Origin of the sequence: Pseudomonas reactans, from assembly GCF_013387025.1 — a bacterium.
Lineage (GTDB): Bacteria > Pseudomonadota > Gammaproteobacteria > Pseudomonadales > Pseudomonadaceae > Aquipseudomonas > Aquipseudomonas reactans.
Genome location: NZ_JACAQP010000006.1, coordinates 522,562 through 580,232 on the forward strand (window position 1 = coordinate 522,562; position 57,671 = coordinate 580,232).

The 57,671-nt window shown below is 61.7% G+C and carries 48 protein-coding genes (2 of these 48 only partly in view); 19 read left to right on the top strand and 29 right to left on the bottom strand.

Annotated elements, in window-relative coordinates; all coding sequences use genetic code 11:
• From HX793_RS08740 to HX793_RS08750, 3 genes are all read left to right on the top strand, one after another.
• A protein-coding gene (locus HX793_RS08740; RefSeq protein WP_177094720.1) for a precorrin-2 C(20)-methyltransferase crosses the window boundary here: on the top strand, positions 1 to 479 show its 3' portion. Its footprint begins 253 nt before the window's first position; 479 of the gene's 732 nt are visible here — the last part of the coding sequence; the start codon falls outside the window, past its left edge; it ends in the stop codon at positions 477 to 479.
• On the top strand, positions 479 to 2,116 hold the full coding sequence (cobJ, locus tag HX793_RS08745) for a precorrin-3B C(17)-methyltransferase (protein ID WP_177094722.1): 1,638 nt from the start codon (positions 479 to 481) through the stop codon (positions 2,114 to 2,116). The genes HX793_RS08740 and cobJ overlap by 1 nt, the downstream gene beginning before the upstream one ends.
• A 236-nt stretch (positions 2,117 to 2,352) precedes the next feature.
• Entirely contained in the window at positions 2,353 to 3,132 is a 780-nt protein-coding gene (locus HX793_RS08750; RefSeq protein ID WP_095014527.1) for a hypothetical protein, read from the top strand.
• Here the strand turns inward: HX793_RS08750 and HX793_RS08755 are convergent.
• The 13 genes from HX793_RS08755 to HX793_RS08815 all read right to left on the bottom strand — a co-directional run bounded on the left by HX793_RS08755 (position 3,129) and on the right by HX793_RS08815 (position 19,937).
• Positions 3,129 to 3,725 (bottom strand): MarC family protein, encoded by a 597-nt coding sequence (locus HX793_RS08755; protein ID WP_003171467.1) that lies wholly within the window; start codon positions 3,723 to 3,725, stop codon positions 3,129 to 3,131. The two genes, HX793_RS08750 and HX793_RS08755, sit on opposite strands and share 4 nt — an antisense overlap.
• Positions 3,726 to 3,901: 176 nt before the next feature.
• Positions 3,902 to 6,673, bottom strand: coding sequence for a hybrid sensor histidine kinase/response regulator (locus tag HX793_RS08760; RefSeq protein WP_016976991.1), 2,772 nt, complete (start codon positions 6,671 to 6,673; stop codon positions 3,902 to 3,904).
• 100 nt (positions 6,674 to 6,773) lie between these two features.
• A complete protein-coding gene (gene purD, locus HX793_RS08765; protein WP_177051456.1) occupies positions 6,774 to 8,066 on the bottom strand; it encodes a phosphoribosylamine--glycine ligase in 1,293 nt (430 codons plus the stop codon).
• Between the two features lie 20 nt (positions 8,067 to 8,086).
• Positions 8,087 to 9,694 carry a bifunctional phosphoribosylaminoimidazolecarboxamide formyltransferase/IMP cyclohydrolase gene (gene purH, locus HX793_RS08770; RefSeq protein WP_177051454.1) on the bottom strand — a complete coding sequence of 536 codons (1,608 nt, stop codon included), beginning with the start codon at positions 9,692 to 9,694 and terminating at the stop codon, positions 8,087 to 8,089.
• Between the two features lie 82 nt (positions 9,695 to 9,776).
• Entirely contained in the window at positions 9,777 to 10,097 is a 321-nt protein-coding gene (fis, locus tag HX793_RS08775) for a DNA-binding transcriptional regulator Fis (RefSeq protein WP_002555375.1), read from the bottom strand.
• The gene (gene dusB, locus HX793_RS08780) at positions 10,094 to 11,107 is read right to left on the bottom strand and encodes a tRNA dihydrouridine synthase DusB (RefSeq protein ID WP_016976994.1); all 1,014 of its coding nucleotides are present in this window, start codon (positions 11,105 to 11,107) and stop codon (positions 10,094 to 10,096) included. Before dusB ends, fis begins: the two co-directional genes overlap by 4 nt.
• Before the next feature lie 185 nt (positions 11,108 to 11,292).
• The gene (locus tag HX793_RS08785) at positions 11,293 to 12,504 is read right to left on the bottom strand and encodes a DUF3426 domain-containing protein (protein WP_177094724.1); all 1,212 of its coding nucleotides are present in this window, start codon (positions 12,502 to 12,504) and stop codon (positions 11,293 to 11,295) included.
• Between the two features lie 30 nt (positions 12,505 to 12,534).
• Positions 12,535 to 13,413 (bottom strand): 50S ribosomal protein L11 methyltransferase, encoded by an 879-nt coding sequence (prmA, locus tag HX793_RS08790; RefSeq protein ID WP_177051450.1) that lies wholly within the window; start codon positions 13,411 to 13,413, stop codon positions 12,535 to 12,537.
• A gap of 264 nt (positions 13,414 to 13,677) precedes the next feature.
• Positions 13,678 to 15,039, bottom strand: coding sequence for an acetyl-CoA carboxylase biotin carboxylase subunit (gene accC / locus HX793_RS08795; RefSeq protein ID WP_010213490.1), 1,362 nt, complete (start codon positions 15,037 to 15,039; stop codon positions 13,678 to 13,680).
• A 17-nt stretch (positions 15,040 to 15,056) separates the two neighbouring features.
• On the bottom strand, positions 15,057 to 15,518 hold the full coding sequence (gene accB, locus HX793_RS08800; protein WP_016976997.1) for an acetyl-CoA carboxylase biotin carboxyl carrier protein: 462 nt from the start codon (positions 15,516 to 15,518) through the stop codon (positions 15,057 to 15,059).
• A 24-nt stretch (positions 15,519 to 15,542) separates the two neighbouring features.
• Positions 15,543 to 15,998, bottom strand: a complete 456-nt coding sequence (aroQ, locus tag HX793_RS08805) for a type II 3-dehydroquinate dehydratase (protein ID WP_010213488.1) — start codon at positions 15,996 to 15,998, stop codon at positions 15,543 to 15,545.
• Positions 15,999 to 16,251: 253 nt separating this feature from the next.
• On the bottom strand, positions 16,252 to 16,800 hold the full coding sequence (locus HX793_RS32000) for a methyl-accepting chemotaxis protein (RefSeq protein WP_405045891.1): 549 nt from the start codon (positions 16,798 to 16,800) through the stop codon (positions 16,252 to 16,254).
• Positions 16,801 to 18,266: 1,466 nt separating this feature from the next.
• A complete protein-coding gene (locus HX793_RS08815; protein ID WP_016976999.1) occupies positions 18,267 to 19,937 on the bottom strand; it encodes a response regulator in 1,671 nt (556 codons plus the stop codon).
• 324 nt (positions 19,938 to 20,261) lie between these two features.
• Here HX793_RS08815 and HX793_RS08820 point away from each other — a divergent pair, with 324 nt between their 5' ends.
• From HX793_RS08820 to HX793_RS08840, 5 genes are all read left to right on the top strand, one after another.
• Positions 20,262 to 21,239 (top strand): DUF2333 family protein, encoded by a 978-nt coding sequence (locus HX793_RS08820; RefSeq protein ID WP_370468598.1) that lies wholly within the window; start codon positions 20,262 to 20,264, stop codon positions 21,237 to 21,239.
• A 2-nt stretch (positions 21,240 to 21,241) separates the two neighbouring features.
• Positions 21,242 to 21,778 (top strand): NUDIX hydrolase, encoded by a 537-nt coding sequence (locus HX793_RS08825; RefSeq protein WP_177094725.1) that lies wholly within the window; start codon positions 21,242 to 21,244, stop codon positions 21,776 to 21,778.
• A 316-nt stretch (positions 21,779 to 22,094) separates the two neighbouring features.
• Positions 22,095 to 22,466: a translation initiation factor Sui1 gene (locus HX793_RS08830; RefSeq protein WP_177094727.1), complete on the top strand. Its 372-nt coding sequence runs from the start codon at positions 22,095 to 22,097 to the stop codon at positions 22,464 to 22,466.
• A 143-nt stretch (positions 22,467 to 22,609) separates the two neighbouring features.
• Positions 22,610 to 24,523: an arginine decarboxylase gene (gene speA / locus HX793_RS08835; protein WP_096144003.1), complete on the top strand. Its 1,914-nt coding sequence runs from the start codon at positions 22,610 to 22,612 to the stop codon at positions 24,521 to 24,523.
• A 140-nt stretch (positions 24,524 to 24,663) separates the two neighbouring features.
• Positions 24,664 to 25,527, top strand: coding sequence for an alpha/beta hydrolase (locus tag HX793_RS08840; protein WP_438810834.1), 864 nt, complete (start codon positions 24,664 to 24,666; stop codon positions 25,525 to 25,527).
• Here the strand turns inward: HX793_RS08840 and HX793_RS08845 are convergent.
• Positions 25,472 to 26,809: an MATE family efflux transporter gene (locus HX793_RS08845; RefSeq protein WP_177051445.1), complete on the bottom strand. Its 1,338-nt coding sequence runs from the start codon at positions 26,807 to 26,809 to the stop codon at positions 25,472 to 25,474. The genes HX793_RS08840 and HX793_RS08845 overlap by 56 nt on opposite strands.
• A 178-nt stretch (positions 26,810 to 26,987) precedes the next feature.
• On the opposite strand from HX793_RS08845, the gene HX793_RS08850 reads away from it, so the two are divergent.
• Positions 26,988 to 31,886: an alpha-2-macroglobulin gene (locus HX793_RS08850; RefSeq protein ID WP_177094732.1), complete on the top strand. Its 4,899-nt coding sequence runs from the start codon at positions 26,988 to 26,990 to the stop codon at positions 31,884 to 31,886.
• A 137-nt stretch (positions 31,887 to 32,023) separates the two neighbouring features.
• On the opposite strand, the gene HX793_RS08855 is transcribed toward HX793_RS08850, so the two are convergent.
• Positions 32,024 to 32,317 (bottom strand): hypothetical protein, encoded by a 294-nt coding sequence (locus HX793_RS08855; protein WP_016977007.1) that lies wholly within the window; start codon positions 32,315 to 32,317, stop codon positions 32,024 to 32,026.
• Between the two features lie 90 nt (positions 32,318 to 32,407).
• Here HX793_RS08855 and pbpC point away from each other — a divergent pair, with 90 nt between their 5' ends.
• The 6 genes from pbpC to HX793_RS08885 all read left to right on the top strand — a co-directional run bounded on the left by pbpC (position 32,408) and on the right by HX793_RS08885 (position 39,121).
• Positions 32,408 to 34,738, top strand: a complete 2,331-nt coding sequence (gene pbpC / locus HX793_RS08860; protein ID WP_177094733.1) for a peptidoglycan glycosyltransferase PbpC — start codon at positions 32,408 to 32,410, stop codon at positions 34,736 to 34,738.
• Between the two features lie 51 nt (positions 34,739 to 34,789).
• On the top strand, positions 34,790 to 35,098 hold the full coding sequence (locus HX793_RS08865; protein ID WP_038843772.1) for a MazG-like family protein: 309 nt from the start codon (positions 34,790 to 34,792) through the stop codon (positions 35,096 to 35,098).
• Positions 35,091 to 35,840 (top strand): methyltransferase, encoded by a 750-nt coding sequence (locus HX793_RS08870; RefSeq protein ID WP_177094736.1) that lies wholly within the window; start codon positions 35,091 to 35,093, stop codon positions 35,838 to 35,840. The genes HX793_RS08865 and HX793_RS08870 overlap by 8 nt, the downstream gene beginning before the upstream one ends.
• Before the next feature lie 24 nt (positions 35,841 to 35,864).
• Complete coding sequence (locus tag HX793_RS08875; RefSeq protein ID WP_177094738.1) at positions 35,865 to 36,467, top strand: DUF4136 domain-containing protein; 603 nt, start codon at positions 35,865 to 35,867, stop codon at positions 36,465 to 36,467.
• A gap of 45 nt (positions 36,468 to 36,512) precedes the next feature.
• Positions 36,513 to 37,070 carry a DUF4136 domain-containing protein gene (locus HX793_RS08880; RefSeq protein ID WP_177094740.1) on the top strand — a complete coding sequence of 186 codons (558 nt, stop codon included), beginning with the start codon at positions 36,513 to 36,515 and terminating at the stop codon, positions 37,068 to 37,070.
• 104 nt (positions 37,071 to 37,174) lie between these two features.
• On the top strand, positions 37,175 to 39,121 hold the full coding sequence (locus tag HX793_RS08885) for a pilus assembly protein TadG-related protein (protein ID WP_177051439.1): 1,947 nt from the start codon (positions 37,175 to 37,177) through the stop codon (positions 39,119 to 39,121).
• Here HX793_RS08885 and HX793_RS08890 read toward each other — a convergent pair.
• Entirely contained in the window at positions 39,118 to 41,835 is a 2,718-nt protein-coding gene (locus tag HX793_RS08890; protein WP_177094742.1) for a PAS domain-containing sensor histidine kinase, read from the bottom strand. The two genes, HX793_RS08885 and HX793_RS08890, sit on opposite strands and share 4 nt — an antisense overlap.
• On the bottom strand, positions 41,832 to 42,275 hold the full coding sequence (locus HX793_RS08895; protein WP_016977015.1) for a TadE/TadG family type IV pilus assembly protein: 444 nt from the start codon (positions 42,273 to 42,275) through the stop codon (positions 41,832 to 41,834). The genes HX793_RS08890 and HX793_RS08895 overlap by 4 nt, the downstream gene beginning before the upstream one ends.
• A gap of 72 nt (positions 42,276 to 42,347) precedes the next feature.
• Here HX793_RS08895 and HX793_RS08900 point away from each other — a divergent pair, with 72 nt between their 5' ends.
• Positions 42,348 to 42,797, top strand: a complete 450-nt coding sequence (locus HX793_RS08900; protein ID WP_177051436.1) for a prepilin peptidase — start codon at positions 42,348 to 42,350, stop codon at positions 42,795 to 42,797.
• A gap of 126 nt (positions 42,798 to 42,923) precedes the next feature.
• The gene (locus tag HX793_RS08905) at positions 42,924 to 43,712 is read left to right on the top strand and encodes a response regulator transcription factor (RefSeq protein WP_016977017.1); all 789 of its coding nucleotides are present in this window, start codon (positions 42,924 to 42,926) and stop codon (positions 43,710 to 43,712) included.
• Positions 43,713 to 43,724: 12 nt separating this feature from the next.
• Here the strand turns inward: HX793_RS08905 and HX793_RS08910 are convergent, their stop codons facing one another.
• Genes HX793_RS08910 through cpaB form a run of 8 tightly spaced genes read right to left on the bottom strand, consistent with a single transcriptional unit; the run spans position 43,725 to position 51,143 of the window.
• Positions 43,725 to 43,994, bottom strand: coding sequence for a DUF3613 domain-containing protein (locus tag HX793_RS08910; protein ID WP_016977018.1), 270 nt, complete (start codon positions 43,992 to 43,994; stop codon positions 43,725 to 43,727).
• Between the two features lie 10 nt (positions 43,995 to 44,004).
• Positions 44,005 to 44,712 (bottom strand): tetratricopeptide repeat protein, encoded by a 708-nt coding sequence (locus HX793_RS08915; RefSeq protein WP_095014552.1) that lies wholly within the window; start codon positions 44,710 to 44,712, stop codon positions 44,005 to 44,007.
• Positions 44,713 to 44,722: 10 nt separating this feature from the next.
• Positions 44,723 to 45,610 (bottom strand): type II secretion system F family protein, encoded by an 888-nt coding sequence (locus HX793_RS08920; RefSeq protein ID WP_025999783.1) that lies wholly within the window; start codon positions 45,608 to 45,610, stop codon positions 44,723 to 44,725.
• A gap of 1 nt (position 45,611) precedes the next feature.
• Complete coding sequence (locus HX793_RS08925) at positions 45,612 to 46,493, bottom strand: type II secretion system F family protein (RefSeq protein ID WP_177094744.1); 882 nt, start codon at positions 46,491 to 46,493, stop codon at positions 45,612 to 45,614.
• A gap of 10 nt (positions 46,494 to 46,503) precedes the next feature.
• The gene (locus tag HX793_RS08930; protein WP_016977022.1) at positions 46,504 to 47,775 is read right to left on the bottom strand and encodes a TadA family conjugal transfer-associated ATPase; all 1,272 of its coding nucleotides are present in this window, start codon (positions 47,773 to 47,775) and stop codon (positions 46,504 to 46,506) included.
• Positions 47,772 to 48,965 (bottom strand): CpaE/TadZ family protein, encoded by a 1,194-nt coding sequence (locus tag HX793_RS08935; RefSeq protein ID WP_177094746.1) that lies wholly within the window; start codon positions 48,963 to 48,965, stop codon positions 47,772 to 47,774. Before HX793_RS08935 ends, HX793_RS08930 begins: the two co-directional genes overlap by 4 nt.
• Complete coding sequence (locus tag HX793_RS08940; protein WP_016977024.1) at positions 48,962 to 50,179, bottom strand: type II and III secretion system protein family protein; 1,218 nt, start codon at positions 50,177 to 50,179, stop codon at positions 48,962 to 48,964. The genes HX793_RS08935 and HX793_RS08940 overlap by 4 nt, the downstream gene beginning before the upstream one ends.
• A gap of 19 nt (positions 50,180 to 50,198) precedes the next feature.
• Positions 50,199 to 51,143 (bottom strand): Flp pilus assembly protein CpaB, encoded by a 945-nt coding sequence (gene cpaB, locus HX793_RS08945; protein WP_177094748.1) that lies wholly within the window; start codon positions 51,141 to 51,143, stop codon positions 50,199 to 50,201.
• 331 nt (positions 51,144 to 51,474) lie between these two features.
• Here cpaB and HX793_RS08950 point away from each other — a divergent pair, with 331 nt between their 5' ends.
• Together HX793_RS08950 and HX793_RS08955 are read left to right on the top strand one after the other, a co-directional pair.
• Positions 51,475 to 51,672 carry a Flp family type IVb pilin gene (locus HX793_RS08950; RefSeq protein WP_016977026.1) on the top strand — a complete coding sequence of 66 codons (198 nt, stop codon included), beginning with the start codon at positions 51,475 to 51,477 and terminating at the stop codon, positions 51,670 to 51,672.
• A gap of 47 nt (positions 51,673 to 51,719) precedes the next feature.
• Positions 51,720 to 52,118 (top strand): response regulator, encoded by a 399-nt coding sequence (locus tag HX793_RS08955; RefSeq protein WP_016977027.1) that lies wholly within the window; start codon positions 51,720 to 51,722, stop codon positions 52,116 to 52,118.
• A 28-nt stretch (positions 52,119 to 52,146) separates the two neighbouring features.
• Here HX793_RS08955 and HX793_RS08960 read toward each other — a convergent pair whose 3' ends face one another.
• From HX793_RS08960 to HX793_RS08975, 4 genes are all read right to left on the bottom strand, one after another.
• Positions 52,147 to 53,829 carry a ShlB/FhaC/HecB family hemolysin secretion/activation protein gene (locus HX793_RS08960; protein ID WP_177094750.1) on the bottom strand — a complete coding sequence of 561 codons (1,683 nt, stop codon included), beginning with the start codon at positions 53,827 to 53,829 and terminating at the stop codon, positions 52,147 to 52,149.
• A gap of 173 nt (positions 53,830 to 54,002) precedes the next feature.
• Positions 54,003 to 55,574 carry a collagen-like triple helix repeat-containing protein gene (locus tag HX793_RS08965; RefSeq protein WP_177094753.1) on the bottom strand — a complete coding sequence of 524 codons (1,572 nt, stop codon included), beginning with the start codon at positions 55,572 to 55,574 and terminating at the stop codon, positions 54,003 to 54,005.
• Between the two features lie 301 nt (positions 55,575 to 55,875).
• On the bottom strand, positions 55,876 to 56,724 hold the full coding sequence (locus HX793_RS08970; protein WP_177094754.1) for a MaoC family dehydratase: 849 nt from the start codon (positions 56,722 to 56,724) through the stop codon (positions 55,876 to 55,878).
• Positions 56,725 to 56,726: 2 nt separating this feature from the next.
• Positions 56,727 to 57,671: the 3' portion of a 3-oxoacyl-ACP reductase gene (locus HX793_RS08975; protein ID WP_177094756.1), read on the bottom strand. The gene runs 399 nt beyond the window's last position; 945 of the gene's 1,344 nt are visible here — the last part of the coding sequence; its start codon lies off the right edge, out of view; its stop codon occupies positions 56,727 to 56,729.

Here is a 57,671-nt window from a genome sequence, read left to right on the forward strand (position 1 = left end):
TCTATGACGCCGCCAGCGTTGACGTCGCCGCACATCTGGACGCGGGTCGTGACGTGGCGGTGATTTGCGAAGGTGACCCGTTCTTCTATGGCTCGTACATGTACTTGCACGACCGCCTCGCCGAGCGCTATGAAGCGCAGGTGATTCCAGGCGTGTGTTCGATGCTCGGCGGTGCCTCGGTGCTGGGTGCGCCGTTGGTGTATCGCAATCAAAGCCTGTCAGTTCTTTCGGGTGTATTGCCCCATGAAGACCTCAAGCGCCGCCTGGCGGATGCCGATGCGGCCGTGATCATGAAGCTGGGTCGCAACTTCCCGAAAGTGCGTCTGGTGCTGGAAGAGCTCGGCCTGGCCGGGCGTGCGTTGTATGTGGAGCGCGCCACCATGGCGAACCAGAAGATCGTGCCGCTGGATCAGGTCGATCCATCGTCGTCGCCGTACTTCTCGCTGATCATCGTGCCCGGTGAACGGTGGCAAGGTTGATGAGCCCGGCGATTGTTATTCTGGGCCAGGGCAGCCTGGCCACTGCGCGCAAGATCCAGCAGGTGTACCCCGGCGCGTTGATCCACGGCCTGGCCGGACGGGTCGACGGCGCGGACCAGGCCTACAGTGAATTCGGCGCGACCCTGCGCCAGCTCTATCAGCAAGGTACGCCGCTGATTGCGCTGTGCGCGGCCGGTATCGTCATTCGTACCTTGGCGCCGCTGCTGCTGGAAAAAGGCGAAGAACCCGCCGTGCTCGCCGTGGCCGAAGACGGCAGCGCCGTGGTGCCGTTGCTCGGTGGCCTGGGTGGTGTGAATGTGATGGCGCGTGAAATCGCCGCTGCGTTGAGCGTGGCCGCTGCGATCACCACCAGTGGCGAGCTGCGTTTCGGCACCTGCCTGCTCAATCCACCAGCGGGTTATGAACTGGCCGACCTGGAGCTGGGCAAGCGTTTTGTCTCCGACCTGCTGGCCGGCGAAAGCGTGCGCATCGAAGGCGCCGCGCCGTGGCTGGACCAGGCCAACCTGCCCCAGGACCCACAGGCACACCTGGCGATTCATGTGGGCAGTGCCGAGCGCACGCCTGCCGCCAATGAATTGCTGATCTACCCGAAGACCATCAGCGTGACCTGCAAGCCAGGTGCGCAGTTGGCTGAGCGAGTGCGCACGGGGTTGCATGAGGCGGGCATCGCCGTGCAATCCCTGGCGTGCCTGCTGGCCAGTGATACGCAGATGGCCGAGGCGTCGTTGCATGAAGCGGCGTTGGAGCTGGGTGTACCGCTGCGTTTTACCAGCGTCACCCAGGACGCCGATATCGTCATCAACGTTGCCGAGCAACCCTTGGACCTGTCGCAAGTCGGTCGCGTGCGTGGCCGCTTGGCCGTGATCGGCCTGGGCCCCGGCGCTGCCGAGTTGATGGTGCCTGCGGTGAAAGCCGAATTGGCGCTTTGCACCGACGTACTCGGCTACGAAACCTACGTGCGCATGGCCGGCCCGTTCCGCGACGACCAAGTGCAGCATTGCACTGATAACCGTGAGGAAATGCAGCGTGCCCGCCATGCCTTCGAGCTGGCGGCCCAAGGTCGTTCGGTTGTCGTTGTGTCGTCCGGCGATCCGGGTGTGTTCGCGATGGCCGCTGCGGTGATCGAAGCCCTGCACGAATCCAGTGATCCGGCCTGGCATCAAGTCGACCTGGAAATCCTGCCAGGCGTTTCTGCATCGCTCGCTACCGCCGCCCAAGCGGGCGCGCCGCTGGGCCATGACTTCTGCGTGATGTCGTTGTCGGACAACCTCAAGCCCTGGTCGATCATTGAAAAACGCCTGGACCTGGCTTCCCAGGCCGACCTCGCGCTGGCGTTCTACAACCCGATTTCGCGTTCACGGCCGTGGCAGTTGGGGCGTGCCCTGGAAATCGTCGCGCTGCACCGCACGCCCGGAACGCCGGTGGTGCTGGGCCGTGATATCGGTCGGCCGGGGCAGACCCTGCGTGTCACCACGCTGGGGCAACTGACGCCGGAGCAGGTGGACATGCGCACCATGGTGCTGATCGGTTCGTCCACCACCGTCACCTTCCCGCGTGCCGGTGGCGGTGAGTGGGTGTACACACCGCGCTGGTACGGCGAGAAGCCCGCCACCTGAAAGCCGCCCAACAGGCGCCTGAAAGCTCCGAATGACCCAGGGATTTTCCTGGCGTTGTCCGGGGCTTTTTCTTTTTTCTGCGACGAAATCCGGAAGCCCGCCAGGCATGCCGCGTGATTGCTGGGCGGCATGGTTTGACGGGTTGCGCCAAGGGATGTTTGTCGTCTGGAAAACGCTTCGGCCAGTGGACTAGGGTGGACATAAGCCCCGAGTTGGGGTGCTTGTGGAGAACCAAAATGGAGCGACATCACAGAAGGATCAACAACAAAAAAAGGCGCACGTTGATTGCCGCCTACAAGCTACCGGGAGCGTCCGGCAAACACGCGGCGCTACCGTTGGACATCGAGGACGACTTCAATGCCGCCGTGGTCAACAACGGCGTCATCTCGTTTGCCGAAGGCTTGTCCGGGTTGAACCGGGAGTACGTGCGTAAAAGCTATTTGCTGGCCAGCAGTTACGTCAGCGATGTGTTGAAGGTCCCGCGTGGCACCGAACGCTGGTACGACGAATTCATCAAGGTGATGGTCAGCCTGGGTTGGTTGCCGGTGCGCAGCCGCTTCGAACGGGTTTCGCGTTCCGGCAAGGGTCTGACCGTACAATTGGCGGCGTTGAACATCATCGCGGCCCTGCTGGCGTCGACTTCATTGTCCGGCCACTTGCTGAGCGTTTTGCCGAAATTGGCGGCCGATGCATTGGAGGCGTTGAAGCAGGCACCTGGGACTTTCGAGCTGTTCAAGCGCAACAGCGCGGTACACCAGGGCGGTGATTTCGGCCTGGCGTCCTGTGCAGAAACAGACAGCGAACTGATGATGGTGCTGGTGACCTACAGCAGCCATGGCGTGAGCAAACAGGTGGGTCTGCCTTTCCTGGAATGGGACAGTTCCTCGTTCGAGGCCTTCAGCGGGCAGACGTGCCTGGTGCTGAATACCTCGGTGGTCAACGAAAAGACGATCCAACTGATGCGCGAGAGTGCGGGTGACAAGGTGCAGTCGGCTATCGCCAAATACCGGATCTAAGGCACCAGGTAACCGCGCACACCGGTGAAGATGATTTGCGCGGCCAGGGCACACACGAACAACCCCATCAACCGACTGACAATCTGTAAGCCCTGGTCACCGAGGATCCGTTCGATGCGGTTGGACAGGTACAGCACCACACCCACCGTGAGGCTGGCCAGGGCGATGCTGAGGATGGCGGTGAGCTTGTCATCCCAGTGCGGCTGGCTCACGCCCATCACCAGCAGCGCACCGATGGTGCCAGGGCCGACGGTGAGGGGGATGGTCAGCGGCACGATGGTCACGTCCTGCTGCACGTTGTCGGTCTGCACCGCCGACTTGCCTTGCGCCATGCCCAGGGCGGAGATAAACAGCACACTGCCGGCACCGATGCGGAAGGCGTCGACGGTGATGCCGAATACACTGAAGATCACGCGGCCGAACAAGTAGAGCAACACGCTCGATACCAGGGTCGCCAACGCCACTTTCCACGCCAGGCGTCGCCGTTCTTTGCTGGAGTAGCCACGGGTCAGGCTGATAAAGCAGGACAGCACGAAGAACGGGCTGTAGAGCACCAGCATTTTCAGGTAGACGCTGAATAACACGTGGAGCATGGGGGGCGGCTCGCGGTAGAAGGAGGAAATCCTAGGGGAGTCTATCAGGCCTGTGTTCCACTGTAGGAGCGAGCTTGCTCGCGAAGTGTGTTAACGATGACGCAGCTCATCAGGTTGCACGCCGTGAGCTTGCATTTTTCGCGAGCAAGCTCGCTCCTACAGAAGGTTTGTTTCAATCAGGAAGGGGCGTGCTCGGGCCGCTGTTGGCGCTGCGCCACCCAGAACTCCACCAGCTCACGCAACTGCGACAACTCCACCGGCTTGGCCATGTGCCCGTCCATTCCGGCCTGGCGTGCACGCTCTTTATGTTCCGACAGAATGTGCGCCGTCAGCGCCACCACCGGTGTGCGAATACGCTGGTGGCTGACTTCCCACGCGCGCAGTTGCTGGGTGGCCGAGAAGCCGTCGAGGATTGGCATTTCACAGTCCATCAACACCAAGTCATAGCGCTGGGCTTTCATCGCTTCCAGCGCTTCCTCGCCATTGCTGGCAGTGTCCGGGTTGAGATTGAGCTTGCCGAGCATGCCACGGATCACTTTGGTGGAGATGCTGTTGTCTTCAGCCACCAGGATGCGGAAATCCGTCGGCACGGTAATGGCCGCGGGCGCATTGAGGACGGGGCGTGCTGGGACGTTGCCCTTGCTGCGCTGGGTCAGTTCGTCGGCCAGGGTGGTCTTGAGCGTGTAGCCGGCCACGGGTTTGGCGAGGATGCGCTTGATCCCGCAATTGCGCGCGATGATCTTGCTCGGCGCGTTGCTGATGCCGGTAAGCATGATCAGCAGGATGTCGTGGTTCAGGCTCGGGTCTTCCTTGATCTTCGCCGCCAGTTGCATGCCGGTCATGCCGGGCATGTTCTGGTCCAGCAGCACCACGTCGAAGTAATCGCGCAGGTGCGCCTTGGTGCGCAGCAGTGCCAGGGCTTCCTTGCCCGATGGCACGGCACTGACGTTGAGGCCCCAGGCCGAACATTGCTGCACCAATACTTTGCGACAGGTGTCGTTGTCGTCCACCACCAGCACCCGTGCGCCCTTGAGTGGGCCGTCGAGGTCGGAAGTCGGGTGTTCCAGGCGTTCCGGGTCCAGCGGCAGGGTCAGCCACAAGGTGCTGCCCTGGTGGCTGCCGCTCTTGATGCCGAATTCGCCGTTCATCAATAGGATCAACTGACGGGCGATGACCAGGCCCAGGTGACCGTTCAGGCGGGTGGCGGAGAAGAAATTCTTGCTGTGCAGTTCGCTGTGCAGCAGGGCGTCACGCTCGGCCGCTTCCATCGGCAAGCCGCTGTCTTGCACGGCGATGCGCAGGCGCGGCTTGGTGCTGCGGTCGTCCAGTGCGACGACGATCAGCACTTCGCCTTCGTCGGTCTTTTGCAGGGCGTTTTCCAACAGGCTCAACATGGCCTGGCGCAGACGCGTCGGGTCGCCGCTGATCACGCGAGGCACCTGGGGCTGGATAAAGCTGATCAGTTCGACGTTCTGTTGCTCGGCCTTGGCGCGGAAAATACTCAGGCAGTCTTCGATCAGCGCGTTGAGGTCGAACTGCACGTCATCCAGTTCGATCTGGCCGGACTCCAACTTGGAAATGTCGAGGATTTCGTTGATCAGCGTGAGCAGTTCATTGCCAGCACTGTGGATGGTCTGCACGTAGTCGCGCTGTTTCACCGACAGCGGTGTGCCCAGCAGCAATTCGGTCATGCCCAGCACGCCGTTCATGGGCGTGCGGATTTCGTGGCTGATCTTGGCCAGGAACTCGGCCTTGGCGGCAATTTCTGCGTTGCTTGCCGCCAGGTCGCGGCTGAGGCTGAAGCGCGCTTCGACAATCGCGCGCTGGCGTTCGCCCAGCGCCAGGCTCATCAACAGACCGCTAAGGCAGATAAACGCCAGCAGTGTGACGATCAGGCCCTGGGGCGAGACCATCGTCAGGCCCAGCAGCGCCGGCAAAATGATCAGCGTGCCGATGTTGAACACCACCATCGCCGCCACGAACAGGCGTGCCGGGCGGTAGCCTTTCTGCCAGTGATAGGCCGAGACAAACAACATGCTCAAGCCAGCCAGGGCCACCAGGGCATAGGTGATGATGTTCAGCGGCAGGGTATTGACGAACAACAGCAACAAGCCGCACAGCACGATGAACAGGATGTCGGCCATCAACAGCTTGTTCAGCGGGTGTGGGCCCAGGGGCATGAAGAAGCGGTAGGCAAACATCAATCCGCACGGCGCCGTCAGCAGCAGGGCCAGATAGGCGCCTGGGGTCTGGATTGCGTGCCAGTTGGGCAGCCAGGGGCCGATCAGATTGAGCAGCAGTGCGAGGCTGAGCATCAGCAGGATTTCGCAGGCCGCCAGCCACAGGCTGCTGCGCGAGCGGTGGTAGGCGAAACGGGTGATGTTGTGCAGGATCAGCATCAGCAGACAGCCGAACAGCAGGCCGTAGATCAGCGTCTGGGTCTGGTCGGCGGCGGCGAGCACGGCCGGTTCCAGGGTGATATAGGGGCGCAGCTCATGTTCCGAGACCAGGCGCAGGTAGACCTCTAAAGGTTTCTGGCTCTGGGGCATCGGCAGCATGAAGTCGCTGCTCGGCAATGGGCGCTCCGCCTGGGGCTGGCGTGTGCCGGTGCTCTGCTGCTCCACCAGGGTATCGCCGTCCAGTACATAGAGGCTCAGGTGGGACAAATCCGGAGCAAAGACCCGCAGCACTTGTTCGTGCTTGCCGGGTTGCAGTTTGAAACGCACCCACAACGCACCGTCCGGTTCCGCGGCGGTAATGCGGTCCAGTTCGATGGGGCTGAATTGATTGGTGTAGCGCGAGGAACGGATGTCGCTCAGTTGCAGGTCGGCCTGTTCATCAAGCAATACTGCCCAGCCACTGCCTTGCGCGGCGGCCTGGGCCGGGAACAAGCAGAGCAGTGTCAGCAGACTGACAGTAAAACCTATGGCGATCCTGAGCCAGCGCACGGCGAAATCCCTTCGTAGGTTGATGCACGGTTAACTATGCGCGGGTAGGGCTGCATACGGCAAGGGCCAGAGGCCCCTGCCTAGCCGAACGGATAGCGACTTACTGTTTCTCGCCACGCTCCCGCGCAATGGCGCGATAGCCGATGTCCTTGCGATAGAAGCAGCCTTTCCAGTCGATCTTTGCAGCCAGCTTGTAAGCCTGTTGCTGCGCGGCGTCGACACTGGCGCCCATGGCGGTGGCGCACAGCACACGGCCGCCGGCTGTCACAACCTGGCCGTCCTTGAGCGCGGTACCCGCATGGAACACTTTGCCTTCCAGCGTAGCAGCGGCGTCGAGACCTTCAATGACGTCGCCCTTGGCGTAGTCGGCAGGGTAGCCACCGGCCGCCAGCACAATGCCAACGCTCGGACGTGGATCCCACTGGGCTTCAACCTTGTCCAGGGCTTGGGCCAGGGCGGCTTCCACCAGCAGCACCAGGCTCGATTGCAGGCGCAGCATCACTGGTTGGGTTTCCGGGTCACCGAAGCGGCAGTTGAACTCAATGACTTTCGGGTTACCGGCTTTGTCGATCATCAGGCCGGCATACAGGAAGCCGGTGTACACATTGCCTTCATCGGCCATGCCGCGCACGGTCGGCCAGATCACCAGGTCCATGACGCGCTGGTGCACGTCGGGGGTGACCACCGGGGCAGGGGAGTAGGCACCCATGCCGCCGGTGTTCGGGCCGGTGTCGCCGTCGCCGACGCGTTTGTGGTCCTGGCTGGTGGCCATCGGCAGGACGTTCTTGCCGTCGACCATCACGATGAAACTGGCTTCTTCGCCATCGAGGAACTCCTCGATCACTACGCGCGAACCGGCGTCACCGAACGCGTTGCCGGCGAGCATGTCGCGCACGGCGTCTTCGGCTTCCTGCAGGGTCATGGCAACGATCACGCCTTTGCCGGCGGCCAGGCCATCGGCCTTGATCACGATCGGCGCACCTTTTTCACGCAGGTAAGCCAGGGCCGGCTCGATCTCGGTGAAGTTCTGGTAGTCGGCGGTCGGGATTTTGTGGCGGGCCAGGAAGTCCTTGGTGAACGCCTTGGAACCTTCCAGCTGGGCCGCGCCAGCGGTCGGGCCGAAGCAGTCCAGACCACGGCTGCGGAACAGGTCCACGACGCCGGCAACCAATGGCACTTCCGGGCCGACGATGGTCAGGGACACATTTTTTTCAGCAAAGTCGGCCAGCTGCTCAAGGGCCAGCACGTCGATTGCGACGTTCTCGCACTTGGCTTCAATGGCGGTACCGGCATTGCCGGGTGCTACGAATACTTTCTGGACGCGCGGGTCCTGGGCAACTTTCCAGGCCAGGGCGTGTTCACGGCCACCGCTGCCAATGATCAAAACATTCATGTCAAAAACCTCAAATTCTGTCAGTGGCGGAAGTGGCGCATACCGGTGAAGACCATGGCGATGCCGGCTTCATCAGCGGCAGCGATGACTTCTGCATCGCGCATCGAGCCACCCGGTTGGATCACGGCGGTCACACCGGCTTTCGCGGCATTGTCCAGACCGTCACGGAATGGGAAGAACGCATCGGAAGCCATTACCGACCCCACGACTTGCAAGCCAGCGTGTTCAGCCTTGATCGCGGCGATACGCGCCGAGTTCACGCGGCTCATCTGGCCGGCGCCGACACCGATGGTCTGGCGGTTCTTGGCGTAGACGATGGCGTTGGATTTAACGTACTTGGCCACTTTCCAGGCGAAGATCAGGTCGTTGATCTCTTGCTCGGTCGGTGCGCGCTGGGTCACGACTTTCAGGTCTTGGCTACCGATCATGCCGATGTCGCGGCTCTGTACCAGCAAGCCGCCATTGACGCGCTTGTAGTCCCAGGCAGCCGCACGCTCGGCCGACCACTCACCGCAGGCCAGCAGGCGCACGTTGGCTTTGGCGGCAACGATGGCGCGGGCCTCGATGCTCACGCTTGGAGCGATGATCACTTCCACGAACTGACGCTCGACGATCGCCTTGGCGGTCTCGGCATCCAGCTCACGGTTGAAGGCGATGATGCCGCCGAATGCGGATTCAGTGTCGGTGGCATAGGCCAGCTCGTACGCCTGGCGGATACCGCCTTCAGCGTCCGGGCTCACGGCCACGCCGCACGGGTTGGCGTGCTTGACGATCACGCAGGCCGGCTTGACGAAGCTCTTCACGCATTCCAGCGCGGCGTCGGTGTCGGCCACGTTGTTGTAGGACAGCTCTTTGCCTTGCAGTTGGGTCGCGGTGGCGATGCCCACTTCAGCCGGCTTGGCTTCCACGTAGAACGCCGCGCTCTGGTGCGGGTTCTCGCCGTAGCGCATTTCCTGGGCCTTGATGAACTGGCTGTTGAAGGTACGCGGGAACTGGCTGCGGCCTTCGGTGGACAGTGTTTCAGCCGCCTGGTTAACAGTGCCCATGTAGTTGGCGATCATGCCGTCGTAGGCGGCGGTGTGTTCGAACGCCTTGAGCATCAGGTCGAAGCGCTGGGCGTAGGTCAGGCCGCCGGCTTTCAGGCTTTCCAGCACGTTGGCGTAGTCGCTGGCGTTGACCACGATGGCCACGTCTTTGTGGTTCTTGGCCGCCGAGCGCACCATGGTCGGGCCGCCGATATCGATGTTTTCGATGGCGGTCGGCAGGTCGCAGCCTGGCTTGTTGATGGTGGCTTCGAACGGGTACAGGTTAACGGCTACCAGGTCGATCGGCTTGATGCCGTGCTCGGCCATGATCGCGTCGTCGGTGCCGCGGCGGCCAAGGATGCCGCCGTGGATTTTCGGGTGCAGGGTCTTGACCCGACCGTCCATCATTTCTGCGAAACCGGTGTAGTCCGCCACTTCCACTGCGGCCACGCCGTTGTCCTGCAGCAGTTTGAAGGTCCCGCCCGTGGAGAGGATTTCCACGCCCAGGGCTTCCAGCTCCCGGGCAAATTCGAGGATCCCGGTCTTGTCGGAGACACTGATCAAGGCGCGGCGGATCGGCAGGCGGGTAGTCTGGTCGGTCATTTCAATTTCCATCAAAAGCAAAGGAGTCAGCAAAAAAGGCGACCGTTTTTTACGCGGGCGCCTTTCTGGTTTGATTGAATGCTTACAACAAATCGTACTGCTTGAGCTTTTTGCGCAAGGTGCCACGGTTGAGGCCCAGCAGCTCACTGGCTTTGGTCTGGTTGCCCTTGACGTAGTTCATCACGCTTTCGAGCAAAGGCGCCTCGACTTCGGAGAGCACCAGGTTGTACACGTCCGTGACGGAAGCGCCCTCAAGGTGGGCGAAATAATTGTGCAGCGCCTTCTCGACACTCCCGCGAAGGGTCTGGCCTTCTTCGCTCGGCGTGTTGAGGTGCTGTTTCAAATTGACGTTGTCGCTCACGGGTGTTGTTCCACTCACTAAAGTCTCGGTCATCATCGTCATGCGGCCACCCCCTCTCCGTCCCCTGTCCCCAGGCTCTTGTAACGCTCGCTGAAGAACTCACGAACGTTGGCGCACTGTGCTTCCGTATCATCCAAACGATTGAAGTGGGCGCGAAACTCCCTGGCGCCCGGCAGGGTTGCGAGATACCAGCCGACATGCTTGCGAGCAATGCGTACTCCCATCACGTCCCCATAGAAGGCGTGCAGGGCGGCCAGATGCTCTAGCAGAATACGTTCCACCTCGATCAACTCTGGTGCCGGCAACACTTCGCCAGTACGCAGAAAATGCTCGATCTCACGAAAAATCCACGGCCGCCCCTGGGCTGCCCGGCCAATCAACAAGCCATCGGCACCGGTCGCGTGCAGCACGCGCCTGGCTTTCTCGGCGGAGTCGATGTCGCCATTGGCAAACACCGGCATCGACACCGCCTGCTTGATTGCAGCGATGGTGTCGTACTCGGCTTCACCGGTGTAAAGGTCGGCGCGGGTGCGGCCATGCACCGCCAGCGCTGTAATGCCTGCCTGTTCTGCGATCTTCGCCACGGTCAGGCCGTTCTTGTTGTCCCGGTCCCAACCGGTACGAATCTTCAAGGTGACCGGCACATCCACTGCGGCGACAACGGCCTGCAGGATCTCGGCAACCAACTGCTCATCTTTCAACAGCGCGGAACCGGCGGCCTTGTTGCAGACCTTCTTGGCCGGGCAGCCCATGTTGATGTCGATGATCTGCGCCCCCAACTCCACGTTCGCCCGGGCCGCATCCGCCAGCATCTGTGCATCGCCACCGGCGATCTGTACCGAGCGGGGCTCGGGATCACCTTCGTGGATCATGCGCATCCGCGATTTGCGGGTGTTCCACAAGCTCATGTCGCTGGTGACCATTTCCGAGACTACTAGACCCGCGCCCAAACGCTTGCATAGCTGACGAAAGGGCTGGTCGGTGACGCCCGCCATCGGGGCGAGGATCAAGCCGTTCTGCAATGTATATGGGCCGATGCGTACCGCCGACATAGGACTTCCCTGTTGTGGGGCCGGATCATTAGAGTTCGAAAAAGGGTTGGCATGATACCCGCTCTCGATGACTGGATAAAGGCTGAATTGGATAAAATCTGAACAGTTATTTCTTTATCGCCACCGGTTTGGTTGCGCAAAGGAAAGTCAATAACCCGCCGTCAAATCTCAATGCACGAACCGATTCACTCGGGCGAGTGAAAGCTCAGGCTGTAATTCACGGCTTTATTGCCCGGATCGAGGATATCCAGGGAGATATGGATCGGGGTTTGCGAGGGCATTTCGCTGACACCGGCCAGCTCACCGCTGAGGTATTCGGCGGGTTTGAAGCGACGACTGGCAATCAGGCTGCCGTTCATGTCGGCAAAACGCAGCTCCAGCAGCGGGAAGGGCTGGGAGAAGGTCGCGCGGTTGTAGATGATCGCGTCCACCACCAGTGCCCCGGCGAAATCCGGGTGGCTGCGCACCACCAGGTTGCTGCTCTTGATGTGGGTGATATCGACCCGTGATGGCACGGTGCAGCCCAGTGTGGGGCACAGTTGCTGGAACCAGGGGCGATAAGCGTCCTGGCGGGCCAGGTCGTCAAATTGATAGGCGATGTACTGGCCTGCAAGTCCGGCGGCGGCGATCAGTACCAGCAACAGCCAGATCAGGCGACGGCCCCAGCCCGACGGGCGTTTCTGCGCGTAGAGGTGCAGCGGGTCGTCTTCCAGGTCCTGCAGCACATCGTCATGCACACTGGCCTCGGCGCGTGGGCGCTTGCGGCGAGGTGGCAGGCGATCTTCGGGTTCGGCCGCTTTGGTCAGTGGCGTGAACGGCGGGTCGACGTCATCATCGTCCGGTGTGGAGCGCAGTGGCGGCTCATCGTCGAGATCGTCGGTGTGAAACGACATGGACGGTTCGGTGCGTTGTTTGGTTGCAGGCTCAGGCTCGTCTTCGGTGACGTGGAGGCGCTCCTCAGGCGGTTCGCTGAACAGGCTTGCCGCCCACTTTTCCTCTTCGGCCTTGACCGTGTCGCGGCTCGCGCTGAAGGACTCTTCCTTTTGGCGGCGGTCGGTGCCGGGCTGGCGACGGTCTGCACCGACAGGCAGCGTGTGCTGAATCTCGCGGCGTTCCAGCTTGGCCAGTTCTTCGTCCAGGTCCAGGTTGTCCAGGTCCAGCTCTTCGGCGGTCCACTGTTTCTGGCTGATGGCCCGTGGTGGCTCTGGCTCAACCGCAGCCGGCAGCTCAGGCGCGGTTGTGCCGGCCGCGCCCTGCTCCAGCAACTGTCTGGCGGCATTGAACACTTGCAGGCACGAGCCGCAGCGCACCACGCCACGGGCCACGCTCAATTGAGCGTGATTGACGCGAAAGCGTGCTTGGCAATGCGGGCATTGGGTGACGAAACTGTCGGTCATGCGGCCATCCGATTCAGGCAAGCGCTCATTCTAGCGCCGACGGCCGCTGATGCGTACCCAGCCATCACGGTTGGCGATCGGATCCAGCTCGAAGTCCTGCGCATAGGCGGCGGCAACGTCTTCGCCCTGCTCTGCGAGGATGCCCGACAGCGCCAGGCGACCGCCCGGCTTGACCAGGCTCGACAGTTGCGGCGCCAGGGACACCAGCGGGCCGGCGAGAATATTCGCCACTAGCACATCGGCTTTTACTTGGGGTAGTTGCTCTGGCAAGTAGAGTGGGAATTTGCCCTCAGGAATGTTGTTGCGGCCAGCGTTATCACGGGAGGCTTCCAGAGCCTGCACGTCGATATCGGTGCCCACGGCTTCCTTGGCGCCCAGCAACAGGGCGGCAATCGCCAGGATCCCCGAGCCGCAGCCGAAGTCCAGCACGTGGCTGTCGATCAGTTCCTGGCCGTCCAGCCACTCCAGGCACAGCGCGGTCGTGGGGTGGGTGCCGGTGCCGAACGCCAGACCTGGGTCGAGCAGCAGGTTGACCGCGTCCGGCTCGGGCGCGGCGTGCCAGCTTGGCACGATCCACAGGCGCTGGCCGAAACGCATCGGCTGGAAGTTGTCCATCCAGCTGCGTTCCCAGTCCTGGTCTTCAATGACTTCGCTGTGATGCTCTGGCAGTGGGCCGCCGGTGAGCAGTTCCATATGGGCCAGTACGGCGGCAGCATCGGTGCCGTCCTCGAACAGGGCCAGCAAGTGGGTGTGGGACCACAGCGGCGTAGTATTGAGTTCCGGTTCGAAGATCGGCTGGTCTTCGGCGTCCATGAAGGTCACCGAGACCGCGCCGACTTCGAGGAAAGCGTCTTCATAGGTTTCGGCTTGTTCTGGGCTGATGGCGAGACGGACTTGCAGCCAAGGCATGGCGGGCACCTTTGAAAAAATGAGTGTGCAGCGGGGTAGGGCTGCGAAAGCGCGCAAGTTTACGCGAGCGGCGGGAGGGGTGTACACATAACAAATGTGGGAGCGGGCTTGCTCGCGAATGCGGTGAGTCAGTGAAGAGTATTTTAGCTGATGCACCGCATTCGCGAGCAAGCCCGCTCCCACAGGGTGATGTATCCATCCAGCAAAACCCAGTGCCCACAAACAACAAAGCCGCCCGGAGGCGGCTTTGGTGTTTCAGAGCACTTACTGGTTGGCCAGCTTGTGTTCCAGGTAGTGAATGTTCACACCACCTTCGCAGAAGCCTTCATCACGGACCAGGTCCCGATGCAGCGGGATGTTGGTCTTGATGCCGTCGACCACGATTTCGTCCAGGGCGTTACGCATACGGGCCATGGCCTCGTCGCGGGTGGCACCCCAGGTGATCAGCTTGCCGATCAGCGAGTCGTAGTTGGACGGAACCTTGTAGCCGCTGTACAGGTGCGAATCCACACGTACGCCGTTGCCGCCGGGCGCGTGGAAATGCTTGACCAGGCCAGGGCTTGGGATAAAGGTTTTCGGGTCTTCGGCGTTGATGCGGCACTCCAGGGAGTGGCCGTGCATCTTCACGTCGTCCTGGGTGAAGGACAGCGGGTTGCCGGCGGCGATGCTGAGCATCTCCTTGACGATGTCGATACCGGTGACCATCTCCGACACCGGGTGCTCTACCTGCACACGAGTGTTCATCTCGATGAAGTAGAAGCGACCGTTCTCGTACAGGAACTCGAAAGTGCCCGCGCCACGGTAGTTGATGTCGATGCACGCCTTGACGCAGCGGGCCAGTACTTCCTGACGCGCTTTTTCGTCCAGGCCCGGTGCCGGCGCTTCTTCCAGGACCTTCTGGTGACGACGTTGCAGCGAGCAATCGCGATCGCCCAGGTGGATGGCGTGGCCTTGGCCGTCGGACAGTACTTGCACTTCCACGTGACGTGGGTTGGTCAGGTACTTCTCCAGGTAGACCATCGGGTTGCCGAACCAGGCGCCCGCTTCGGAGCGAGTCTGCTTGGCCGCTTCGATCAGGTCTTCTTCCTTGTGCACCACGCGCATGCCGCGACCACCGCCGCCACCGGCGGCCTTGATGATCACCGGGTAGCCGACTTCGCGACCAATGCGCAGAGCGGTTTCCTCGTCTTCCGGCAGCGGGCCGTCGGAACCTGGAACGGTTGGCACGCCGGCCGCGATCATGGCGTCCTTGGCAGAAACCTTGTCACCCATCAGGCGAATGGTTTCGGCTTTCGGGCCGATGAAGGCAAACCCGGATTTTTCCACCTGTTCGGCAAAATCGGCGTTTTCCGCGAGGAAGCCGTAGCCAGGGTGGATGCCATCAGCGCCGGTCACTTCCGCGGCCGCGATGATGTTCGAGACTTTCAGGTACGAGTTCGTGGCCAGGGGCGGGCCGATGCAGATGCTTTCGTCCGCCAGTTTCACGTGCATCAATTCAGTATCGGCCGTCGAGTAAACAGCGACGGTCTTGATGCCCTCTTCCTTACAGGCGCGCAGGATACGCAGCGCGATCTCGCCGCGGTTGGCGATCAGGACTTTTTGCAGTTTCTTCGCAGGTTTCAACATCGAAGGCGCTCCGCGGTTCAAACGATGGTGAACAGCGGCTGGTCGTACTCAACCGGCTGACCGTTTTCTACCAGGATGGATTCGATGACGCCGGCTTTTTCTGCAGTGATGTGGTTCATCATCTTCATCGCTTCAACGATGCAGATGGTGTCGCCCACTTTCACGGTTGCGCCGACTTCAACGAAGGCTGGCGAGGTCGGTGCCGGGGTGCGGTAGAACGTACCGACCATCGGCGACTTGACCACGAAACCGTTCAACGCAGGGGCAGCTGGCGCAACAGGAGCAGCGGCGGCAGGTGCAGCAGCCGGAGCGGCAGCGGCTGGGGCCGGTGCTTGCATCTGTGGCGCGTAGAACTGCTGGGCCGGGGTCTTGCTGTGGCGGCTGATCCGTACGGACTCTTCGCCTTCCTTGATTTCCAGCTCGTCGATACCGGATTCTTCCAGCAGTTCGATCAGTTTCTTAACTTTACGGATATCCATGAATCATCAACTCCCAAGGGTCGGTCAGGGGCGCTTGGCCGGTTGTTCAAGTTGTTCCAGGGCGGCCTCCAGGGCCAGTCGGTAACCGCTGGCGCCAAGGCCGCAGATCACACCTACCGCTACATCGGAGAAGTAGGAGTGATGGCGGAAAGCTTCGCGTTTGTGCACGTTCGACAAATGCACTTCGATGAATGGGATGCTCACCGCCAGCAACGCGTCACGTAATGCAACGCTTGTATGTGTAAAAGCGGCGGGATTGATCAGAATAAAGTCCACGCCTTCGCCACGCGCGGCATGGATGCGATCAATCAATTCGTACTCGGCATTGCTTTGCAGGTAGAGCAGATGGTGGCCGGCTTCACGGGCCCTGCGCTCCAGGTCGAGGTTGATCTGGTCCAGGGTGACTGCCCCGTAGACGCCCGGTTCACGGGTGCCAAGCAGGTTCAGGTTGGGTCCGTGAAGAACCAGTAAGGTCGCCATCGGCTGTTCCTTGTTATTGATGTGGGTACGGCAGAACCCGGCGACTATGCCGCAAAGCCTTTGTGACTGTCCAGTTCTATGCAGTAGGCAGCACGATTAGCGAGGATAGCGCGAAATTTGTGACTGTGAGGCCGGATTCGGTCAGTGTAGGAGCGAGCTTGCTCGCGAAAAACGTCAACGATACCGCGGGGCGTCTGGATTAAAGCGGTGCCTGCGCGTTCTTCGCGAGCAAGCTCGCTCGTACAGTGGATGTTCAGACGCGAAACGCCTGCACGGCAGTGTTGAGCTGCCCACCCAGCACCAGCAAGTGCTCACCCTGGCTGCGGCCCTGGCCGATTCGCAGCAAGTTGTCCTCACCCAACTGGTGAATCCGCTCGCTGTTGTCGCGAATCTCACTGACGGCGCCACTCTGCTGTGCCGTCACATCGGCAATACGCACGGCGGTGTCGGAAATGGTCTGGATCGCCCCGACGATTTCATCCAGCGCGCCGTCCGCCGCCTGGGCTTGCTGGGCGGTGGCCTCGGCGTGTTCGACCTGGGCGCGCATGCCTTGCACCGATTGATGGGCGGCGCTTTGCAGGCCGGCGATCAGGGTCTGGATCTCTGCGGTGGCACCTGCGGTGCGCTGGGCCAGGGAGCGGACTTCGTCGGCGACCACGGCAAAGCCACGGCCGGCTTCACCAGCGCGAGCGGCCTCGATGGCGGCGTTGAGGGCGAGCAGGTTGGTTTGATCGGCAATCGAGCGGATTACTGTCAGTACGCCGCCGATGGTCGCGGATTCTTCGGCGAGTTTTTCGATCATCTGCGCATTCTGCTGCACTTCGCCCACCAGGGCATGCAACCCGGTCAGGCTCAGGCCGATCACGCGTTGGCCTTGCTCCACCGCCTGGCCAGCACTGCGGCTGGCGCCCGCCGCCTGGCTGGCATCACCCGCGACTTGCTGGATGGTCGCTTCCAGTTCACCCAGCGAATCACGGATTTGCGCGGTATCTCCGGCCTGGCGTTCGGCGCCGTCGTGCAGGCCGCTGCTCAGTTCGGCCAGCGCACGGCTACTGCCGGCGACTTCCTCGGCATTGCCGCGAATGGTGCCGACCAAATCCACCAGGTAAGCCCGTAGACGGTTCAGGGAGGCTTCAATGTCGTGCAGCTCGCGGTTGGTCTTGCCCAGGGCAATCGGCTGGCTGAAATCGCCCTCGGCCCAGGTCGACAGGGCCGGTGCCAGGTTGGTCAGCACCCGTGCCAGGCGGCGTTGCAGGGTGTCGATCAGCAGCGCGATCAGCAGGATCAGGCCGATCATCACGCCTTGCATCAGGCGCACTTCGCCCTGGATCTTGCCGTGCTGCGCGCGCACCACCGGTTCCAGGCCGGCAATGGCCTGTTGCACGGTGTCGATTTTCTGGTGGGTCTTGGCGGCCAGGTCGGTGCGTTGCTGGATCTGTTCGCGGGTGCGCTTGAGTTCGGCAGGGTAGCGGGTGAGCAGGCTGTTGAGTTCACGCTTGAGATCGACGCCGGTGTCCTGGGTTTCGGTTTTTTCGGTGTTCTCCAGGCCCATCAGCGCGGAAAAGTCGTCGGCGCTGGATTCGGCGCTGGCCTTCACGCCGAGCAATGGCAGTTGTTCCAGCACATCGGCTTGGCTGCGGATGTTGCTGACTTCGCGCTCCACATCATCGGCCAGCTCCGCGCGCCCGCTGCTCACCAATTTGTCGCGGGCCAGGGACAGTTTGCCCAGGTGCTGCGACGCAGCTAGCAAAGGCGGCAGATAGCGGGCGGCTTCAGGGGTAGTCACGCCGATGGCGTACTGACTCAATTGCTCCAGGTTCGCGCCTAATTCGCGCTCGGCCTGTAGCAACAAGGCTTGCGGGTCGCCGGCCAGTTTGCCGGCCGCCAGCAGGTCAGTCTTGCTGAACGCATCCAGGTCCACCAGGCTCGGGCGCAAATTCTGCGCGAGCTCCGTCGGCAATTCATCCAAATGCTGCAGCAGGCTTTCCAGGCTCTGGCTGGCGCTGCTCAGGCGCAGGGCGTCGCCGCTGGCGAGGTAGTCGTCGATATTGCGCGCCGCCTGGTTCTGGAAGGTCTGGGACAGGCCCAGGTAGCGTTCCATCAGCAAATACGGCCGTTCCAGCGCGCGCTGCGACCACCACAGGGTCGCGCCCAGCGCCAGGCACACGGCCACCAGAAGAAGGGTATTGAGATTGGTCAGCAGCTTCAGGCGCATGCGTGGTTTCAACCGACAGCAAAAGATAAGTGCCTGAAGTTATTGCGTTTTCATTACAGTGTTATGACCGAATCAGTGGATTCTGGTGAAAAGGTGGCACTTTGCTTTGACGTGCGCGCAGCTTGCACGCGGTTGCGTCCCGCATCCTTGGCGCGGTACAGCGCCTCGTCGGCCTGGGCCGCCATCATCAGGCTGTCGGAACCGTCGCACAGCTCCACCAACCCGGCGCTGAAGGTGCACCACAAATCCTGGGGTTGGGCGGGGTAGTGGATTTCGGCAAAGCGCCCACGAATCTCATCCAGCACCCGGCACGCGGATTCCAGGTCGGTGTCGGGCATCACGATGGCGAACTCTTCGCCGCCGTAGCGGCCGATATAGTCGGTCTTGCGCAAGCGCTGCTTGAGAAACAGCGCCAGGCTCTTGATCACGCGGTCACCCATGGGGTGGCCGTGGCTGTCATTGACCCGCTTGAAGTGATCGATATCGAGCATGGCAAAGCTCAGCGGCTTGTTCTCGCGGCGTGCGCGGAAGCTGCAGTCTTCGAGCAATTGCAGGATGTGGGTGTGGTTGTACAGGCCGGTGAGGCTGTCGCGCACCATCCGCGCCTTGAGGTTGCGCGCGCGCGCCGCGCGGTTGCGCACCGTGGTGATCAGGTGGCGAGGCTTGATCGGCTTGGTGAGGAAGTCGTCACCGCCTTCGCTCATGGCGTCCAGCTGTTTATCCAGATCGTCCTCGGCCGACAGGTAAATGATCGGCACGCTCACATAACGATCGTTATGGCGGATGACCTTGGCCAGTTCGGTGCCGGTACAGGCCGGCATATACATGTCGAGGATGATCAGGTCGGGCTGGAAGTCCGCCAGCTCGGCCATGGCCTGGATCGGCTCGATCAGGGTGCGGGTGACGATGCCGGCGCTGTTGAGCAGGCGCTCGGTGTGCAGTGCCTGGGCCCGCGAATCGTCGATGATCAGCACTTTATACGGTTCGTACTGGGCGACGCAGGTCAGCACTTCGATCTTTTCCAGCAGGCTTGACGCTTCCAGGGTGCCGGTGAGGAATTCCTGGCCCCCAGCGCGCACGGCGGCCAGGCGCGTGGGGGTATCGGTTTCGTGCAGGCTGAAAAACAGCAGCGGCAGCTTTTGCTCCAGGCCTTCCTGGGCTTCGGCGGCGAGCTTGAGGCCCAGGCCGGCGCCGCAGAAGTCCACGTCCATCACAATCGCCGAAGGCAGGCGCTCGGCCATCGATGCGCGAAACGCCGCCACGCTGTCCAGGGATTGGGCGCTCATGCCAAAGAATTCCAGCTGCTTGGCCAGGCGCTCGGCGCGGTCGTGATCGGCCAGCATCACGTAGATCGGCTTGCGCATCGGCGGCAGGAAAGTTTGTTCGAGCTGGTCACCCTGGCGCAGGCCGGTGCGGGACAGGCGCTGCATCAAGCGATTGAGTTCGGTGATCAGGTGGCTGCTCAGGCGGCCACGGTTCTCGTCCACCGCTCTGAGGGAGTCGCCGATGTGTCGCGCCAACTGGCTGTGTTCCGGCTGTTCGAAGCGCTCGGCAAAACGCAGCAGGCGCAAGTTGGCCTCGCTGAGTTCGGACAGGTCGGCGCCGGACCATTCGCTGCGTTGCAGGCGCTGCCAGATCTCAAGAATTTGACGTGCCTGATGAATTACCCGCTGGGCAAAATGCTGCTTGAGACGCTCACGGCTGGGGTCTTCTGGCTCGGTCATATCCTGACTACTAGTTAGGGTGCATGCTGAGGTCGACTGATGGCTCTATGCTAGCACCTCTTTCCGATAGGATGAGTGTCATACGTCAATAAACTGCGTCTGGGTAGTATTCAGTTGCTGACTGGGTGGTCGCGCGCGGTAAAAAGCCCCGCACGGGCGGGCACGATGCGGTAGGGTTATGGTCGGAGTGTTTGAACGTACGCCCTGAACTCAAGTGATTGAAAGGATATCGCCATGCTGGACTGGAAAAACCGTGCAGGCAGCGCCAAAGGCCCCGCGCCTGAGCCCAAGTCGGCCAACCGCGGCTATTTTCGTACCGTGCTGATGAGCCGTGCCGTGCTCAGCGTGCTCGGCCTGTACCTGTTGGTCACCGGCGCCCTGGGCTGGTACTGGAGCGAAGAGCCGGCGCTGTTTCCGGTGCAGCAGAATGCGCAATTGGCTGCCGAGAAAGAAGGCAAGCAGATGGTGGTGGGCTACACCACGGTCGAAACCCTCAAGACCGTGGTCGGCACCTTGCTGAACAAGCCCGGTGGCTACATTTCCAACGATCGCTTCCCGCCAGGCTTGTGGATGGACAACATGCCGAGCTGGGAATACGGCGTGCTGGTGCAGGTGCGCGACCTGACTCGCGCCCTGCGCAAAGACTTCGCCCGCTCGCAGTCGCAGTCGGCCGAAGACGCGGATCTGGCCAAGGCCGAGCCACGCTTCAACTTCGACAACAAAAGCTGGGTGCTCCCGTCCAGTGAGTCGGAGTACCAGGAAGGCATCAACTCCCTGAGCCGCTACGAAGCACGCCTGTCCGATCCGAACCAGCGCGGCGCGCTGTTCTATGCACGTGCCGACAACCTGAACAACTGGCTGGGCGATGTTGCCACCCGTCTTGGTTCGTTGTCGCAACGCCTGTCGGCCAGCGTCGGCCGGGTGAAACTGAACACCGCACTGAAAACCGAAGCCCTGGCGCCGGGTGAAGTGCCGCAGGTCGATGAAGAAGTGGTGGAAACCCCATGGATGCAGATCGACAACGTGTTCTACGAAGCCCGTGGCCAGGCTTGGGCCTTGTCGCACTTGCTGCGTGCCATTGAAGTCGATTTTGCCGATGTACTGGCCAAGAAGAACGCCACGGTCAGCGTGCGCCAGATCATTCGTGAGCTGGAAGCCTCGCAAGAGCCTGTGTGGAGCCCGATGATCCTCAATGGCAGTGGTTTTGGCGTCCTGGCCAACCACTCGCTGGTGATGGCTAACTACATTTCCCGGGCCAACGCTGCAGTGATCGACTTGCGTCAGCTCCTCAACCAGGGTTGATGATGGACGCTACCCAAATGGAGGCCGCCCATCGCGCGGCTTCCGATGCTGAACTGATCTGCTGGGTCGACGAGCAGGACAACCTGCTCGGTCACCTCGTCAGGTCCGACCTTCGCCAGCGCGGCCTGATCGGCCGTTGCACCTTCATATTCCTGTTCAATTCCAAGGGTGAGCTGTGTGTGCATCGGCGCACCCTGAGCAAAGCCCTGTACCCCGGTTTCTGGGACACGGCGGCGGGCGGGATGGTGGCGGCGGGAGAGTCCTATGCCGTGTCGGCGGCGCGCGAGTTGGAGGAGGAGTTGGGTGTCGGTGGAGTGGAATTGGTCGAACATGACCATTTCTACTTCGAGGATGGCGACAGTCGGCTCTGGTGCACCTCCTACTCCGCCGTTTGGGACGGGCCGTTGCGTTTGCAGCCGGAAGAAGTCATGGAAGCGCGCTTTTTACCCCTTGCAACGGTCCTGCAGGAGGCTGGGCAAAAGCCTTACTGCCCGGATGCCCAGGAAGGGTTGCGTCGTTATCTGGCCTTGCGTCGCTAAAGTTGCATAAATTGGCGCCATTTGGCTCTTAGCAAGTCGGCTTTTTGTGGTTACACTGCGCGACTTTTCACCCGAACCACCATTGTTTCACCCCGGAATCACTGTAGGAGCGAGCTTGCTCGCGAAAAACGCAAGAGCGATGTGGACATCCTGAATGCCCGTGTCATCGTTGGCGATCTTCGCGAGCAAGCTCGCTCCTACAGGTAGGGTTGACCTTGGCGGTTCGGTAGCGCTGCCCCTGCCTGAGTGGGGCTTCGCGGTCGGTTCACCGCTTTGCGGGTGCCGATCAGTCTTCATCCTCCCAAGAGGATTGCCGGTGGCCAAAAAAGCCGCATCCTTCGCCGCCCTTGGTGGCCTGGTATTTTCCACCGATGCAGGTCGACACTGCCCGGGCTGTCGTCAGCCCGTGGATTCGTGTACCTGCAAACAGACCCTGATCCCTGAAGGCGACGGTATTGCCCGCGTGCGCCGCGAGAGCAAAGGCCGTGGCGGCAAGACGGTGACCACTATCACCGGCGTGCCGTTGGCCGAGGATGCCCTGAAGGAGCTGGCCACCACGCTGAAAAAGCGCTGTGGCACCGGAGGCGCGTTGAAAGACGGCGTCATCGAGATTCAGGGCGATCACGTCGAGTTGCTGTTGGCCGAGCTGATCAAGCTCGGGTACAAGGCCAAGAAGTCCGGCGGCTGAAAGCCTCTTCCCGACCTGTGTCTAAACTCTGTCCTGCGCGTGGGGTCCTACCTTGCACGCAGGCAAATCGTCATTTTCATTCTTTAGACTGCGCCAGCCTCTGATAGGGGCGGTGCCTTCGACTTCATTTATAGGGGACTTCGATGTCCGTACGACGCACACGCAAAGACGATGGCAGCCAATGGACAGTTGCGGACAGCCGCAGTGTTTACGGGATTCGCCATTGGGGGGCCGGGTATTTCGCGATCAATGAAGCCGGTCGCGTAGAAGTCCGTCCGAACGGCCCGAACAGCACGCCTGTCGACCTGTACGAACAAGTCGACGAGTTGCGCAAGAGCGGCCTGTCGTTGCCGTTGCTGGTGCGCTTCCCCGACATCCTGCAAGACCGTGTACGCCAGCTGACCGGCGCTTTTGATGCGAACATCGAGCGCCTGGAATACCAGAGCAAGTACACCGCGCTGTATCCGATCAAGGTGAACCAGCAGGAAGCGGTGATCGAGAACATCATCGCCACCCAGAACGTGTCCATCGGCCTGGAAGCCGGCTCCAAGCCTGAGCTGCTGGCCGTGTTGGCCCTGGCGCCGAAGGGCGGCACCATTGTTTGCAACGGTTACAAGGACCGTGAGTTCATCCGCCTCGCGCTGATGGGCCAGAAGCTCGGCCACAACGTGTTCATCGTGATCGAGAAAGAATCCGAAGTTGAACTGGTGATCGAAGAGGCTGCCAGCCTCAAGGTCAAGCCACAGGTCGGCCTGCGCGTGCGTTTGTCGTCGCTGGCATCGAGCAAGTGGGCGGACACCGGCGGGGAAAAATCCAAGTTCGGTTTGTCGGCGGCGCAACTGCTGTCGGTGGTCGAGCGCTTCCGCGCGGCGGGCCTGGACCAGGGCATCCGCCTGCTGCACTTCCACATGGGCTCGCAGATCGCCAACCTGGCCGACTACCAGCACGGTTTCAAGGAAGCCATCCGTTATTACGGCGAGCTGCGCAACCTTGGCCTGCCGGTGGACCACATCGACGTCGGCGGTGGCCTGGGCGTGGACTACGACGGTACGCACTCGCGTAACGCCAGCTCCATCAACTACGACATGGACGACTACGCGGGTGTAGTCGTGGGCATGCTCAAGGAATTCTGCGACGCGCAGAGCCTGCCGCACCCGAACATCTTCTCCGAAAGCGGCCGTTCCCTGACCGCCCACCACGCCATGCTGGTGGTGCAGGTGACCGACGTCGAGAAACACAACGACGAAATCCCGACCATCGAGAACAAGGAAAGCCTGCCGGAAACCGTGCAATGGCTGGTGGACCTGCTCGGCCCGACCGACATCGAGATGGTCACCGAAACCTACTGGCGCGCCACTCACTATATGAGCGACGTGGCCACCCAGTACGCGGATGGCAAACTGACCTTGGCCGAGAAAGCCCTGGCCGAGCAGTGCTACTTCGCCGTGTGCCGCCGCCTGCACAACTCGTTGAAAGCCCGTCAGCGCTCGCACCGCCAGGTGCTGGACGAACTCAACGACAAGCTGGCCGACAAGTACATCTGCAACTTCTCGGTGTTCCAGAGCCTGCCGGACACCTGGGCCATCGGCCAGGTCTTGCCGATCCTGCCGCTGCACCGCCTCGATGAAGAGCCGCTGCGCCGCGCCGTGCTGCAAGACTTGACCTGCGACTCCGACGGCAAGATCAAGCAATACGTCGACGAGCAGTCCATCGAGACCAGCCTGCCGGTGCACGGCTTGAACGAAGGTGAAGACTACCTGCTGGGTATCTTCCTGGTCGGTGCTTACCAGGAAATCCTGGGCGACATGCACAACCTGTTCGGTGACACCGACTCGGTGAACATCTACCAGCGTGAAGACGGTTCGGTGTACAGCGCCGGGATCGAGACCCACGACACCATCGAAGACATGCTGCGTTATGTGCACTTGTCGCCGGAGGAGTTGATGACGCATTACCGCGACAAGTGTGCGAGCGCGAAGATCAGTGCGTCGGAGCGTACCCAGTTCCTGGATGCGTTGCGCTTGGGCCTGACGCGCTCTTCGTACCTGTCCTCCTGACTCCCCTGTAGGAGCGAGCTTGCTCGCGAAGAACGTTAACGATAACGCGGGCAGCCAGAATGCCCGCGTCGCCTGCGGGTTTTTCGCGAGCAAGCTCGCTCCTACACTGAGGTGCGTCAATGCTTAGGAAATGGTTTGTCATGGCATTCGCCGCATTGCTTGCGGCGTGCTCGCCCATCAAAGTGCTCAATGCACTCACTCCTTCCAACACCTTCACCAAAACTTCAGCCATCGCCTACGGCGATGACCCCCGGCAAAAGCTCGATATCTACCGACCTGTCCCTGCTATCTCCAACGCTCCAGTTGTGGTGTTTTTCTATGGCGGCAGCTGGAACAGCGGCTCCAGGGAGGACTACGGATTTGTCGGTGAAGCCCTCGCTTCACGCGGCATCGTCGTGGTGATCGCCGATTACCGCCTCTATCCTCAAGTGCGTTACCCCGCGTTTCTCCAGGACGGCGCCAACGCGGTGGCCTGGACCTATCAACACATCGCCGAATACGGCGCCGATCCGCAACAGCTGTATCTGATGGGTCACAGCTCTGGCGCCTACAACGCTTCGATGCTGGCGTTGGATAAGCGGTGGCTTGAGGCTGTGGATCTGTCGCCGTCAATCCTTAAAGGCTGGATCGGCCTGGCCGGGCCTTATGACTTTCTGCCGATTGAAAACCCTGACGTGAAACCGGTGTTTTTCTTCCCTGATTCACCGCCGGATTCCCAGCCGATCAATCACGTCAGCCGTGGTGCACCGCCCAGTCTGCTGATTGCTTCGACGGACGACAAACTCGTCAACCCCAAGCGCAACACGGGCGGGTTGGCAGAGCAATTACGGGCGGCGGGAGTACCCGTGGAAGAGTTTTACTTCAGCAAGACCAACCACCAGACGCTGGTGGGTGCGATCGCCAGGCCCTTGCGTTGGTTGGCGCCGGTACTGGACCGCGTCACCGCGTTTATCCAAGCCACTGATCCTGTCGATTCAAGCGCCAGGCAATCGCCCACAAAGTAAGGCTGCGCAGGGCCATGAATAGCAGGAAGGTTATCCACAGACCGTGGTTACCCAAACCCTGCAACGCCCACGCGAAGGGCAGTGTCAGCAAGACCGTCAGCAGCATGCCATTGCGCATCTCCCGCGCGCGGGTGGCGCCGATGAACAAGCCATCCAGCAAGTAACTCCACACTGCAATCAGCGGCAGTATCGCCAAGTAAGGCAGGTAGAGGTCGGCGGTTTCGCGCACGCTGGGGATATCGGTCTGCATGGCGACAAACAGGTGACCACCGGCGGTAAACAGCAAGGCAAAACCGACGCTGGCGATCAGCGACCAACCGCCGGCCACCACTAATGAACGACGCAAAGCCTGGCGGTCGTGGGCGCCGATGGCATGCCCGCACAGGGCTTCGACCGCATGGGCCAATCCATCCAAGGCATGGGCGGTCAGCAACAGGCCGTTGAGCAGCAGTGCATTGGCCGCCACGGTGGCATCGCCCAGTCTCGCGCCTTGCACCGTGATCATGAAAAACACCGATTGCAGCGCGAGGCTGCGGATAAAAATGTCGCGGTTGACCGCCAGCAGCGGACGCCAGCTTTCCCACAGCTTCAGCGCCGCCCAGGCGATATGACCCGGGTAGGCGCGCAGGGCTTTTTGCGTCATGGCCAGGCCGAGCAAAGCGCCGGTCCATTCCGCCACGACGGACGCACGCGCCGAACCGACCACACCCCACTCCAGCCCGAGTACGAACCACAGGTTCAGGGCGATGTTGACCAGGTTGGTGGTCAGCAGGATCACCAGAGGCGCGCGGGCGTTCTGCGTGCCGAGAAACCAGCCGACCAGCGCATAGCTGGCCAACGCAGCCGGCAGGCCGAACAGGCGAGTGTGGAAAAAATCCTGCGTCAGTTGATTGAGTTCGGGGGAGGGCTGCATCCATTCCAACGCCAGATGGCTCAGCGGAATGCCCACTGTGCCCAACAGCATCGCCAGGCCCAGTGCGAGCAGCAGGCCTTGCAGCAGGATTTGCCGCAGCGCCGCGCCATCATTGCGCCCAGCAGCCTGGGCGGCGAAACCGGTGGAGCCCATGCGCAGGAAACCCATGGCCCAGGCGAGGAAGGTGTACAGGCTGGCGCCGACCGCAACGGCACCCAACTGGTGCGCGTGGGGAAGATGGCCGATGACCATGCTGTCCACCAGCGCCACCAATGGCACCGAGATATTCGACAGGATCATCGGCGCGGCCAGGGCCCAGACGCGGCGGTGTGTGGGGCGGTGGCGCCAGTCGGTGAGTAAGGTGGGCATGCAGGCTCCTTGGGGGAGCGGCATTGTAACTGGCTGCCCTTGGCTGTGGGATTTGGCTTGATCAAGGATGATCTCAGAACCAAACCACCCTCCGTCGGTCAATGTGACCAGCACCTCATCGGCCCCACGCGGGCTGATATATAGTTCACCCCTCGGCCCCTCCCACTACGAGTGCCCCATGCTTAACAAAGGATTGTTCCTGGCCTGCGCGCTGGCCCTGCTGAGCGCCTGCGATTCCTCCGATAAACCGGCGGCCCCGACCGCTCCCGCAGCGGCAACAGTGGCACCCAAGCCAGCCAAGGCCGCAGTGGATGTGGCGGCGCTGAAACAGCGTTATGCCGGGCGTGAGTTGAGCGTGGTGGATGTGTCCGAAGTGCAGCTCGACGGCGCCAGCACGCTCTCTGTGAGCTTTTCCATTCCGCTGGATCCCGATCAAAAATTCGCCGACAAACTTCACCTGGTGGACAGCAAGTCCGGCAAGGTCGATGGCGCCTGGGAAATCTCCGATAACCTGATGGAATTGCGCCTGCGCCACTTGGAGCCACAGCGCAAGCTGGTGCTGACAGTCGATGCCGGTGTGAAGGCGGTCAACGACAACACGCTCGCCGCCGAATACACAGCCCGCCTGGAAACTCGCGACCTGCAAGCCACTGTCGGCTTTGCCAGCCGTGGCACCTTGCTGCCGACACGCCTGGCCGAAGGCCTGCCGGTGATCGCGCTGAACGTCGACAAGATCGATGTCGAATTCTTCCGCATCAAACCCGAATCCCTGCCTACCTTCCTCGCGCAGTGGGGCCGCAACACCAGCCTGCAAAGCTATGAATCCCGCGAACTGCTGCCCTTGGCCGACTTGGTCTACGGCGGCCGTTTCGACCTGAACCCGGCGCGCAACACCCGTGAAACCCTGTTGCTGCCGATCGCCGGCCTCAAGCAACTGCAGCAGCCTGGCGTGTACCTGGCGGTGATGCGGGCTTCGGGTACCTACAACTATTCCCAACCGGCCACGCTATTCACCCTGAGTGATATCGGCCTGTCGGTGCACCGTTACGCCAATCGCCTGGACGTGTTTACCCAGGCGCTGGAAGGCGGCAAGGCACTGGATGGCGTCGACCTTGAGGTGCTCGACGCCGAAGGCCGCGTGCTGGGCCAGGGCAAGACCGAGAAGGGCGGCCACGCCGAGTTGCCATTGCCGAAAAAGGCTCAGGTGCTGTTGGCCAAGCAGGGCGAGCAGACCAGTATGCTGCGCCTCGACAGCGCCGCGTTGGACCTGGCCGAGTTCGACATCGGCGGCCAACCCTCCCACCCTTTGCAGTTCTTTGTGTTTGGCCCGCGCGACCTGTATCGCCCTGGCGAAACCGTGCTGCTCAACGCCCTGCTGCGCGACAAGGACGGCAATGCCGTCAAGCCGCAGCCGGTGAGCGTCGAAGTCCGTCGACCGGATGAGCAGGTCAGCCGCAAGTTCGTGTGGGACGCCGATGCCTCTGGCCTCTATCAGTATCAACTGCAACTGGCCGGCGAAGCACCGACCGGGCGCTGGCAGTTGGTGTTCGACCTGGGTGATGGCAAGCCGCAGCTGTATGAATTCCTTGTAGAAGACTTCCTGCCCGAGCGCCTGGCGCTGGAACTCAAGGGCAGTGACACCCCGCTGAAGCCGGCGGACGACGCGGTGATCCAGGTCAACGGCCGTTACCTGTACGGCGCGCCTGCCTCGGGCAATCGCGTCAGCGGCCAAGTCTATGTGCGGCCGTTGCGCGAAGCGGTCAAGTCGCTGCCGGGCTATCAGTTCGGCTCCGTCACCGAAGAAGAACTGAGCCAGGATTTCGAACTGGACGAAAGCGTACTCGACGCCAAGGGCCAGGAAGCACTGACCCTGGAAAGCAAATGGGCCGAGGCCAAGTCGCCCTTGCAATTGATCGTGCAGGCCAGCCTGCAAGAGTCGGGCGGACGGCCGATCACCCGGCGCCTGGTGCAGCCGATCTGGCCGGCCGAGCAGTTGCCGGGCCTGCGCGGGCTGTTTGACGGCAAGGAAACCAACGGCGACGGCCCCGCAGAATTCGAAGTGCTGCTGGCCAACCAGGACGGGCAGAAACTCGCCGCGCCGAACCTCAAGGTGCGCCTGGTGCGTGAGCGCCGCGACTACTACTGGAACTACTCCGAGAATGATGGCTGGAGCTATCACTTCAACGAGAAATTCCTCAACCTCGACGAACAGACCCTGAACATCAAGGCCGGCGATACCGCCAAGGTCAGCTTCCAGGTGGAGTGGGGGCCTTACCGCGTGGAAGTGGAGGACCCGCAGACCGGCTTGGTCAGCAGCCTGCGCTTCTGGGCTGGCTACCAGGCCCAGGACAACACCGAAGGCGGCGCCGTACGGCCTGATCAAGTCAAGCTGGCGCTGGATAAACCAGCCTATGGCGATGGCGATACGGCCAACGTGACCGTCACGCCGCCGGCTGCGGGTAAGGGCTACCTGCTGGTGGAATCCGCCGAAGGCCCGTTGTGGTGGCAGGAAATCGACGTGCCGGCTGAAGGCAAAAGTTTTGCCGTGAAGCTCGACCCGAAATGGTCGCGCCATGACTTGTATGTCAGCGCCTTGGTGATTCGCCCCGGCGAGCGCAAAGCCAACATCACACCCAAACGTGCAGTCGGCCTGCTGCACCTGCCGCTGGATCGCACCCAGCGCAAGCTTGGCGTGACCCTCAGCGCGCCGGAAAAAATGCGCCCCAAACAGCCGCTCACCGTGAAAATCGCCGCCAAGAATGCCGATGGTAGCGTGCCGAAACAGGTGCATGTACTGGTCGCAGCCGTGGACGTGGGCATCCTGAATATCACCGAATACCCGACGCCGGATCCGTATTCCAGCCTGTTCGGTCGCAAAGCCTACGGCGTGGACCAATTCGATATCTACGGCCAGTTGATCGAAGCCGGCCAGGGTCGATTGGCCAGCCTGGCATTTGGTGGTGATGCGGCGCTGGCCAAAGGCGGCAAGCGCCCGGACACCAGTGTGACCATCGTCGCCCTGCAAAGCGCGCCGGTGACCTTGAATGAGCAAGGCGAGGGCGAAGTCAGCGTCAATATTCCCGATTTCAATGGCGAACTGCGGCTGATGGCCCAGGCCTGGAGCGACGATCGCTACGGCATGGCCGAAGCCAAGACGGTGATTGCCGCGCCGCTGATTGCCGAGCTGTCGGCGCCGCGCTTCATGGCGGGTGGTGACCAGACCACGTTGGCGCTGGACCTGTCCAACCTGTCGGGCAAACCGCAGAAACTCGATGTGCAACTGAGTGCCGACGGGCAGTTGGAGCTGGTCAGCAGCGGCGCGCAAAGCGTCGAACTCAAGCAAGGCCAGCGCACCACCCTGCGCATCCCGGTGAAAGCCTGGGGCGGGTTGGGGCAGGGCAAGGTCAAGGTGACGGTGAATGGCCTGGATCTGCCGGGTGAGAACCTGCCGCCGTTTACGCGCGAATGGACCCTGGGTGTGCGTCCGGCCTATCCGGCGCTGCTCAAGCACTATCGCGCGGTGCTGAAGGATCAACCGTGGAGCTTGCCGGCGGGGACGCTGGATCAGTTCGACGCCTCGGGGCGCCAGGCGCTGCTGAGCCTGTCGAGTCGACCGCCGCTGAACCTAGGCGCGCAGATCAGTGCCCTCAAGGCCTACCCCTACGGTTGCCTGGAGCAGACCGCGAGCGGCCTGTACCCGTCGCTGTATGCCGACGATGCATTGCTCAAGCGCCTGTCAATCAAAGGCGAGTCGGACAGCGAGCGCAAACGCAAGATCGAGTTGGGCATCGAGCGCCTGTTGGGCATGCAGCGCTACAACGGCAGCTTCGGGTTGTGGGGCGCGGATGGCGAAGAGGAATATTGGCTGACAGCTTACGTCACCGACTTCCTGCTGCGCGCTCGCGATCAGGGTTTCGCGGTGCCGCCTGAAGCCTTGAAAAAGGCCAGCGAGCGTCTGCTGCGCTACGTGCAGGAACGCAACCTGATCGACGTCGATTACAGCGACAATGCCGACCACACCCGCTTTGCCGTGCAGGCCTACGCGGGCATGGTGCTGGCGCGCAGTCAGCAGGCGCCGTTGGGCGCGTTGCGCAGCATCTTCGAACGCCGCAGCGATGCGCGCTCCGGTCTGCCGCTGGTGCAGTTGGCCATCGCGTTGCAGAAGATGGGTGACCAGCCGCGTGCGGACCAGGCGTTGCTCGCCGGCCTGGCGGCGCAGCGTAATGCCAATGAATGGCTGGCCGACTACGGCAGCCCGTTGCGCGACCAGGCGATGATCCTGGCCTTGCTGGAAGAGAACGACTTGGCCAAGGGCAAGCGCGAGGAGCGCTTGTTCACGCTGTCGGATCAACTGGCGGCCAGCCCGTATTTGTCGACCCAGGAGCGCAACTCGCTGTTCCTGGCCGGGCGCCTCGGGTTTGCCAAGCCTGATGCGAACTGGCAAGTGTCATTGACGGGCAGTGGCAGTGTGCAGGAACTGAACAATCAGCAGTCGACGCTGGAGTTGGAGGGCAAGTGGCTGTCCAGTGATCTGACCTTGAGCAATCAGGGCGAGACGCCGGTGTACCAGCAACTGACGATTTCGGGTTATCCACAGGTGCCACCGGCACCGGGTGGCGACAACCTGAGCATCCGCCGCGAATACCTGGGCATGAACGGCCAGCCGTTGAACCTGCGCAGCCTCAACAGTGGCGATCTGGTGCTGGTGCATTTGGCGGTCAGCGCCAAGCAGCGGGTGCCGGATGCGTTGGTGGTGGACCTGTTGCCGGCGGGCCTGGAACTGGAGAACCAGAACCTGGCGCAAAGCGCCGCCAGCCTGGAAAACGCCAGCAGCCAAGTGAAGGAGTGGCGTGAGTCGATGCAGAACGCATCACTCAAGCACCAGGAGTTCCGTGATGACCGCTACGTGGCGGCGATCAACCTGGAAGGCTCCGGCACCACGCACCTGCTGTACCTGGCGCGTGCCGTGACGCCAGGCACTTACCGTGTGCCACCGCCGCAAGTGGAGTCGATGTACCGGCCGAACTGGCAGGCGGTGGGCGAGACGCCGGCGGATCTGGTGATCAAGGGGCGGTAAAATCTCAACTTGAAATGGGGATCACATGTGGGAGCGGGCTTGCTCGCGAATGCGGAGTATCAGTCAGCGCATCTATGACTGACTCACCGCATTCGCGAGCAAGCCCGCTCCCACAAGGGATTTGTGGTGTTTTTGGATTAGTGGACGACCCAGCTCAGTAGCCACAGGCCCAACAGCAACCAGATAATCCCCATGATGATCGACGCCCGCATAAAGGCGCGCACCGCCGAGTACAGCAGCATCAGGCCGATGATCAGGGTGATGATGCTGATGATCGAGGTGTCCATGCCCAAGGTGCGGGACAAGCCATCGATGAAGTTGCCGCCGGCATTGGTCAGTGCACCGAACAGGCCGCTGAGCCCGTCGACGATAAAACGGATGATGGAACCGAGCGCCTGGCCCAACCAACCGAAAAAGCTTTCTACCTGCATATGTGTGTCCTGATGAGAAGGTGGGCGTATCTGTGCCTTTGGTTGTTATTGCAACAGGCTAGTTCCCTACCAGCATAGAGGTTTGCCCGTTTGAGTTTGCGTTTAGTTGCCCGTTGGACCTTGGCCAGCCTGTTGTTGGTGGTGGCCTTGCTGTGGCTGGCCGACCGCATCTGGCCTCTCCCGTTGCCCAAGGATGACCTGGCGCGGGTGGTACTGGCCGAGGATGGCACGCCGTTGTGGCGGTTTGCCGATGCCAATGGCGTGTGGCGCTACCCGGTGCAGACCAGCGACGTGTCGCCGTATTACCTGGACGCGCTGCTGACTTATGAGGACCGTTGGTTTTACCAGCATCCCGGCGTGAATCCGCTGGCGCTGGCGCGGGCGACGTGGCAGAACCTGACGGGCGCGCGGGTGGTGTCGGGCGGCAGCACTTTGTCGATGCAGGTGGCGCGGTTGCTGGATCCGCATTCACGCACCTTCCACGGCAAGTTGCGCCAGTTGTGGCGCACGGCGCAGTTGGAGTGGCACCTGTCCAAGGCCGAAATCCTCAACCTCTACCTGAACCGCGCACCGTTTGGCGGTACGTTGCAGGGCGTGGCAGCGGCCAGTTGGGCCTACCTGGGCAAATCCCCTGCGCAACTGACCCACGCCGAGGCCGCCTTGCTCGCCGTTCTGCCTCAGGCCCCCAGCCGTTTGCGCCCAGATCGCCATCCCCAGCGTGCCCAGCAAGCCCGCGACAAAGTCTTGCGCCGTCTCGCTGAATTCCAGGTATGGCCGCAGTCTGCCGTCGATGAAGCCCTTGAAGAACCGTTGCTGCTCGCGCCACGCTTGGAGCCGAGCCTGGCGCCCTTACTCGCGCGTCGCCTGAACCGCCCCGACAGCCCTCCGCTGATCCGTACCACTCTGGATGCCACGTTGCAGCGCCGTCTTGAAGACCTGCTGCTAGGTTGGCGCGCGCGGCTGCCGGAGCACACGTCCGCCGCGATCCTGGTGGTGGAAGAGGAAAGCATGGCCGTGCGCGCCTACCTCGGCTCGGTGGACATCAACGATGCCAAGCGCTTCGGCCACGTGGACATGATCAGCGCCTTGCGTTCGCCGGGTTCCACCCTGAAACCGTTCCTCTATGGCATGGCCCTGGATGACGGCCTGATCCACTCCGAATCCCTGTTGCAGGACGTGCCCCGGCGTTATGGCGATTACCGGCCGGGCAACTTCTCCATGGGCTTTACTGGCGCGGTGCCGGCGAGTACGGCGCTGTCGAGTTCGCTCAACTTGCCGGCGGTGCAGTTGCTGGAAGCCTATGGGCCCAAGCGCTTTGCCGCCGAAATGCGCATCGGCGGCGTGCCGCTGGCGCTGCCCGCGTTGGCCGAACCGAACCTGGCGCTGATCCTGGGCGGCGCAGGCAGTCGTCTCGAAGACCTGGTAAGCGGCTACAGCGCCTTCGCCCGGGACGGCAGGAGCGCCACTATTCGATTGCAGCCGGACGATACGCTCAGGGAACGGCCGTTACTGTCGCCAGGGTCCGCCTGGATTGTGCGGCGTATCCTCAGCGGCCAGGCGCGGCCCGACCGTGACCCGCGTGCCGAGTTGGTGCAACGCCCGGTGCTGGCCTGGAAAACCGGCACCAGCTACGGTTTTCGCGATGCCTGGGCGATTGGCGTGGGCCCGCGCTATCTGATCGGCGTGTGGATCGGCCGCCCGGACGGCACGCCAGTGCCGGGCCAGTTTGGCCTGGCCTCGGCAGCGCCGTTGATGTTGCAGGTGCACGACGTGCTGACCAACCGCGACAGCCAGCGTGGTATCAGCGCCCCCGTTAAACCGGTACCGGCCAATGTTGGCGTGGCGGCGATCTGTTGGCCGCTGGGCCAACCCATGAGCCGCAGTGACCCCAATTGCCGCCGCCAGCGTTTTGCCTGGACCCTGGATCACACCACGCCGCCAACCTTGCAGGCACTGGACCACCCGTTGAGCGTGGGGTTGATGGAGAGCGTGTGGGTCAATGCCAAGGGCTTGCGGGTCGACGCCCATTGCCCCGGCGCCGAGCCGAAAAACATCGCCCTGTGGCCCGCCCCCCTGGAACCCTGGCTGCCACGGGCCGAACGCCGCGAAGCGCGCATCCCGGCCGCCGACCCCGATTGCCCGCCTCCGGCATTGGCCGCGTCGTCACCGCTGTCGATTGTTGGGGTACGCGAAGGCGACCAATTGCGCCTGCCCGCCGCCAGCCAACAGGCCCTGCGCCTGAAAATCTCCGCCTTGGGAGGGAGCGGGCGACGCTGGTGGTTCCTCAATGGTGCGCCGCTGGGGGACAGCGCCAACCAGGACTTTATCAACGCCAGTTTCGAACGGCTGGGCCGTTATCAGTTGAGTGTGCTGGACGAGGCGGGGCAGACGGCCAGGATCGAATTCAGTGTGGTGGATTAACTTGCCTTCCGGCGCTTTCGGCCCGAAGCTATCCACCTTCAGGAGTACCGCATGAACCTCGAACACCTCACCGAACGCCTGCACCGCATCCGCGATACCAACAATTGGAAACAATTCCACAGCCCAAAAAACCTGGCCATGGCCGCCAGCGTGGAAATGGCCGAGCTGGTGGAAATCTTTCAATGGCTGACCGAAGACCAGTCGCGCCAGCTGCCGGCCGACACACTCGCCCATGCCGGGCAGGAAGTCGGCGATATCGTGTTGTACCTGCTGTTGCTGTGCAGCGAGTTGGGCCTGGACATGAACGAGGTGGTGCGCGCCAAGTTGGCCGACAGCGAACGGCGGTTTGCCCATGAGTGATCGTCATTTCGACCAACTGGCTACGCGTTTCGCCGAAAAAATCTACGGCGGTGCCAAAGGCGCGATTCGCCTGGCGGTGCTCCAGGCCGACCTGACCGAAGCCCTGCCGAAACGCCCGTTGCGCGTGCTGGATATCGGCGCGGGCCTGGGCCATATGTCGCTGTGGCTGGCCGAGCAAGGCCATGACGTCACCCTGGCCGAGCCCGCCGAGCCGATGCTGGAAGGCGCCCGTCAACGCTTTGCTGACGCCGGACAGACTGCCACCTTTATCCATGCGCCCTGGCAAGACCTGCTCGGCCAACTCACCGAACCCTACGACCTGGTGTTGTGTCATGCCGTACTGGAATGGCTGGCCGAGCCCCATGCAATTCTGCCGGTTTTGCATCAGCTCACGGTGCCTGGCGGCTGGTTGTCGCTGGCGTTCTACAACCGCGATGCGCTGATTTACCGCAACCTGCTCAAAGGCCACTTCCGCAAAATGCGCAAGAATGACATGGCCGGCGAAAAGCAAAGCCTGACGCCGCAACAACCCCTCGATCCCCGTGAGTTGGCGGCGCAACTCGAAGGTCTTTGGCAGGTCGAAAGCCAAAGCGGCGTGCGGGTGTTCCACGACTATATGCCGGTGGAATTCCAGGCCCGCGCCAATTTGCAGGACCTTTTGGAGATGGAACTCGCTCACCGTCGTCACCCAAGCTTTGCCGGACTTGGGCGTTATTTGCACTGGATTTGCCGTCCGGTTTAAGCGGCCCAGTCTGCGGAGGTCGAAATGCGTCGTCTCTGTTTGATCCTGTTGTCCCTGGGTTTGGGCGCCTGTTCCAGCCCAAACCCTTATGTGGCCGCTTCGGCGCCGATTCCTCCGGCGCCGCCCCAGGCGGCCAATACCTTTGATGCCAGCGCCTACCCGGCGCCCGTGCGCGATTACGGCGCCTACCGCAACTGGGCCTGGCGCAACGGCCAGTTGCCGGCGGGCACGGCCTGGGTGGATTCGGCGCAGATTGCCGAAGCGGTCAGCGGTGCCCTTGACCAACGCGGGCTGCGCCCCTTGCATGACAATCGCCCGGCGGACCTGTTTGTCAGCGCCGATGTGCGCCTGGAGAAGCGTCTCAAGCAGGTCCAGGATGACTACGGCTACGGTTATGGCGGCTACAACCGCTATGGCAATGGTTACGGCATGTACAACTCGGTGCCGATCGTGCGCACCTATGAAGTGCAGGTCGTGGTGGTTCGCGTCAACCTGTTCGATGCCCGCACCGGCCAGCCGGTGTGGAGTGCCAGTGCGGAAACCGGCAGCCAGGGAAGCCTCAGTGAGCGGGGAGATGCCTTGCGCCAGGCGGTGCAAAAGGCAATGACGGCGTATCCTCCCAGTTAACAGCTATTCTCATCTTTAGCGCGGGTCGCTCTTTGGAGAAAAACCATGTTTCGTCGTATCGCTACGCTTGCTGTTGTAGTGCTGCTGGGCGGTTGCCAGACCAGCCAGATCAACCACGATTTTGACGCCAGCCGGGACTTCGGTGCCTACCGCAGTTGGGCCTGGAAAGACCCGGCGCTGCAATACCGTCCGGATGATCCGCGCATCAAGAGCGACCTCACCGAGCAGCGCATCCGCCAGGCCGTGGGTGAACAACTCGACCAGCGCGGTCTGCGCCCAGCGGCGCCGGGCAGCAAGGCTGACCTGAATGTACAGGCTTACCTGATCGTCGAAGACCGCCAGCAACAAGTCACCACCAACTACGGCGGTGCCTGGGGTGGCCCATGGAACGGCTATTGGGGCGCGCCGATGTACAACGAAACGCGCAACATCACCTACAAAGTCGCCACCATCCAGATCGACCTGCTCGACGGCAAGGACGGCAAGTTGGTGTGGCGCGGCAGCGACGAACAGATGATGGCCACTTCGCCCAACCCCCAGGACCGTGACAAAGCCATCCGCACCACCGTCACACGCGTCCTCTCCAGCTACCCACCGCACTAGAAATACCTTCCGCCAGTCGTCAATGTGGCGACTGGCCAGCGCGCACCTGAAGCCTTGTCTACACTCCAACCCAACAATGGAGAGTAAGCGCTAAGGAGTGCCTGATGTCTCCCCGACTTGGTTCACGGCAGCGTGGTGCGATTGGCTTGATGGCGGCAGGCACCTTGGCGGTGGCCATGGTGTTTATGCTGCTGGCGTTGGACAGCGGCCGTCTGTACCTGGAAAAACGCCGGTTGCAGTCCATCGCCGACACAGCGGCATTGGAAGCCGCTGGTCGTGGCGGCCTGTGCACGCCCACTAACACGGCCAATGATTACGCCAAGGAAAACGCCGCGCGCAACGGCTTCACCGTGGTCGCCGGCGACAACAGTCGGGGCCTGGCCGTGACCTGTGGCACCTTGCCCACCAATGCCAGCAATATCCGTGTGTTCGTCGCTGATGCGACCAAGAACGACGCCATACGCGTGGTCGCAACGCGCAGTGTCATGACAAGTCTCGCCAACGGGATCTGGAATATGTTCAGCGGCGCGCCGGTTGCCGCCCAGACGATATTGAGTGCCACCGCCGTGGCTGCGGCTGCGCCACCGGTGGCGCAACTGACCATTCGCAGCAGTCTGGCCTCCGTGAATTCGGCCAACTCCCCGTTGCTGAACCTGGTGATCGGCAATCTATTGGGCGGCAGCCTGTCCCTGACGGCCGCAGGCTGGAATGGCTTGCTGACGACGAACTTGAACCTGCTCAGCTATCTGGATCAGTTGGCGATTGATTTGACAATCAAGGCGGGCGACTACGACGCGCTGCTAAGCACCGCGGTCTCCGCCCGCCAGTTGCTCGACGCCGCCGTGACGATCCTGCAGAAAAACGGTGCGGTCGCCTCGGCGGTCATCAATGATTTGATTACAGTGAAAGCCATTGCTCCGAATACACAGCTTCTTAAGGTTGGCGATTTGCTGAAAGTCGCCACCGGGACGCCGGCGGCAGCTTTGAATACCAGTGTGCAGTTGTTTCAGTTACTGGAGACAGTGGCGCAGCTCTCCAGTAGCAAAAGTGCGGTCAGTGCGGCAGCCCAAGTGAATATTCCGCTGGTAGGCACCGTCTCGATCCAGACCAAAGTCATCGAGCCGCCGCAAATGTCGGCGATTGGCAATCCACTAAAGGCCAAGGCGGGGCTTTTGAATAACCCGCGAACGGATCAGATTTTTGTGCGGACGGCCCAGGTACGCACCTTGGTCACGATTGATGCGCCGATCATCAAGGTGGTGTCGGGGGTTACATCGATTCTGAGCGGGCTTGCGACGCCGGTATCCAAGGTGGTCGGTGGTTTGTTGAACTTGAATCTTCTGGATGTGGTGGCCGGTGTCGTGTGCTTAGTGGGGTGTAATGTCGCTGACGTGGATATCACCCAGACCTTGTCCATCTATATCGAGGCGGCCAGTGCAGAGAGCCACGTGACGGACTTCAGTTGCGCCACGCCGGCCACCAAGTCGTTGACGGTGCAGGCCACCACTTCACTCGCCACCCTGGGTGTGGGTTATGTTGATCCGGTGTCGGCATTTTCATCGTCTGCGGCAGTGAATGTGCAGCCGGTGAGGCTGATCGACTTTGGCCAACGCTTTTGCCTGCTGACGTTGGTGTGTGGTCCGCGCACCCCCGGTGTTGGCGGCGGCCTGAATCTGAGAGCGTTGTCCACCATAGCCGAGCAAACCAATACGTTGGTGTTTAATCCGGTGAATGACATCAACGCGGCAACGATCTACAAAAAACCACCCGGCACCGCCGATATCCTGTTTAGTCTGGGCAATACCCTGAACGGTCTGCAGGTCACCTACGTACCGCCCAGCGGCAGCACACCCAACCCGGCGAATGGCACCGTTACCAATGCGCTGGCGACCATCATCAGTTCGGTGGTGGGCCTTGTTCAAAACGTCCTGTCGCCGATACTCGACCCCATCGTCAACACGTTGCTCTCGGCGCTGGGCATCAGCTTGGGCAACGCCGAGGTCGGCGCCAACCTCAGTTGCCACATGGGCCGTGCCTATCTGGTGATCTAACTGACCGGTAACTCCACACAAAACCTCGCGCCGTGCTCGCCATTGGCGACGCTCAGGCGTCCGCCCATGTTTTCCACGATCCCGTAGCTCACCGACAAGCCCAACCCCGTGCCCACGCCGATGGGCTTGGTGGTGAAGAACGGCTCGAAAATCCGCTCCAGCAACCGTGGGTCAATGCCGCCACCGTTATCTTCAACCCAGATGCGCACATGCCGGCTGTCATGCTCGCAGTGCAGGGCGATCCACGGGCGGAACCCGGGATCCTTTTCCCGCTTGCTCAGCAACGCATCACGGGCGTTGACCATCAGGTTGATCAGCACTTGCTCAAGCTGGTCGACATGCCCTTTGACCTGCACCGTGAAGTCCGCAGGTGTGATGCGCAGGTCCACGCCCTTGCCGCGCAAGCCTTCGCCCAGCAGCGACAGGGTGCCTTCCACCGCCTGTGACGGGTCGAAGGGCTGTTGTTCGATTTCCGAGCGGCGGCCGAACACGCGCATGTGGTCCACCACCCGCGCCGCGCGCTGTACCTGGGTGTCGATGCGCTGGAGCTTTTCGGTAAGGTAGTCGATCTGCGCGTCGCCGTTGCTCAGGCGCTTCAGCACATTGACGATGGCCATGCGCATCACGTTCAGCGGCTGGTTGATCTCATGGGCCAGGCCGGTGGCCATTTCGCCAAGGGTGGCCATCTTGGCGCTTTGGGTCAGTTGCTGCTGGGAGCGGCGCACTTCGGTGTTGTCGCGGCCCACCGCTTGCACCTCCACCAGTGTGCCCTGTTCGTCGAACACGCCACGGTCCGACCACACCCACCAGGCATGTTCGCGGCCGGGCAATTCCAGGCTGATCTCGGCGGTGCTGACCGGGAATTCCGGGGTCAATTGATCGATGCGTTGCACAAAGGCCTGGCGTTGTTCGTCCGACAGCCAGTGCCCCAGGTTCAGCCCTGGCAATTGCGCCGGCAGGCATTCCAGGTAGTTGGCCAACGGTGTATTGCCAAAGGTCAGGGTCAGGTCAGGGCGATAGCGACAGATCATCGCCGGGGAGTCTTCGACCAGGATGCGGTAGCGTTCTTCGCTCTGTTTGATCTGCTCGGCCGCCAGGGTCGCCTCGGTGACATCCAGCCATAAACCGACGGCTTCGACCGGCAGGCCCAGGTCGTCGCGCAACAGCTTGGCTTCGTCCAGCAGCCAATGGTAATGGCCCTGTTTGTCACGCAGGCGGTAGCGGCTGCGTACGCTGCCTTCGCGCAGCAGTTGGCGGCTGCGCTCGAAGTACAGCTCGCGGTCTTCGGGGTGGATCAGTGACGCCAAGTTGTCAGGGGTGCAGTCGGCCAGGGTCCAACCCAGCAGCGGCAGCAGGCTGTCGCTGAAGAACGCCGGGAGCAGGGCGCCGCTGACATAACGTTGCACATAGATCACCGCCGGTGAGCTGGCGATCAGGTTGTCCAGGCGCGCATGGGCGGCGGCGGCTTGCAGTTGCTGGTTCTTGATGTCGCTGATGTCGAGCATGAAGCCGATCCAGCGCCGGTTATCGCCCACGCCCAGCACCTGGCCCTGGACGCGATACCACAGCGGGTTGTGCTCGGCGTCGGTACGCTGCAGGCGCACGCTGGTCAGCAGCGGCTTGCCCAGGGCCTGCAGATCGTGCAGACGGCTGTTGAGCGCCTGGCGGTCGGCGGGATGGATCAGTTCAAGCCACTGGTCCAGCGGCTGGCGGGTCGGGCCGTCTTCCAGGCTGAGATTGTGCAGCAACTGCGGGGCCAGCTGGATCTCCTGAGTGGCAGGCAGCAGTTCCCACCAGCCGGTGCCTAGCAGGCCTTGCAGGGCTTCCATGCGGTCAAGCTGTTGGTGGTTGCGTTGCTCGCGCAGGCGACTCAGCAGCGGGGCGGCGAGGGCGGCGGTGAGGTTCAACCAGTCCCGTTCGCTAGTGTGTTGCTGGCCGCTGTAGAACCCGCAGAGCAACCAAGCGGCGACGCCCTGGCTGTCACGATAAGGCACCAGGAATCCATCGGCACTCCCGAAAATGCTCTGCAGGCGAGGGTTGTCACTGCGCTCCTGGGCCAGGCTCAACGGCGTATTACCATTGGCACTGTCCAGGCTGATGCCCAAGGACTGGCCGGTCTGCCACAAGGCGGGCGCATCGTGGGCGGCGTAGTGGCTGTAGATCCGCCAACCCTGGTCTTCTTCATCGAGCAAGGCCATGGCCACGCAGGGGATTCGCCAGCGCTGGGCCAGGCTGCGCAGGTGTTCGTTGAACACCTCGGGCAGGCGGGTCAGGCTGCATACCCGCAGTTGTTCGCTCATCTGGCAGGCGAGTTGATGGTTCTGTTCGCGGTGCTGGGCCAGTTGCCTGCTGGCCAGCAAGTCGCTGACGTCCTGCAGGCGCAAACTCCAGCCGTCGCCCTCGGGTTCGACCCAGCCACGGGTGTGCAGGATCTGGCCGGCGGCGCCTTGAAAGTCCAGATCCAGGCTCTGGCGTTGCCAGTCGGCGGGTTTGCCTTCGATGCTCAAGGCGCTGCTGGCGCATAACAGCTCGCGCAGCAACGGGCGCGGTTCATGTGGGGCGAGCAGTGAGCGCAGGGTGCCGTTGATGCTCAGCACGTGGCCCACAGCGTCCAGTTGCAGGTGCAGCCCTGGCGTGGGTGTGCTGGGTGTATCGAGCGCGAGCGCGCTGCTGCGGCCGAGCATGCGCCCGAAGAGCTTGTCCCCCGAGGTCAAAGCTGCAGACTCGAACTGGCGAACAGGTTGGCCGGCAGATTCGGCACGGTGCCGATGACCGGCAACACCAATGCCGGGAACACCGAATAGAGGCGGCTGGTGGGGTATTTGATCGTGACGGTCAGCGTGTTACCGGTGTAGTTGGCGGTGATTAAGTCGTCCGAAAACTGGAAGCTGGCCGGGATCCACTTCAACTGGTTTTTCGCCGTTGTTTTGGCAAGTGTAGTCACCTGCGTGGGGTAAGCGGTACCGGCGGCTACCGGGTCCACCGACATGGCCTGGCGCACGCCTTCCGCCGCCGCCTGGTTGAACGACTGCAACATCAGCAACGGCAGGCTATAGCTGATCAACCCATAAAACACCGCAAAAAAGATCCCGAAGACCAGGGCGAACTCAATCGCGGCTGCACCTTTTTGCTTTCCAGGCAGGCCTGTTTTCATGACTGCGTCTACCCTGACGGCTACTACTTGATATCAGCATAGAATCATTCAGCGAAAAGGGATGTTTTTTACGTGATCCATAGCGTGGTGATACTGCTCTGGTTGGGGCTGTGTGCGTTGCAGGACATGCGTCAACGGCAAATCGCCAATAGCTTGACCCTGGGGGCGGCGCTGTTGGCGTTGATCTATCTGGTGTGGAGCGGCACGACGTGGTTGGGGGCGCCCGCCAGCGACGGGGGGTGGGCCTTTGCCGTGGCACTGCTGCTGACCTTGCCGGGCTATGCACTGGGCCGCTTTGGCGCAGGCGATGTGAAGCTGTTGGCCGCCCTGGCCCTGGCGAGCAATCTGGATGCCTTGTTGTGGTCATTGATCGGTGCCGCCGTGTTCCAGGGCGCCTGGGTGCTTATCCATCAAAGGCTTAGCGCGCGCCGCGAGGCACCGTCACCGAGGGTGTCAACAAAGCAGCCTTTCGCACCCTTTGTATTGACAGGATTTGTGTTGTACTGGTTTTGGATCCATTAGTCGCACAAGGCCTCTATCGCTATGTACATAGTCGGAAAGTAGGTCTACGTTTATTGAGTGGATGTATAGGATTCTTCGTCAAAAGGGATAGGTCAATCTTTTGGCTGGCCAGGCATGGAGTAACGCGTGAACAAGCTTACCTCGGCGGTAAAGGTGCTCGTGGTCGACGATCAATCGTTGATCGTGGAAGAGCTCTGCGAATTTCTTGAAAGCAGTGGTTATCGCTGCGTCCCTTGTGAGTCCAGCCGACACGCCTTGCAGCGCTTCAGCGAAGACGCCGAGATCGGCCTGGTGTTGTGCGACCTGCACATGCCGGACATGGACGGCATCGAGCTTGTAAAGGCCATGCAAAAGGTGGCGGGCAAGGCGCGGGCGTTCGAGGCAATCATGCTCACTGGGCGCGCCGATAAACAGGACGTGATCAAGGCCCTGCGTGCAGGGATTTCGGATTACTACCAGAAGCCGATCAACCTCGACGAGTTGCTCGAAGGCCTGCAACGCCAGGAAGCGGCGCTGGAAGAGCGGCGCAAGGAGCTGCAACTGGGGCACCTGAACCAGAAGCTGCAATACCTTTCCGAATCCATCAATGACTTGTATCAGGACCTCGACAAAGTGCGTCGCAGCCCGGGTGCCGGCTTGGCGGATGATGCCGACCTGGCCGCCGAAGAAGCCGGGCCGGTGGAAATTCCGACCATCTTCAATCAGCTATCACCGCGCCAGTTGGACGTTGCGCGCCTGGTGGGCAAGGGCCAGACCAACTACCAGATCGCCTGCGAATTGGGGATCACCGAGAACACCGTCAAGCTGTACGTATCTCAGGTGCTACGCCTGACGCATATGCATAACCGCACCCAACTGGCACTGGCCTTGTCGCCGAGCAACTCGGCGATGCGTCAGCGGGTGACTGCCCATTGATGCATCAGGGCATCACTGACTCTTGCCGCCTTTAGAGTCCCCGCTGGTGCCCGTTTCGAAGAACTCCGGAATCGCATGTTTGTAAGTCTCCAGCCAACGCTGCGAGGCCTGCTCCCGTTCCGCGGGCGTGGCCCTTTGTGGCGTCGGCGAAGCGGCTCGCCCGTTGATCTGCAAGGCCATCCAGTTTTCCGTTTCCGCCTGCTGCGGGGAGGATGGGCCCGGTTCGATGGCCATGGCGCCCAGCGGTAGCAGCGCCAGGCCGATCAGGTAATGTGCTTTCATCGATCACTCCTTACTTGAGGCTCACCGGCAGGGCGTCGCGTGTTGCGACTTTGCGCGCGGCCGTCCGGGCACCCTTGAGTTTTTCCGCGCGGGCCTGGGCATCAGTGAACTGCTCGCGGCTCAGGCCCAACTGGCTGACCACTTTGGCCGCTTGCCCCCAGTCGTCCTGATAGATCAACAGCGTTACCAGGTTGACGGCGGCCAACGGGTCGCCCTGCTTGAGTTCGATGGCGGTCATGAATTCAAAGCGGGCGTCTTCCACGCGCAATTGGTTGAGGTAGACCACGCCCAAGTCATTGCGGATCTTTTCATCGGTGGGCGCCAGTTGCGCCGCCCGTTGCAGGTGGGCCATGGCCAGGGCGTTGTCGCCCTTGGCGACTGCCAATTGCCCCAGGCCGTGCTCGCCTTCGGCGGTCATGCAGGTGCCGAGCAGGCTGCGGTACAACGGTTCGGCTTCGCTGCGCCCGAGCAGGCGGTAAGTGCGGGCCTTGCGCTGACGCACCTGGGGCAAGGCGTCGGGCAGGCTCTGCAGGTTGGCCAGGCTGGCGTGCAGCTTGCCTTCATTGGCCAAATCATCGGACAGGTTGAGTGCCAGTTCCTGTTCCGAGCTTGGCTTGGTGCAACTGCCCGGTGAGGTCAACGCTGCCCAGGGTGATTGGCCATTGGTGGCGCACCCGCCGAGCATCAGCAGGGCCAAGCCGGCAATCAGTACTTTCATCCATGTCTCCTCAAAAGTTGGCCATCGCACGGGCGATGCCGATAAAGGCCGGGCCGCCAAGCACGATCAGCAACGCGGGGAACAGAAACACCATCATCACTACCGACATTTTTGCCGACATCTTTGAAATATATTCCTGCAGGCGGGTCAAGCGTCGGTCGTCGAGCAGTTGCTTGAGGGCCAGCAAGGACTTCATCGCGCCGCCGCCCTGCTGGATCAATTGCTGGAGGATGATGCAGGTGTCGGTGAACTCATCCACTTCCAATAACCGCGCGGTCTTGCCCAGCTCTTCGCCCAGCTCCAGCCCGGAGTCGACCCGCGCCAGGATCAGGCGCAGCTCATGCGTGAGGTGAGGGAGCAAGCGCTGGGCTTCGGTGCCCAGTACGCGCAATGACTGTTCGACCGCCATGCCCGACTCGAACAGGATGCGCAGCAGCGGAATGAAGGTTGAGATTTCCTTGGCGATGGTTTGCTGACGATGTTTGGCGACGGCGGCCAGCACGCGTTTGGGCAGCAGGTAGCCGATACCCAGGCCAAACAGGGGCGCAATCCAGGCAGGGTCCATTTCAGGGAAAAAAACCTGTTGGCCGATGACGGTCAGGCCCAGGAACACGATGGGCAAGCCGATCTGAAAGGCCGCAAACAGCGAGCGTTGGCTGGCCTTGCGCCAACCGATACGGTTGAGCAGTATCTGGGTCTCGTTGTCCAGGCTGACCGAACGCTGGGCCAGGGTGCTGGCGCCGAGTTGACGCATGAGCGTGCCGAGCTTGGCATCGCCGCCCATACGCCCTTGCAGGCGCTCTGCGACCCGGCGGCCACGTCGGCGATTTTCGAGCAGTTGGCCCCCGAGCAATACCAAGGCGGCGAGCAACAACAAGACACAGGCCAGTAGCGCCATCTCAGACACTCCTCAGCATGCGCCACATGAGCAAGGTGCCGCTGATGTCCATGGCCAGCGCGCTGAACAGCATGATGCGCCCCGTATCGTCGTTCCACATGGTCATCAGGTAATCGGGGTTGACCAGAATGAAATAACCCACGATCAGTATCGGCAGCCCGCCCAGCACATAGGCGGTCATGCGTGTTTCGCCCGTCATGGCCTTGAGTTGACGGGCGCCCTGTTCCCGTTCGCGGATCATTTTGATCAGGTTTTCCAGCAGCTCACTGGCGTTGCCGCCGTAGCGGTGGTTGACCTTCAGGCCCAGGGCAAACAAGCGGAATTCGTCCTGTTCATAGAATTCGGCAAAGTCGCTGACGGAGTCTGGCAGGCTGACGCCCATGCGCACGTTACGTTGAACGCGGCCCATGGCTTCCTTGAGCGGATCCTCAGTGCTCTCGACACCGCCTAGTACTGCGTCGGCCAAGGTTCTGCCGGATTTGAGACTGCGCACGCTGTGGTCGAGCAATTGCGGCAGTTGCTCGACCATACGTTGCACGCGGCGTTGATAACACCAACTGATGTACACCCGCAGAAACAGCGGCGGTCCGATGATCATCGCGATCAGGCCCACCCCGTCGGCGAACAGCCAGCCCAGCAGTGCGCCGATCACCCAGCCGCTCAACCATAGGCCAAGGCGGTCCGTGGGTTTGCCCAGCCCGGCACGTTGAAACATCCGCTCAAGGCCCGTCCAGGTGGTGCTGGTTTCCTGTACTTCGGGCTGACCGTCGCCGAGACGTTCCAGTACGCGGTCCGTCTGGGCCTTGCGCAGGCCGTGCTGAAATTGCCAGAACGACAGGCCGATCAGCAGCAGGCAGATAAGGAGCAACACAGGTCCGATCATCTGGCGCTCCCTAGGATTGCAAAGCCGATTCGCGGCGCAACTTGTCGCCGGCCGGGTTGATGGCTTCGCGCAGGAAACCAAAGCCGGTGCGCCGGTCCAGGCGGAACAGGGTGTTGGTGACATACACGTCTTCGCGCACGCCGACCACTTCCACCACTTCGCTGACACAGCGGCGTCCATCAGGCATGCGTGTCAATTGGATGATCACGTCCAGCGCGGCGCAGATCATCTGGCGCAGGGTTTTTTCCGCGACCACACGGCCGGTCAAGCCCACCAGGGTTTCCAGGCGCAGCAGCGCATCCTGGGCATTGTTGGCGTGCACGGTGCTCATGGAACCGTCGTGGCCGGTGTTCATGGCGGTCATCACGTCGAGCACTTCCACGCCTCGGATCTCCCCGAGGATGATGCGGTCCGGGCGCATCCGCAGGGCGTTACGGATCAGGTCGCTGGAGCGCACTTCGCCATGGCCTTCGGCGTTGGGCGGGCGGGTTTCCAGGCGTACCACATGGGGGTGGCCCAGTTGCAGTTCGGCGACGTCTTCGATGGTCACCAGCCGTTCATGGGGGTTGATCAACTGGCTGAGAATGTTCAGCAGCGTGGTCTTGCCGGTGCCGGTGCCGCCACTGATCAGGATATTGCAGCGCTTGCCCACGGCTTCCTGGAAGAACTCGAAGATGCTTTGATCAATGGTTTGCATGGCGACCAGGTCGCTGCTCTTGAGCATGTCCTTGCGGAATTTTCGAATCGACAGGCACGGCCCGTCCAGGGCAATCGGCGGGATGATCGCGTTGACCCGGCTGCCGTCGGGCAGGCGCGCATCCACCATCGGCGAGGACTCATCCAGGCGTCGACCCAGCGGCGCAAGGATGCGTTGCATCACGCGCTCCACATGGTGGTCGTCGATGAAACGCAGGTCGCTCTGGTGCAACAAACCATCGCGTTCGATAAACACCCGGTGTGGCCCGTTGACCAGGATTTCCGTCACGGAGGGGTCACGCAGCAGCACTTCCAGCGGGCCGAAACCGGTGAGTTCGTCGACGATCTCTTCGGCCAGGCGCTCCATCTCATAACGCGAGATCGCCAGGCGCATGCGCGTGATGTATTCGGACACCTTGTCGATGACAAATTGCGCCAGGGACTGACGCGTGCCTTCGAGCAGGTTTTTGCCTGACTCCTCGATGGCGTCGATGATGTAACGGTGCAGCACCAGTTTCAGGCCATCGTGGTCGCTGTTGCCACCGGCGGCGCGGGCTGGGCCGCCAAACAGTTTTTCGCCGTTCATCGTCCTGACCCCAGGAAGCGTTCAAACCAGCGCATCGACGGCTTCGCCAGGCCCTCGGAGCGTTTTGCCAGGCGCTCGCCCAAGGCGCGCACGGCTTGGGTCAAAGGTTCACGGGGGGCCAGGGCAAACAGGGTCTGGCCTTGGTTTTTCACATTCAGGCGCAGTTCGGCGCTCAGGGGCAGTACGGCGATGCACTCAAGGCCGAAGCTTTTTTCCAGGGCTTCGGTGTCAGGTGCGCAGGCTTTGATATAGCGGTCGACCACCAGCTTGGCGTGATCCAGTTTCATGCCTTTTTCGCGCCAACGATTGAGTATCGCCAGGTTGCGGCGACAGTCCAGAACGCTCTGGTCGGTGCACCACAGTAGCTTGTCACAGTGGCTGACGAAGGTGCGCAGGGCTTCGCTGTCGGGCTGCCCGGTAATGTTTACGACGATGTGCTGGAAATGTTGGCGCAGTGCGCTCAGCAACATGAACAGCTCGGCGGCACTGGTGAGTTTGAGCGGCTCGTCACCGGTGGCGTAGGCCAGGATGCGCAGCCCATCCAGGGCGGTGGTGAAGGCGCTGTTGATCAGCGTGGTATCGAGGCGGCGCAAATGTCGCAACGCATCACCGAAATTGAAGGTGCTTTCCAGGCCCAGCAAGGCCAGGCTGTCGCTGCGCGGCAGGCCCAGGTCGAGCAACAGGGTTTGTTGCCCGCTTTTCTGCACGACCAGCGCCAGGTGGGTGGCCAGCATTGCCCCATCGGCATTGCTCTGGGTGCCAAACAGCACGGTCAGTCCACCCAGTTGTGCATGGTTGGCGACGGCGGGCAGGCGCTTGCTCAAGCGTCGTACCAAGCCTGCCACTTCACTGGAGCGCGAGCCATAAGCCACGAAATCGCGGGCCCCAGCGCGCATTGCATTGAGCACGAGTTGGTTGTCCATGCCATCGCCCAGGGCGACCACGGCCAGCATCGGCTTGGCTTCCAGGGCGCCTTCGATCAGTGCGCTCTGGGCCACGACGTTTTCGCGGTCCAGGCCGACGAACACCAGGTTGGCGAAGGTCACATCCACCAGTGCCAACAGTTCATCCAGGCTGCCGGTGCCGGCGCTGACGACTTGGCCAAGCGGCGCCAGGGCGCCCTGCAGCCACTCCAGGTCAGTGGTGTTGCGGGTGATGGCGAGAAAGGTCTGGCTCAGGCTATCGCTCATTGTGAAAGTCCACTGCGACGGTCGAAGTTGCCGTTTTCCAGGAAGAACAGCCGGTACCAGTTCGGGTCGTAGCTGCGTAGTTTTTCGCCGGGCAAGGAGGGCAGTTGCGCGTTGGCCGCCAATGGCTGCACCAAGTGCGGTGTGACGATCATCAGCAGTTCTTTTTCTTCGCGGCTGATATTGGAGTCGCGGAAAAACGCCCCGAGGATCGGGATATCGCCCAGCCCCGGAAACTTGTTGATGGTGGAGCGGTTGTTGCTGCTGATCAGGCCGCTGATCACAAAGCTTTCACCATCGGCCAGGGACACGCTGGTGTCGGTACGGCGCACCGTCAGGGCCGGCACCTGGATGCCTTGTATCTGCACGGCGTTGCTGTAGTCCAATTCGCTGACTTCCGGTGCAACCTTGAGGGAGATGCGGTTGCGGTCAATCACCGTCGGCGTCAGTGTCAGGCGAATGCCAAACTCCTTGTATTCGATGGAAATCGTGTCGCTGCCCGCGCTGGGCACCGGGATCGGCACCTCGCCGCCAGCCAGGAACGATGCACTCTGGCCACTCATGGCCACCAGGCTGGGGCGTGCCAGGGTGTAGGCAAAACCACTGCGCTCCAGCGCGTTGATCATCGCTTTGACCCGCCCCCCACCAAAGCCGACGTTGAAGCTTTCAGTGTTTACCGGCAGCTTGAAAACACCTTCCGAAGGGGACAACAGGTTGGGGCTGCCGAAGAAAAAGTTTGCGCCTGTGCCCAACAGCCGGGTGCTGGCTTCCTTGAGCTTGGTGCGGCTGACCTCGACAAAGCGAATATCGGTCTGCACCTGGCTGGGCAGCATGGGGTCTTCCGACGGCGACAGCGACTGGCTGGTCAGTGCCGACGTGGCCTTGCCCTTGACGAACACCATGCTTTGGCGCGGCGAACTCGCGCAGGCGGTCCACACCAACAGGCTGGTGGCGCCGGATGAGACGCCGGTCAGCAGGAAATTACGGTCGCCATTGACCCGTACATCGGCGATTTTCGGGTCGCCGATGGCCAGGCGCGTAATTGCCACTGGCGATTGCAGCTCTTGTTGCAGGCCTTCTCCCACCTCGACCACGGCGGGTAACTGACCCAGTGCACTGCAGTTACCCGGCGCTGCCAAGGCCATGCCGACCGGCAGGCTCGACAGCATCAGGGCCCAGGCCATGTGCGTGAACAGGGGTGCGTAGCGATGGCTCATTCAAGGCATCCTTGCTCGATCACGGAGTTTGTGGTGCCGCCTGGGCACCGCGAATCACTTCTATGCCACGGCGAACGCCAGGCCCAGCGGTGCTGGCTTGTACAACGCGTTTGGGCGGGCCGGTCAGGGCCAGTTGGGTGAATTGGTAAAGGTTGCGGTTGGCACTTTCCAGTCTTTCTGATGCGTCGCTTTCGCCGGCCCAGTAGCGGCTGAGCAGTTGTTCCTCGGCGCTGCGTACAGCCAGGCGCAACACGCCGGCTTGCGCCGCGAGCATCAGGCGGCTTAACAGGGGTTCCGGCACGGCCAGCACGACGGTGCGTGCGCCCGCTCGGCGTTGGGCGGCTTGGGCGCGTTCTTCAGGCGTGGCTGGGGGAGGAACAGCGGGTTTGCCATCGTTGGCCAAGCCCAACTGATCTCCGACACTGAGCAGGCGCATGGCCGGAAGGACGATCTGCGCCGACTGCTCGACGTTGCCAGCATCCTGGCGCAGGAACAGCAGCACATCCACGTAGTCGCCGGGCGTCAATTGGCCTCCAGCGCCGCTCACCTCATCCACGGCCACGGCCAGGGCGCGCTCGTTCGGGCGAATCATGCGCGCGAGCGGGCCGCCGCCGCTGAAGCTTTCTTCGGTGAGCCAAGTGCCTGCACCCAACGTGCGCTGGGGCATGCGGCCGATGGCTTGATCGAGCTGGGTCAGGCTGCCGGCGGGCGCGGTGCGCAGTTTTTCCAGGGTCAGGTCGGCGGCGGTCAGTGGTATGAATGCGGGCACATCATGCGTCAGCACCACCACCGGTTGGCGGGTCTGATCTTCCACGGCAGCGACGGTGTTATCAACGGAAACGACAGGTGCGGCAGGGGTTGAGACAGGTTCCGGTGCGCGGCTCAACACAAGCCCCCAGTACCCGGCAATCAAGGCCCCGATCAGCAACAAGCCGGCCAGGACCATGCTGATGCGACTGTTCATGACGGCTCTCCCTTTCCCGTTGCACTGCACACCCGATTAATTCGAATGGGTTAATCCGCAACCTGGCTGTGATGAACATCTAACGATTTGGCTATTTGAAGGTAGCTCAGCTAGGACGAAATGCCATTACCCCTGGAAAAATTTATCTGAACTATAAAAGCAGCCTTTTAGCGTGCGGGTTTGTGGCGTCAACTTTATGACTAATACTTTGTGATTAATCCGTTATTACAGTTGTGAGGCTGAGGTTTGTTGACAATGCTCTAGTGGCACGCCGCGATTATCTGGTACTAGAGCCGTTCCGGCTTCCAGTGGCGTTTTAGGGAGAAGTCTTATGTTCCTTGACCTGGTGTTGAAGCTTTATGTCCAAACGCAACTATTCTTCAGTCGCAAAGAAGGAGCCTCAGGCATTGAATACGCCATTGTCGTAGCGTTGGTAGCGCTCGTTATTGTGGGTGCCGGGACGGGGCTTGGAACTAAGGTAAAAACCATTTTCACTAACATGACCACTAACATGCCGACCGGAACCTGATTTAGTTGTGGTAGCCGTTATGATCATCCCCTCTTGAAGGTAATGCCATGAGCGCGTCTTCACGCCAGCAAATTCTATTGGTGGACGACGAAGAGGACGCCTTGATCGAACTCGCCGAATCCCTCGAAAACGAGGGATTTGTCTGTTTTACCGCCACTTCCGTCACCTTCGCCCTGCAAGAATTGACACTTCACCCCGACATCGCCTTGGTCATCACCGACCTGCGCATGCCCGAGGAAAGCGGTATCTCCTTGATCAAGCGCCTGCGCGAACACACCTCACGCTCACACCTGCCGGTGATTGTGATGTCCGGCCATGCCGAAATGGATGATGTGAGCGACATGCTGCGCCTGCAGGTACTGGACCTGTTTCGCAAGCCGATCTATCTGGTGCGGTTGATCGATACGTTGAACAATCTGTTTCCCCTCCCGAAAACCAGGCTTTAGGCGCCCGGCCAGCGCCTACGGGGTAGGATCAGAGCTGATAACTGAAACTCAACGTATACCGTGGCCGGCGGTTGAAGCTGTCCAGCGCGATATCCGACATGGGCTTGGCCGCTTCCAGGGCGATGTTGTAGTACTTGTTGTCCCCGAAGCGCAGCCCGACTGCAGCCGATGACAGGTCATTGCTTCTGACCGGCAGATCGTTGAACCAGGTCTTGGCGCGGTCGAACACAATATAGGGCTGCAGAATCCTCACCCAGTCGCCGGCGCGGTTGTAGCTGTAGTTGACCTCATACGCCAGCCCCCAGCCCTTGTCACCGGAGCCCTGGTCGTCAGGGTAGCCACGACCGAAGTTCTGCCCACCGAACGTGGCGCGTTCGCTGTCCGGCAGGGTGTCATTGCTCCAGTAAAACGCTCCCGACAGGACGCCTTGCCAGTTATCGAAGAACTTGTCGCTTTGTACGCCGGACAGGCGCAGGCGGAAGAAATCCAGGTCGGGCTTGAGCCCTTCGAAGTCACTATGGGTCCTGGCGCCCATGCCGTTGATGCCCTGATACAGGCCGGCGCTGAGGATACGCAGTTGGCGGGTGTCGGACTTGCGCCAGTCGCCCTCGAAGGCCAGGGCGCGCAGGTCGGTTTCAACGTCGAAACGCTGGGGGAAGCCCAACAGTTTGTAGCCTGTGGTCTGGTCCACTGCGTAGAGGCGCGTGCCGAGGGTCAGCGACTCATTCGGTGAGGCAATCAGCGGGTGGCTAAGGCCGATGGAATAGCGATCGATGGATTGGTGCGGCTTGAGCTCGAAGCCACCGTCCAGTTGCAGGTTGGTTTTGGGATCGGCGCGGTAGCGTTCGGCGGCGAGCGCCAACTGGGTGCCTTCTGCATTGATGAACTGGCTGTAGCCCACGCGGTAGTAGTGCTCTTTATCCTCGCCAGGTGGGAATAGCCCGCTGATGTTGAGCTGCTCGCCCATTGAGGTCTGGGAGTTGCTGGTGCCGGTGAGCAAGGCCTGCAGACCACCGCGGCTGTCATCGGTCATGCTCATGCTGCTGGTGAAGGGCTTGCGGCTGGCGGTGATCTGCATGTGCGTGCCACCGTCGGTGGTGCTCGGAGGCGGTACTTGCGCTTGCAGTGTGACACCGGGAATACGGCCCATGAGCGTGGTGTAGCGCTCGAAGGTCTTGCGGGTCAGTGGGCGTTCGTCCTGGAGTTTATTGGCGAGCTTGTCGATGTAAGCCGAGACCGGGCCTATATCGCCACTTTGCTGGTAGTCCTTGATATAGCCTTCCACCAGAACCACGCGCACCAGGCCATTTTCGAAGCTCTGTGGGGGCAGGAATGCGTAGGACAACAGGTAGCCGTCCTGCTGGTAGCGACGGGTAACGCTACGGGTGGCTTCGATCAGTTGCGCCAGGTTGGTTTCATGACCAAACAACGGTTCGTAGGTCTTGGCGGTCTCGTCGAGCGGGTAGATCGTGCCGCCCTCGATCTGCAGCTTGCGAATCGTGACCTTGGTGTCCATCAGCAGCGGCTCGCCTTGAGTGGGCGGCGCCTCGGGCACCTGGGTTTGCGGCGTGACCGGTCGATAGGCGTCGGCGGGAAGGTTGGGCACTGGCAAGTTGCGGATGGTGTCGTTGCTGTTGAGGAAGCTGGGAAGGGTCTCGGCCTGGGCGTAGGCACTGAGGGTAAGCAATAACAACGGCGTCAACACGCGCATAGGACACTCCATGGTCAACTGCAGCAGCGTTTCGGGCCCGCCGGGTTCTGGGACTCGGTTCGGGTGGGGCATGTTCCAGGCCCCATAAAAAAGACGAGAGACTTATTGGGGTCTCTCGTCTCAACCAAGCGTAGGCGCTGTAGGGGAGGCCGTCTAATCGGCCAGGTGCATTTCTATTTGCCGGTCAGGCCGTTCAATAACCCGCCCAGGCCGCCGGTATTTGCATTCGCGCTGCCACCCGCCGAGGCGTTGGTGCCTACGTTCAGTCCGCCAAGCAGACCGCCGCTGGTGCCGGTACCGCCTGTGACCAACCCACCGACTGAGCCTACGGTGTTGCCGACCGCACTGACGGTGCCGCCGAGGGCATTGGTGATCGGGTTGGCGTTGGCCGCCGTCAGGTTGGCACCGATACCGCTGACGGCGCCACCGACTTGAGTCACCAGGCCGTTGACCGGTGCGCCGATGCCGGTCGTGGTTCCGATGTTTTGCGTCAGGCTGGCGACACCGGAGGTCACTGGGTTAAGGGCCGCACCGACGTTGGTGGCCAAGCCGGCAACGGGCGATGTGGCGCCGGTATTGGCGACGCCATTGCCGCCAATGATCGTGCCGAGGGAGGCGACAGTGCCGCCCAGTGCGCCACCGGTCACACCGGCTGCGCTGACGGCGCCATTGGTGTTGCCGGCATTCAGGCCGTTACCGACGTTGGCGATCAGGCCACCCACCAATTCAGGCAGGCCGGATTTCGAGCCTCCGCCCGCTGGAGCAACATAGCCTCCGGATTTATCGAGCACGCCACCGACGCCGGTCAATGCACCGCCCACGATGTTGGTGACCGGGTTGCCGCCCGCGCTGGCGACTTGGCCACCCAGGCCGGTCACTGTCGAGCCGACTTTGTCCAGCAGGCCATTGACCGGGTTGCCAAGGCCGGTGGCCTTGCCGAGGTTGCCCGTGGTGTTTTCCACCAGCGAGACCACCGGTACCAACACTTTACCGCCGACCGTGTTAGTGAGAGAGCCCAGAGGCCCGGTGGTGCTGGCAGTGCTCAAGGTATCGCCAAGCATGGTGACGGCCTGGCCGACCTTATCAACCACGCCGCCGGCAGCACCGCCGACACCGCCGGTCAAGCCGCCCACCACCGGAATGCCGCCCAGTGTGGTCGACAGGGATTTACCGGTTGTCGAAAGGCCGTCGCCCAGGTCGGCAACGCCGTTACCGACCCCTGCCACGGTAATGCCGAGGGAGTTGCTGTTGGTGCCCAGAGAGCCCAGTCCGGCAGTGACGCCAGTACCAATGCTGGTGACGGCGTTGCCGGTAGCGGTGACGAGACCGCCAGCGGTAGTGCCAACGATGGGGATGGTGTTCAAGGTGTCACCAAGGTCGCCAACCGCAGCGCCCACGTTACCGACAGTACCGCCCAGCGTGCCGGCAATCTGGCCAGTCACCAACGGAGTGGTTGTCGAACCTGTGCCGCCACCGGTACCACCGCCAGTTCCGCCACCTGTGCCACCACCGGTACCACCGCCAGTTCCGCCACCTGTGCCACCACCGGTACCGCCGCCAGTACCACCACCGGTTCCACCATCACCACCACCAGTGCCGCCGCCTGTTCCGGCACCCGCATCCGGTGAGGACGATGCCACGCTGGATTTGTGTCCACCACCACCGCTGCTGCAGCCGCCGAGTGCCAGTGCTACGGCCAGGGCCAGCGCGGTACTTGCTTTCCAAAACACGACTTGAGTTTTCATGATTGAGTTCCTTGCACCTGTACAACCTTGGTTGTCTTCAAACACTCACTATTTCTAGGGATAGCGATATGTTTGTCCGTGTGGCTATAACAGCCCCGGCGGTGCGTTCGCTCAATGCTCTACTTGGTATTAACGATTTATATACGGCGCGGGTGTACCGTTTAAGTGACTAATACCAAGGGTATAAGTCTAGGATGTATCAAGATATATATATCTTTATAATCAATGGCTTGAATAAAAAAGCGGACGTGAAAAAGTCCGCTATTACTTAGGGTGTATATATACAATTAATCGGTTTATTTCAGGCGATCGGCTGCCACTTGCCTACCATATGTTCAATATCGCCCGCGCCTTTCAACCACAACTCACCGCTGGAACCGGCGGCGCTGGCCAGTAGCGTCACTTCACCGGGCAGGCGCACGGGTTTTTTGAACTCGACGCTGATCTCGATATTGGCGGCGGGCAAGTGTTCGCCAAGGGCGGCAAGGGTGTGCGCCTTGTTCCACAGCCCGTGGGCGATGGCCTGGGGAAAACCGAACAGCTTGGCGGTGAGGGCGCTGAGGTGGATCGGGTTGTAGTCGCCGGAGACCCGCGCATAACGGCGGCCAATATCGGCGGGGGCTTTCCAGCGGGTCAGTTCGCTGACCTGAGCGGGCGAGGGCTGGGCTTTATCCTCGGGCTCACCTTCCAGCTTTACGCCCCGGCACAGCATGCGGCTTTCGGCTTCCCAGAGCAGGCCGAGTGAGTCCTCGACGGTGGTGACCAGATCGAAGGTCGCGCCCTTGGGATGGGGTTTGGGGTTTTGCGTGTGTACACCGACAGACAGTTCACTCACCCCCCCAAGCGGGCGATGAATGCGGATGCGATTACTCAGGTGAATCAACCCCAGCAACGGGAAGGGAAAGCTTTTGTCGGTGAGCAACTGCATCTGGAGCCCGAACGCCAGGATATGCGGATAGGTCGCCGGCAGGATCGGGCTGTCGGCAAAACCGCAGACCTTGCGATACGCCGCCACCTGCTTGGGATTGACGCTCACGCGGCAGCGCAATCCCTGTTCGGGCAACGTGTTGCCGGTGATCTTGCGCTTGAGCGCCGCGCGCCAATACAGCGGTGGCAAAAATGGCGTAGTGCCTAACGTCGTCCATTGCATGCTTATGCTCCCAAAAGGCTTTGCCCACACACCCGCAACGCTTGCCCGCTGACCGCACCGGAACCTGGTTGGCCGAGCCACGCTACCGCCTCGGCGACATCCTGCGGCAAGCCGCCCTGGCCCAGCGAACTCATGCGCCGTCCGGCCTCACGCAAGGCGAACGGAATGTGCGCGGTCATCTGGGTTTCGATAAAACCAGGCGCCACGGCGTTGATACTGATGCCGCGCTCCTTGAGCAGCGGTGCCCAGGCCTGCGCAAGGCCGATCAATCCCGCCTTGCTCGCGGCGTAGTTGGTCTGCCCTCGATTGCCGGCAATACCGCTGATCGATGCCAACAACACCACACGGGCGTTGTCCTGCAAGGTGCCGCTGTCGAGCAATGCCTTGGTCAGCACTTGTGGCGCATTGAGGTTGACCGCCAGCACCGCGTCCCAGTATTCCGGGGTCATATTGGCCAGGGTTTTATCACGGGTGATCCCGGCGTTGTGCACCAGGATGTCGAGGCCATCGGGCAGCTGTTCGATCAATTGGCTGGCGGCATCTTCAGCGCAGATATCCAGCGCGACGGTGCGTGCCCCCAGGCGCGCGGCCAGGGCTTCGAGGTCGGACTTGGCCTGGGGCACGTCGAGCAGTATCACCTCGGCGCCGTCGCGGGCCAGGGTCTCGGTGATGGAGGCACCGATGCCTCGGGCAGCACCGGTGACCAAAGCCTTGCGCCCGGCCAGGGGCCGCGTCCAATCCTCGACAGGGGTGGCACAGGCTTCCAGGCGAATGACCTGGCCAGAAATGTAAGCGCTTTTGGGTGAGAGGAAGAAGCGCAGTGCGCCTTCCAACTGGTCCTCGGCACCGTCGCCCACATAAAGCAATTGCAACACGCCGCCGTTGCGCAGCTCCTTGGCCAACGAGCGGCTAAAGCCTTCCAGGGCGCGCTGGGCGCTGGCCGCGAA

Coding starts and splice junctions, on each gene's coding strand:
- purD (WP_177051456.1), bottom strand. CDS start 8,066: ATGAATGTTTTGATCATTGGCAGCGGTGGCCGTGAACACGCCCTGGCC.
- HX793_RS08785 (WP_177094724.1), bottom strand. CDS start 12,504: ATGACCGACAGTTTCGTCACCCAATGCCCGCATTGCCAAGCACGCTTT.
- HX793_RS08915 (WP_095014552.1), bottom strand. CDS start 44,712: ATGAAAGTACTGATTGCCGGCTTGGCCCTGCTGATGCTCGGCGGGTGC.
- HX793_RS08925 (WP_177094744.1), bottom strand. CDS start 46,493: ATGATCGGACCTGTGTTGCTCCTTATCTGCCTGCTGCTGATCGGCCTG.
- HX793_RS08840 (WP_438810834.1), top strand. CDS start 24,664: ATGGCATTCGCCGCATTGCTTGCGGCGTGCTCGCCCATCAAAGTGCTC.
- cpaB (WP_177094748.1), bottom strand. CDS start 51,143: ATGAACAGTCGCATCAGCATGGTCCTGGCCGGCTTGTTGCTGATCGGG.
- HX793_RS08820 (WP_370468598.1), top strand. CDS start 20,262: ATGAGCCGTGCCGTGCTCAGCGTGCTCGGCCTGTACCTGTTGGTCACC.
- HX793_RS08755 (WP_003171467.1), bottom strand. CDS start 3,725: ATGCTCCACGTGTTATTCAGCGTCTACCTGAAAATGCTGGTGCTCTAC.
- HX793_RS08825 (WP_177094725.1), top strand. CDS start 21,242: ATGGACGCTACCCAAATGGAGGCCGCCCATCGCGCGGCTTCCGATGCT.
- HX793_RS08845 (WP_177051445.1), bottom strand. CDS start 26,809: ATGCCCACCTTACTCACCGACTGGCGCCACCGCCCCACACACCGCCGC.
- HX793_RS08935 (WP_177094746.1), bottom strand. CDS start 48,965: ATGAGCGATAGCCTGAGCCAGACCTTTCTCGCCATCACCCGCAACACC.
- HX793_RS08920 (WP_025999783.1), bottom strand. CDS start 45,610: ATGGCGCTACTGGCCTGTGTCTTGTTGTTGCTCGCCGCCTTGGTATTG.
- HX793_RS08955 (WP_016977027.1), top strand. CDS start 51,720: ATGAGCGCGTCTTCACGCCAGCAAATTCTATTGGTGGACGACGAAGAG.
- HX793_RS08950 (WP_016977026.1), top strand. CDS start 51,475: ATGTTCCTTGACCTGGTGTTGAAGCTTTATGTCCAAACGCAACTATTC.
- HX793_RS08970 (WP_177094754.1), bottom strand. CDS start 56,724: ATGCAATGGACGACGTTAGGCACTACGCCATTTTTGCCACCGCTGTAT.
- HX793_RS08910 (WP_016977018.1), bottom strand. CDS start 43,994: ATGAAAGCACATTACCTGATCGGCCTGGCGCTGCTACCGCTGGGCGCC.
- HX793_RS08885 (WP_177051439.1), top strand. CDS start 37,175: ATGTCTCCCCGACTTGGTTCACGGCAGCGTGGTGCGATTGGCTTGATG.
- dusB (WP_016976994.1), bottom strand. CDS start 11,107: ATGTCGGCGGTACGCATCGGCCCATATACATTGCAGAACGGCTTGATC.
- prmA (WP_177051450.1), bottom strand. CDS start 13,413: ATGCCTTGGCTGCAAGTCCGTCTCGCCATCAGCCCAGAACAAGCCGAA.
- speA (WP_096144003.1), top strand. CDS start 22,610: ATGTCCGTACGACGCACACGCAAAGACGATGGCAGCCAATGGACAGTT.
- HX793_RS08960 (WP_177094750.1), bottom strand. CDS start 53,829: ATGCGCGTGTTGACGCCGTTGTTATTGCTTACCCTCAGTGCCTACGCC.
- cobJ (WP_177094722.1), top strand. CDS start 479: ATGAGCCCGGCGATTGTTATTCTGGGCCAGGGCAGCCTGGCCACTGCG.
- HX793_RS08750 (WP_095014527.1), top strand. CDS start 2,353: ATGGAGCGACATCACAGAAGGATCAACAACAAAAAAAGGCGCACGTTG.
- HX793_RS08965 (WP_177094753.1), bottom strand. CDS start 55,574: ATGAAAACTCAAGTCGTGTTTTGGAAAGCAAGTACCGCGCTGGCCCTG.
- accB (WP_016976997.1), bottom strand. CDS start 15,518: ATGGATATCCGTAAAGTTAAGAAACTGATCGAACTGCTGGAAGAATCC.
- HX793_RS08875 (WP_177094738.1), top strand. CDS start 35,865: ATGCGTCGTCTCTGTTTGATCCTGTTGTCCCTGGGTTTGGGCGCCTGT.
- accC (WP_010213490.1), bottom strand. CDS start 15,039: ATGTTGAAACCTGCGAAGAAACTGCAAAAAGTCCTGATCGCCAACCGC.
- HX793_RS08940 (WP_016977024.1), bottom strand. CDS start 50,179: ATGAGCCATCGCTACGCACCCCTGTTCACGCACATGGCCTGGGCCCTG.
- HX793_RS08880 (WP_177094740.1), top strand. CDS start 36,513: ATGTTTCGTCGTATCGCTACGCTTGCTGTTGTAGTGCTGCTGGGCGGT.
- aroQ (WP_010213488.1), bottom strand. CDS start 15,998: ATGGCGACCTTACTGGTTCTTCACGGACCCAACCTGAACCTGCTTGGC.
- HX793_RS08850 (WP_177094732.1), top strand. CDS start 26,988: ATGCTTAACAAAGGATTGTTCCTGGCCTGCGCGCTGGCCCTGCTGAGC.
- HX793_RS08895 (WP_016977015.1), bottom strand. CDS start 42,275: ATGAAAACAGGCCTGCCTGGAAAGCAAAAAGGTGCAGCCGCGATTGAG.
- fis (WP_002555375.1), bottom strand. CDS start 10,097: ATGACGATGATGACCGAGACTTTAGTGAGTGGAACAACACCCGTGAGC.
- HX793_RS08855 (WP_016977007.1), bottom strand. CDS start 32,317: ATGCAGGTAGAAAGCTTTTTCGGTTGGTTGGGCCAGGCGCTCGGTTCC.
- purH (WP_177051454.1), bottom strand. CDS start 9,694: ATGACCGACCAGACTACCCGCCTGCCGATCCGCCGCGCCTTGATCAGT.
- HX793_RS08870 (WP_177094736.1), top strand. CDS start 35,091: ATGAGTGATCGTCATTTCGACCAACTGGCTACGCGTTTCGCCGAAAAA.
- HX793_RS08930 (WP_016977022.1), bottom strand. CDS start 47,775: ATGAACGGCGAAAAACTGTTTGGCGGCCCAGCCCGCGCCGCCGGTGGC.
- HX793_RS32000 (WP_405045891.1), bottom strand. CDS start 16,800: ATGATCGAAAAACTCGCCGAAGAATCCGCGACCATCGGCGGCGTACTG.
- HX793_RS08815 (WP_016976999.1), bottom strand. CDS start 19,937: ATGACCGAGCCAGAAGACCCCAGCCGTGAGCGTCTCAAGCAGCATTTT.
- HX793_RS08865 (WP_038843772.1), top strand. CDS start 34,790: ATGAACCTCGAACACCTCACCGAACGCCTGCACCGCATCCGCGATACC.